Source organism: Paenisporosarcina sp. HGH0030, assembly GCF_000411295.1.
Lineage (GTDB): Bacteria > Bacillota > Bacilli > Bacillales_A > Planococcaceae > Paenisporosarcina.
The window spans coordinates 468,618-523,848 of record NZ_KE150422.1; the positions used below are offsets into that span (position 1 = coordinate 468,618).

The window sequence follows — 55,231 nt, forward strand, 5'->3', positions numbered from 1 at the left end:
ACACCGAAGTGTGTTCCGCTTTATTGTTGACGTTTTGCTGTTCAGTTTTCAAGGTTCATTTGTTCGCCGTTGTTGTAATGGCGACTTTAATATCTTATCAAATCCAGTTTGCTATGTCAACAAAAAGTTTTGATATTCTTTTTTACTTTGTCGCTTTCAAATCAGCAACTTTATAAATATATCAGTCTCACTTATATAAGTCAACACTATTTTATAGATTTGTTATGGGTTTATATTATCAGAATATTAGGATCTTTTCAACCACCAATTTATTACAATCGTATAAAGTAAAACGTTGCTTCTCTACCAATAAAAAAGAAGGACAATACTAATGAAAGTATTGTCCTTCCTATATTGATTAGTGCCCTTCTACAAACACAAAGTATAGAATAAAAATAACGAACATGCCGTACATGATAGGATGAACCTTTTTAATATTCCCGCTCAAGATCATTGTAATCGGATAAAATACAAATCCCATAGCGATTCCTGTAGCGATGCTATACGTAAGGGGCATCGTAATAATAGTTAAAAATGCCGGTACCGCAATTTCAAATCGATTCCATTCAATTTTATTCAAAGATGAAACCATCAGGACACCGACAATGATTAAGGCTGGTGCTGTTACTGCAGAAGTCATTACGGATAATACTGGTGAGAAGAATAATGCCAATAAGAATAAGACACCCGTAACAATTGCTGCAAATCCCGTTCTTGCACCTGCGGCAACTCCTGCACTTGATTCAATATAAGAAGTCGTCGTTGAAGTACCGAAAATCGCTCCCGTTACAGTTGCAAGTGAATCTGCTAGCAATGCTTTACCCGCACGCGGAAGTTTATTGTCTTTCATTAAGCCGGCTTGGTTGGCAACGGCAACAAGAGTACCTGCAGTATCAAAGAAATCTACGAATAAGAATGTCAGTACTACAATTAAGAATTGGATGGTCATTAATGATCCTGGATCATTCAGTAAAGGTTCGAACGCCACCCCGAAAGTTGGAGCCACACTTGGAACTTTACTTACTATAGAAGAAGGAACATCTACTAAATTGAAAATCATCCCCGCTACTGCCGTTAATAGCATCCCGTAAAAGATACCACCTTTAACGCCTCTTACCATAAAGATAACAGTTAACACTAATCCAAAGATGGCTAGCAACGTATTTCCTGCAGATAAATCTCCTAATCCAACTAGTGTAGCTTCGTTATTGACGATTATCCCTGCGTTTCGTAAGCCGATAAAGGTGATGAACAAACCGATACCTGCTCCAACAGCATATTTTAATTCAGCAGGAATGGCATTGATGATGGTTTCACGAATTCCCGATAATGAAAGTACAATAAAAATTAGTCCCGAAAATAGAACACCTGTTAAAGCTGTTTGCCAAGGAATTCCGTAAGTTAGAACAACTGTATAAGCAAAGAATGCATTTAATCCCATTCCCGGGGCAAGGGCTATGGGATACTTGGCTATCAATCCCATAAAGAGAGAACCGACGGCTGCCGCTAAAGCAGTTGCTACAAATACTGCACCTGGATTCATGCGCATTGCGTCAGGTAAATCAGGCACCGAATTTAGTGACAAAGTTAATGGATTGACGATCAAAATGTAGGCCATCGATAAGAACGTAGTTAGTCCACCAATAATCTCGCGACGATAATTCGTTCCGAGTTCTTCAAATTGAAAATACTTTTTCATGTTTTTTCCTCCGTGTTGTCGTGTACACATTTGTTTCCTCTATAATAATTAAGTTTCAGCGTCAGATCTTAACTCAACTCTCAGTCTATAAAACAGATACCCAGTTTAATAGAGATGTTAACCACCGAATTGAATTCGACTTGCGCTAAATGCTTTCTATTATAAAAAACAAAAAGGCATGCAACAAAAAGTCGCATGCCTCCGATTTCTTCCATTAACGATGTTAATAAGAAGTAAGAAAGACGGAACGGTCCGCCTTTCTAAATCGTAGTCGAGTCATTTACGGTAACTCGGTAGAAACTTTCGGGCCATATTCCCGACTTTATACGACGACAGTATTTAATTACAATAGTACTATAACATCTATTTGTAGAGGTTTCAATCATTTTTCCGAACAATAATTAAAAAAATGTCTCCATAGTTCGGAAATAAACATTCATTTCCAACTGAACTCTTTATTCCCACTCAATTGTTGCTGGTGGCTTGCTCGTGATGTGGTATTTTGCCTTCGATTTTTTGATTCATTGAAAATCATCCAGTAACTCAACAATTTTAACCATAAAAAAACTCCCTTCTATTTGCAAAATATCGCAAATAAAAGAGAGTATTTGTTAATAGTCAATTGTTGCTGGTGGTATAAGTCACTTTCAATAAAACATCTATAAACACTGATATATCAAGGTTTGAGACGTTTCAAAAAAGTTCTTTACAACCTACTATTCCCACTCAATTGTTGCAGGTGGCTTGCTCGTGATGTCATACAGTACACGGTTGATGTTTGGCACTTCATTGACGATGCGGACACTGATTTTCTCCAATACATCCCAAGGCACACGAGCCCAGTCAGATGTCATCCCATCGATTGAAGTTACTGCACGAATGCCGATAGCATAATCGTAAGTACGTGCATCACCCATTACACCGACACTTCGAATGTCAGGTAACACCGTGAAGTACTGCCAGATATCTCGTTCAAGACCAGCTTTAGCTACTTCTTCACGTAAAATCGCATCAGATTCACGAACGATTTCAAGTTTTTCTTCTGTAATTGCTCCTAAAACGCGAATTCCAAGACCTGGACCTGGGAATGGTTGACGCCATACAATTTCATCTGGCATTCCAAGCTCTGTTCCAAGTGCACGAACTTCATCTTTAAATAGCGTGTTTAATGGTTCAATTAATTTGAACTGCATATCTTCAGGAAGCCCGCCAACATTGTGGTGAGACTTGATAGTCTGTGCAGTAGCTGTGCCACTCTCGATAATATCCGTATAAAGCGTACCTTGAGCTAGGAAGTCCATCCCTTCAAGTTTTGCTGCTTCATCGTCGAATACATATATGAATTCATTGCCGATAATTTTACGTTTTGTTTCAGGATCTGAAACGCCAGCCAGTTTGTTCATGAACCGCTCACGTGCATCAATTTTAATGACATTCATATGGAAGCCATCAGCGAAAGTCTTCATTACACTCTCAGCTTCGCCTTTACGAAGTAAACCATGGTCGACAAACATACACGTTAATTGATCGCCGATTGCTTTGTGAATCAATACTGCAACAACAGAGGAATCCACTCCGCCGCTTAATGCACACAATACTTTTTTATCGCCGACTTCTTGACGGATTTTTTCAATTTCAAGCTCAATGAAGCTTTCCATTGACCAATCACCTTTAGCTTTACAAACACCAAATACGAATTGACGAATCAATTCAATACCGTAAACCGAGTGACGTACTTCAGGGTGGAATTGAACCGCATATAACCCGCGTGATTCATCAGCGATAGCTGCTACCGCACATGATGGGCTTGTAGCAATTACTTCAAAACCTTCTGGGGCAACCGTCACGTGGTCTCCGTGACTCATCCAAACAATTTGTTCCTTCGGTAAGTCATGGAATAATGTACTTTCTTTAACAACTGAAATTTCAGCTTTACCGTATTCGCGATGAGAAGCTTTTTCAACTTTCCCACCAAAATGTTGAGACATTAATTGCATACCATAGCAAATTCCTAAAATCGGAATGTTTAAATCGAAAATTGCTTGGTCAATATGGAAAGCATTTGCATCATAAACCGAATTTGGACCACCTGAGAAAATGATACCTGTAGCATTCATAGATTTAATATCTTCAGCGGTTACTGTATGCGGATGTAATTCACTGTAAACACCGAACTCACGGATACGGCGAGTGATTAACTGATTGTATTGACTACCAAAGTCAAGTACGACGATTTTTTCTTGTTCTTTCAACATAGGAGTTGCTGACAATATGGCCACCTCTTCACTTTGATTTTCGGACTCCCTTTAATATAGAAAAAACGCGTATGAAAGAAAACCTTTCTACGCGCTCTTTTGCTCTACACAAGAAAAGCTGAAACGTCACTGAAGTCTGGGACCTACCCTGAAAGAAATGAAACGGAAAAACCGTTCCAGTTGAATATCTCAAGGTTAGGTGCAGACTGACGCTTGCTACTAGACATTTAAGTCTCTTCTCGTTAAAAAGGCGAATGCAAATAAATGTCCATAAATAGACATGGGTGCATTCGCCTTCATAGTCAAGTCATTTCCGGCGACTTGGTAGAAACATCCGAACCTTATTATCGGACATATATGAGGGCAAACCGGTCTGTATAATTTTTCTCAATTCTACAGGTTGTCCGCCTTAAAATCAACCACTGGTGCGATTGATTAAATTTTCCCAACTTTCTCTCAGTTGAAGCCATTCGTGAGACTCGATATTTTTCCCATAAAAGCCTTTTTCATAAGCTGTCGTCAATACTTTCATATCTTTTGAGCCGAAGAATGAATCCACATATTGCGCATAAGTTTGCAATGTTTGCCCTTCATTCCGTTGAATCCCATACAACTCAAGCTGTTTTAACAAACTATGGTAGCTATGCTCAAATGACTGCCAGTTATCTTTACGTAAACGGTAATAAGGAACCAAGATTTTCGGCATCCATTTTTTTCGAATCCGGAACAACATATATGAGAGTAAAAGTGCGATGATGCTCCAGAAAATGATTTGTCCTTTATTGTCCGACATCCAGTCAGTAAAGTTCTGAATCATATCCGTGAATCGTTCTGAAAATGGTTTAGTTTCTCCTTTGCCTGTCGTTTCAGGTTTTTCCGGTTGCGCTGGGACAACTGGTTTTTCAGGCGTATCAGTCGAGTTTAACTCCAAATCGAAATCAATATTTCCAGTTCCACTAAAACCAATGGTCGGTTCGAATGGCATCCAGCCGATTCCTGGCAAATAAGCTTCGACCCAAGAATGGGCGTTATTATTTGTAACTTGGTACATTCTTTCCCCATCTTCAGTCCGAAGCTCTTGCCCTTCAGCGAATCCTTTAACCCACCGTGCTGGGATATCTAAAGAACGGAGCATAATAATCATGGATGTAGAGAAATTATCACAATACCCACGTTTTGTTTCAAATAGAAATTGATCTACATAGTCCTCATCTTTTTTTGGAACGGAAACATTATGTTGATCGTAAACAAAGGCGTTTTGTGGAAAATAGCGTTCAATTGCCCGAGCTTTATCATATAGATTGGTTTCATCTTTAGTAATAGTTCGAGCCAATTCCCGAACGCGTTCAGGTAATTCTTCAGGCAACTGTAAATAACGTGAAAAGTCTTGAGATAGTATAGACAAACCTTCGTGAGTCGTTGCACGTAATGCCTTTAAACTGTAAGTTGGTTCACTGAAAGCTATACTATAAGCCTTTAATTGGGCTTCTTCGTTCTCCCGATAAGTCTCGATTTTTTGTGTATTGTTTGATATTGAGAATGTTGTACCTTCAGGTGCGTCCACTGTCACGGAACCATACGGATACATTAAGAATGGATATTCCAAGCTGAAATTATACTTGGCAACATCTTTATCCTCTTCAAGACCTGTTGGAATTCCTGTATCCAGCGTATCGCCTACTGTATAATTACGAATTTCATTGGAAGAAACGGATTGTTCCCATCCTTTTGATGTGTAAGTATCCTTCGTTTCAATCTTCCAATATTGCGGTGTTTGCACAATCGCTTCAAACACAACAGTATTATCTGACCTGAAAGCACCGCCTAAATTGGAGTCATCTTCACCATAGCCAATTTTCCCGATGCCAACTGCTCCTCCGGGTCCTGTACCTGCTCCTTCAGCAAACGATTGAATAAACGGGACAGGATCTTCCCATATCGGTCCGGCTTTAGGAAGTAAATAGCCGATTGAACCACTGAATGCAACTAGCATTACAAGAGGAATAACAAGAAAAACATATTTCTCCCTGGTCATGGTTACTTGATTTTGTTCCATTATTTTCGCTACTTTTAATAGCCCCGATAATAATAACCCCAGAATCATGATACGAAGAATCGCCCCATCACCTTTATACGCACTGAATGTATCCAGTGCCGCAATAAAAACAACAGTCATGAAGAAGAATAAGAAAATGTTAAAACGGATACTGATCCAGTGATGTATTAAATATGCTGTCATCCATATTAATGAGAAAAACAGCACTGTACGGAAAGAATCAGTCACTAGTGACCAGTCACGACTGAAAAGTGCACCTACATTTATCATTAATTCCCCAAACAAAAATGAAACTGCTTCGCTTGTGAAAAATACTTCGTCCGTATAAACAAATACAATGACCCAGGCAATATAAACCAGTTTTCCAGGAACCGTAAGCCACCATGGAGCCGATAAGAAACTGAATACAAAGCACAAGACGATGAAAGCTAGGAATATAGATAAATAGTTGGTTTCGGTTAACTCTAATACTGGTAATAACCATTCACGGAATAGAAAGAACACCAGTAAATAAAATAAGGCTTGTAGCCATTTATTTTGAAGTCCAATTTTCATTTGCGACCTACCTCCGTAAAGGCATTTGCGAAATGATCTTGAGAAAGCACGTGCGTGATCATTCCTCTCGAACGAGCAAGTTGATGCAATGTCATTGCTTGTTTCGATAACTTTTCGCCTTTTTTCACAACAACAAATACAGTACATTGACGTAAGTTTTTGGCAGCTCGTGGAATTGATTCAATTAATGCTGTGGTTAATTCACCAGTAATTAGCAAAATGGATGTTGCGCTCGACATGGCTGGATCTTTCAGCAATAATTTTTCGATTGGCTGCGTCAAATCAGCTTCAACTTTAGCTAAATGAAACATCGTTCGTTGCAGCTGTTCCTCACTTTGAACAGCAGGGAAATAAAAGCGAGAGGCACCTAATGACAAGAATGCCGCACTTGCTTGGTTTCGAACAACTGCTTGTAACACTGATGCTGTCAATTCAATTTGTTCTTCAAAATTTTCCGACGGTTTTCGGTCAACCATAATGAACAAATCCTGTGACTGTCGATCTTCAAATTCTTTCGTACGTAAGGTTTGAGTGCGGGCAAATGATTTCCAATGAATCCAAGAAACCCGGTCACCCGGTTGGTAGTCCCGAACCCCTGTTGCCATCGTAGTATCCTTAACAATTGTAAATGGTGAGGCGGCGGCGCCTTGATCGTATCGAGTTTCAATCGGCATATAAATCATTTCCGCTATGTTTGGGTAAACGATGACGGTCTGTTTTAATGGAAGTACATGTGTTTTTTTCACCCAGCCAAAAAAATCACTTACGGAAATTTCAATACCATCCAAAGAATGTTCGCCACGTGGCATCTGATCGATTTCATAGGTCCACTCGATGTTTCGTTGAAACCCTACCATTTTCACAGTTTTCAATTGTTTATTTGCATGTCTGATAAGGGATGCACTTTGAGTGACTTCCTTTACGACAAGATAAAGCATTGGAAAACGTGACGGTCTTTTTAATTTCACCGTCACAATCAATTTCCCACCTTTGCGGATTTGAGCAGTTTGAATATAGCGCTCAATTTCTATTTTCGAAATGGGACTGAAGAAGAATGCAATGGAATATAAGGCAAACGGAACTATTGAGTAAAAAATGAACCAACTGACGAAACCACCCTGGAACATGGCAAATGCAAACGAAAAAATGACTAGAAAGAGGACAAAAAGGAGTCGTCCTCCAATTGCCCATGTCAAGTTAGCTTTCTTCATTGTTTAACTAACCTTTTAATTGGAACATTCGTTTTGGCTAAGATGCGTTCCACAATTTCCTCTGGTGTTATGCCATCATAGCGGGCTTCTGAACGTAAAATCATACGGTGGCTGAAAACAAATGGTGCTAAATATTGAATATCGTCAGGTGTTACAAAGTCTCTTCCCTTCAACATCGCAAACGCCTGCGATGCCTTCATCAATGCCAGTGACCCACGAGGACTGACACCTAAGTAAATATATGAATCTTTTCTTGTACGGTTTGCTAAATCGACGATGTAGTTTTTGATTGTATCGTCGACCACAATGTCTTTTACTTCTTTTTGCATAAGAATCAGATCCTCCAAAGAAATGACAGAATTCAAGTTTTCTATTGGAACTGACTTCTCTGCACGCTTCAATACTTCAATTTCTTGTGTGTGTGACGGGTATCCCATGCGAAGTTTTAAAAGGAATCGGTCCAATTGCGCTTCTGGAAGTGGATATGTCCCCTCGTATTCTATCGGGTTTTGAGTGGCCATTACGAAAAACGGTTTAGGAATCGTCATGGTTTCACCATCGATTGTCACGGTTGCTTCTTCCATACCTTCCAAAAGTGCTGACTGAGTTTTAGGGGAAGTCCGATTGATCTCATCCGCCAATACGATATTTCCCATTATCGGACCTGGTCTGAATTGGAATTCCATTTCTTTAGGATTGTAAATCGATACACCAATTACATCCGATGGCAATAAATCCGGCGTGAATTGAATTCGTTTGAATTGAGCACCAACAGATTTCGCTAAAGCACGTACCATCATGGTCTTTCCAACGCCAGGCACATCTTCAAGCAATACATGGCCTTGCGCAATTAACGCAACTACACTTAACTCGGCAACTTCACGTTTCCCAATCATTACACGTTCAATATTATCTACAATTGCATGTATTTTCTCTTGGTTTCTCATCTCATTACTCCCCCAATTGTCCTACTTAAATTATTATATTTTTTAGAAAATTAACATATTATAACGTAAGTTTAACTAAAATTACCCTTTTTTACAACTTATTATTATATAAGAAAAGCACACACGGATGATTTCCATGTGTGCTTTGGCTTATTTCCAAAAGTCGTCAAAGACGGTTATTGGTAAATGTCTTTTGTGTTGAGAGCGTAAATAATAATTTTCCAATTTTTCTCGTGGTTCAGAAAGAATTTCTCGGCCTTCTAAATAATCATCAATTTGATCATAAGTTATACCAAGTGCAATCTCATCCGGTAATGCCGGTCGATCTTCCTCCAAATCAGCAGTTGGAATCTTCGTATACAAATGTTCAGGACTGCCCAAAGCTTTTAACATTTGCTTGCCTTGACGTTTATTTAATCTGAATAACGGGACTAAATCTGCGCCACCATCCCCAAATTTTGTATAAAATCCTGTGATGGCTTCAGCACCATGATCCGTTCCGAGAACGACCGCACTGTGCATCGCTGCTATTGAATATTGAACTTTCATTCTCTCACGTGCTTTTTCATTGCCTTTGGCAAAATCGGAAAGAGTGATTCCAGATGCATCAAGTGTACGTTTGCTGGCATCGACCGCTTCCTTAATATTTACCGTATAAATTTTTGATGGTTGAATGAAATCCAGTGCATCTTGACAATCGTCTTCATCAAACTGTACGCCATATGGCAGCCGTACTGCAATGAATGAGTAGGCTTCAGTTCCCGCTTCTTCATTTAATTCATTCACGGCCATTTGTGCCAGTTTACCTGTAAGTGTAGAATCCTGTCCGCCTGAAATCCCAAGCACCATTCCTTTAAGGAATGGATGCTTTGTTAAATAGCTTTTCATAAAATCAATCGACGTCCGAATTTCTTCCTGGGGCTCAATCGATGGTTTAACTTTCAATTCTTCTATAATTGTCTGCTGTAAGTTTGTCATGATAGCGCCTCCTCAAGCATAATGCATTCGGTCGACCATTTCTTGAACTTCCTGGATATTCCGCATCTTGTTATCCCAACATTTTTGACTTAAATCCACTGGATATTCTTCTGGATTTAATGAACGTTTATACTCATCCCAAAGCAGTTCCAAGTTCGTCGATGCATAATCACGCATTTCAAACAAAGTTGGATTTGAATAGATGATTTGTCCATTTTCAATAACTTTTGTATGAAGATCTTTAGCTTCAAAGTTAGTCACGAATTTAGACACAAATGTATGAACTGGGTGAAACATTTTCAAGCGCTTTTCATGGGTTGGATCTTCATCAAACATTGTGATGTAATCGCCTTCTGCTTTTCCATTTTCACGATCAATAATCCGATACAATTTTTTCCGACCAGGTGTCGTGACCTTTTCAGTTGTAGAAGAAATTTTAATTGTATCTTCCATCACACCTTTATCACTCTCGATTGATACAATTTTGTATACTGCTCCAAGGGCTGGTTGGTCATAAGCTGTAATTAATTTTGTACCAATTCCCCACATATCCACTTTTGCGCCCTGTGCTTTTAAGTTTAAGATTGTATATTCGTCTAAATCGTTTGATACAACAATTTTCGCTTCTGTAAATCCGGCTTCGTCGAGCATTTTGCGCGCCTCTTTAGAAAGGAAAGCAATGTCACCGCTATCCAGACGAATGCCAATGAAATTGATTTTATCCCCAAGCTCTTTCGCCACTTGAATAGCCGTTGGTACACCAATTTTCAATGTATTGTATGTATCTACGAGGAACACACAATCATTATGGCGTTTTGCATAAGCATGAAAAGCCTCATATTCGCTTTTGTATGCTTGTACTAGAGAATGTGCATGGGTTCCTGCAACTGGAATGCCGAACTTTTTACCAGCCCGCACATTACTCGTCGCTTCTAGTCCACCGATGACGGCAGCACGTGCGCCCCAAATTGCCGCATCCATTTCCTGTGCCCGACGTGTACCAAATTCCATCACGGTATCAGTTTTTACAATTTGTTTAATTCGACTGGCTTTCGTCGCAATCAGCGTTTGGTAATTGACGATGTTCAGGAGTGCAGTTTCAATCAATTGCGCTTCCACGAGTGGAGCCTCTATACGAATGATTGGCTCATTGGCAAAAACAAGTTCACCTTCCACCATGGAATAAACGTTACCTGTAAAACGGACCTCGCGTAAATAACTGATAAAATCTTCCTTGTACCCCAGCTCATCCTGCAAATACGCTAAATCACTATCGGAGAAATGAAACTCCCGGAGAAAATCCAGTACTCGCTCTAGTCCCGCAAAAATGGCATAACCATTGCCAAATGGAAGCTTGCGGAAAAACAACTCAAAAACCGCTTTTCTGTTATGTATTCCGTCAGCCCAGTAGGCCTCCGCCATATTGATTTGATATAAGTCTGTATGTAATGCAAGTCCATCATCAGCATATCTTGAAGTCATCATTAAACCTTCTTCCACGATCATAATAGTCCTTAGTATACACCATTTACCCGAAATCTTATCTTCTCTAACAAAAACGCAAACCAATTGTGAAATTGGTTTGCGTTGATAAATTATGTACCCATTTTTCTACGTGTATTGCTCACTTTTTTGGTTTGTTGACTTTGCATTTTTTTCGCTGATTGCGTTGAATTTCCTTTGGCATTGTTTTCATTCGATTGGTTTTTCTTCGCTTCCAACTGCTTTTGCATCGCTTCTTTTAGACTCATTTTTTTCTTCGGTGCTTCTTGCGGGTTGTTTTCGTTGTTTTCTGTCATGTAATTTCCTCCTTCGGAGAGATATAATTGGTCTTTGCTTCTCTTCATTATACTCGAAATACGGCCAATACTGGAAATTTTCTATCGTCATTTTCATTATTTCCATCATATTAAGACAATGAACCCTCACTTATTCTTTTTGATGCCTGGTATGCATACAATTTGATACAAGGAGGTTGTTCATTTTGAAAGGTAAAAAATTTGATTGGCTGCCTGTTATCTTGCTTTCTTTAGTTGCTCAATTTTTCATTCTGCAATTTTTACTATTCATAGAAATTAAGCTATTGCACGCCATGTCATACGAATTACTCGTGAAAATCAATTTTTTCGTTATCGCGCTTAGTGGCGGGTTAGTGGCGATGCGCTATTATATTAAATCATCTCCACACATCGGTGGTATTTGTGGAGCTCTCTTCATCATATTAAGTGAATTTTACAGCCGACATTTTTCAATTGATTTAACCGTCATCTTTGTTATGCTTATTGCCTATCTTGCAGGCTACATCGGTTCGATCTTACAAACAAACAATAGCTTGTTCAAACGTACCTGATAACATATTCCTGCATAACAAATATTAAAGCCTATCACAAGTTCAATGAACTCATGAAAGGCTTTTTACATGTCTGCTACTTCCAATATGATTGGGCAATGATCGCTACCAAGTATTTGAGGATGAATATACGAATCTTGGAGTCTGTTTTCAAGTCTATTGGATGCTATGAAGTAATCAATGCGCCATCCAATATTACGTTCTCTCACTTTACTCATGTATGACCACCACGTATAGGCCCCTTCTGTATCAGGATAAAAGTAGCGGAATGTATCGGTGAACCCTTCTTGAAGCAGTGCGGTCATCTTGCCACGTTCTTCCACTGTAAAGCCAGAATTCCCTCTATTTGTTTTGGGATTTTTGAGATCAATATCTTCGTGTGCCACATTTAAATCCCCACACATAATCACGGGTTTGATTTGGTCGAGTTGCTGTAAGTAGGTACGCATTTCATCTTCCCACTCCAAGCGATAGGGAAGTCTTGTTAAATCCCGCTTGGCATTCGGCGTATAGACGTTCACTAAATAAAACTGTTCATATTCCAAGGTGAGAATTCTCCCCTCCGCTTCTTCACTCAGGTCCCCTACTCCGTATCTGACGGATAGCGGCTTTTTCTTAGTAAATACGGCGGTACCAGAGTAGCCTTTTTTCACTGCATAATTCCAGTATTGTTCGTATCCTTCTAGATGCAATTCTATTTGACCAGCCTGCAACTTTGTCTCCTGCAGACAAAATATATCAGCATTTACTTGTTGAAAATACTCGAGAAATCCTTTTTTCACACAAGCTCGAATGCCATTTACGTTCCACGAAACTATTTTCATCCTTTATTACTCCTTTTTGATGGCACTAAATCTATGAATAACTATATCAAACACTTTAGCTATCACCAAAAAGACAGACTTATAAAGAAAAAACCTTCCGAAAACCACAATAAAAAGGTGATGCGGAAATGTTATCGAACTCCTGCATCACCTTTCTATGGTTACTTATTATTTCTATAGTAAATCGGGTTACGTTATTACTCCTTGCTTTCATCCATCAATTTTTTCCATTCCCCATATAATTCCGGATCCATTTCCTTCAACTGATACAGGAACGTGTCCAGCAGCTTTAATTTTTTGAGGGCACGAAAGAAACGAATTGGCCACTCTTGTTGTATTTTCAATGAATTCACATGGTCTACCACTTTGATTTCTCCAACATCGGTTACGAATAAATGGCCTATACTGGCATCGATTCTGGTAAAACCGATCCTTTTCATTTCCTTGAATATATAAACCAGTTGTTTGGCGATTGGTTCCGAGATGCTGAGGTGCGAATTCAGATAATCCTCCAAAGGTTGACCCTTGATGTATTCCATAACAATATAATTCGAGCCGACTTCGAAAACCTTGGGAACAATTGAGGAGACCTTCCCTGCATACAGTGTTTTGCTCTCTCTCAGACAGTGTCGTTTTTTTGCATATATCTTTAAGCATCGGTCATCAGAAAGTTTGAAAACAGCTCCCTGCATTCCTTTACCGATCAATTCGTAATTGGTCGGGTTTTTAATTTTCAAGCCTTTATTTGTTTTTTTTATAGTGATTTTGTGAAAGTCGTCCACATTTTCATTCCTTTTTTCTAAATTATTGTGCGATAGATTCTTACGTCACGGCAATTGTCTTTTGGCTGGAGCTTAGAAGGACCGAACCATTGACCTCAATGACGTTTCCGTTCTTCCTCATTTTTAGTCTTTCAATAATACTTTAATGTCCTTTTCCTCTTAATAAAACACTTCCTTTGGATTACCAGTTCGTAATAAATCACGGCATGTTTCCTCAAAAATTTTATCAATGCATATACTACTGAAGATGCTTTTTTGTCTAAACCTCCCGGCTCACCTTCACTTCAATTGAACAAACAGAATAAGATAATAGTGTCATAAATGGAAGACGGTATTTATACGACTGTTATTTGCTTAAATGTGCCACGGGCAACCGTTGGGTTATTCCTGCTCAAGAAATTCCAATGTGTAAAAGGAGGAATATTTATAGATGCATTACCATTTAATCCAAAAGAGAAACTAAAGTTGCCATATTTAGATGGCTCGGAGTCGAAAATAATAAGCCGACCAAAAGCACTTGATTTTGCAAGAAATATGTTAGAATACGAGGTTATTTCGTTTGATGTATTTGACACTTTGTTATTAAGACCGTTTGCCCAACCTCATCATCTTTTCATGATATTAGGGGAAAAACATAGCTGTGTGAATTTTATGGCTATACGAAGGGAAGCGGAAAAGGAAGCGCGTAATCAAGCAAAAGGAAAAAAAGGAATTAGCGAAGTAACAATATATGATATTTACGAACAAGTTGAGTTAAGAACAGGAATTGATAAACAATATGGCGTGCAGTTAGAGTTACAAACAGAATTAGAGTTTTGTTTTGCTAATCCCTATATGAAAGATGTTTTTGAAATACTTAAGTCCCAAAATAAAAAAATAATTGCTATTTCCGATATGTATTTAACAAAGTCAATGATTGAACAATTGTTGGAGAACTCAGGTTTTAGTGGTTTTTTTGACGTTTTTGTTTCCTGTGAGAACCATTGCAGTAAACGCGATAAACAATTATTCAATATAGCTTTAACAAAATTAGGCAAGGATTTGAGTATGGTACACGTCGGGGCGAATTATGAATCAGATATAAAAAGCGCTCAAGAAATAGGCATAGAGGCAAGATATTACAATAACGTTCATGAGACTGGAAATCAATACCGCCCAGACGATATGTCCGAACTAATTGCTTCCACATACAGTGGAATTGTTAATACTCATTTGCATAATGGTATTAAGCAATATACTCCTCATTATGAATATGGTTTCATTTATGGTGGTTTGTATATATTGGGCTACTGCAAATGGATTTATGATTATGCAAAACAAAATAATATAGATAAAATATTGTTTCTTTCAAGAGACGGAGACATTTATAGGAAAGTATTTAATTTTCTTTTCACTGATATGGATACTGAATATGTTTACTGGTCTCGAATTGCTAATGCGAAATATACAATAGAAAAAAACCGATATGATTTCTTGAAACGAATGGTTCAACACAAAGCAAAAAGTGCATTAGGAATTACAATCAAAGGTCTGTTTGAGTCCTTGGAGTTAGAGGAATTATTTAGTTTGTTGACTCAGCATGACCTAAAAGAAGACGATAAGATTCATAAAGGAAATGTAAAATTAATTCAATCGTTTTTAGTGAAAAATTGGGCAACTGTTGTGAAAAAACTAACTGAAGATCATGCAATTGTAAAAGAGTATTTTATGAATATAATTCAAGGAAGTAAAAAAGTTGCGGTAGTTGATGTTGGCTGGGTTGGATCTGGGGGGGCAGGGATTAAATATTTGATTGAACAAAAATGGAAGTTAAATTGTGAAGTTCACAGTTTAGTAGCCGCTTGTAGACACTCGAACCACACAGGTAATCTAAGCCAGATCATGAAGAAAGAAATAGGAGTTTACATTTTTTCTAGAATGCTTAACAGAAATTTATACGATACACACACAAGTACTAAACATAATAATGTATTTTTCGAGTTATTTACGCAGGCTTGCTATCCTTCATTCTCCGGCTTTAAGAGAACTGAAGACGGATATAAATTACTATTTGATGTCCCAGAAGTTGAAAACTATAAGATTATTGAACAAATTCATCAAGGTATTTATGATTTTGTAAAGTTATATAAGAAGACGTTTTCGAATTATGAGTATCTCTTTAACATATCTGGGTACGATGCGTATTTACCATTCAGAATGATCATAAGAGACCTTCGATTTATAAGGGAAAATTTTGGTGACTTGAGTTTTTCCAGAGGAGTAATTGCGGATACTGAAAATCAATCTTTCGAAACATTAAATGACATAATGGATCAGGCTAATCTATAAGTCTACTAATTAAGCAGAAATATGTTTTTTACAATTTAGATTCGGAGTGAACATCATGATTTTGTACCATGTAGTTACAATTCATCAATTGTTACACTGCATCATATATAAAGAACTTTTTCATAAAGAACAGGTTTGTTACATTCTATTATCAGATTCAATTAAAGAAAAATTCCCACAGTTTAAGGAAATGGAAGGTCTCTTTTTTGATAAAATCTTTTTTTTAAATACCCACGAATTAGATACCGAAAAAAATAATTATGTAATTGAAAAATATCTTGTGGAAAATAAGATTAATCCCCACGAATTTACTGAAATAATTGTAGAGAGCCCGGATAGTATTTTTGGAATTTATTTGATTGAAAAAGAAATTAATTTCACTTCCTTGGAAGATGGCAGCGGATACGATAGAAAGAATCAGATAATCACTAAGAAAATAGGAAACTTCAACAAAAGAATCATAGAATTCGATGAACCTAACCTAGAACATTTTGATTTGATTGAAAGTATGGGTAGAATGGGTCGTAGTTTTCTTGATAAAGTTCTTGTATTTTTTGGTATCAATCAAAAGATTCAAATTAATAAAGATTCAACAATCTTATTAACAGAACTTCTCTCTAATTTTATAACTTACGAAGAACAAAAAAAAATATATCAACTAATGGTTGATTACTTCGTACCGGAACCGGAAACCAGGTTAGTGATATACCCCCATCCTGATGATCTTATGTTCTATAATGGGATATTTCAGCAGGCAACTGTAATAAAAAAGGAGTTTCCATCTGAGTTAATTCCTTTTATTTTTAATGAAAAACCGAAAACAGTAATGACTATAACTCCCCCTCGCATAAATAACATAATGGGTCATTTCGAAAATTGTATAAATTTTTCCATTGATTTTGAAAGGTATTTTAATATTACACATCGTTATTATTGTGTTGTGAAGTTAATCAATGAGTTAGCGGCAGATTATGAAATTTATGAAATGAATACAGATAAACTGCTTCTGGAAAATTTATTGAATTGTTCTGGAAATCAATTGTGCAGCAGTGTTATTAGTGTTAATAATTCGAGTCAAATTCCTCATAAAAGTATTGTTATAATTGATGATTTTAACCATAATACTTTTCAGGAATCTAGAGAAATAAGTAATTTTATTAAATCAATTGATCACGAGTCTATTATCATCTTCATTAATTCCAATAAGGAGTATCTGTTCTATGATTTTCCTGACAAAGAAGTATTTGAGAGTATAGTGCCAGTTGAAATTAATCACAACAGTACAATTAATGAAATTGAACAATACTCAGAAATATTTTTTGTTTATTCAAAAAGGAAGGATACAAGGACTATGATTAATCAACAGGAATTTGAAAAATCGCTGAGAAATTCAAACGAATTAATTAAAGTAAAAGCTTTATCAGAAGATCAGTTAAGAATAAAGATATTAGAAGGGATATTAGAAGCAACAGAAAAGAGATTGGAGCACTATATTAAACTGGAATCAGAACTGAGAGAAAAGTTGAATACTCGATCCAAATAAAATATTCCATTCATTCTTCCACATCTAAAATCCCCCTATTACCCTTGGTTAATTTTCTAAATTACTTTTTTGATCCAATTCTGAATTGCAAATTCAAGAAATAAAAAAGAATACATCCATAAACTGAACAGTTTTATGAAAGGTCCTGCTACCTAGACAGCTAATAAGTGACCTCGGAATTGTACCTGGGTCACTTTATTAGGGGGTACATCGTATTTTATGCAAATACCAATTGTACCCAGTAGAATAATAATAATAAAGTGACAATCGTTGTTGGTGGCACAACCATCAAAGATAAACTTAAATAGTCCTTCCATGTTACATTTAACTTATTTGCTCTGAGAATATTCATCCATATAAGAGAGGCAAGTGTTCCTATAGGTAATAACAATGATCCCATATCACTTCCAATAATGTTTGCGAGATAAATAGTCTTAAGAGTAATGGGTTCAAGTCCCATTTCAGTTAGTGTTATGGTACCAATCATTAATGCTGGATGATTATTAAAAACGTTAGAAAGAATAGAAACTAATCCTCCCATAATAAAGCTCGCTTGAAATAGTCCTTGGTTTACAATTGGTTCGCAAATTTGAACGAGCAACTCAGTTAAACCTATATTGTGCAAACCATAAATAATTACATACATAGAAAAAGCGAAGATGAGAATATGCCAGGGGGTTTTTTTCAAGATATCAATAGGATTTGTTCGTAAGTGATACCATCTCCAAATCAGCAATACAAGCGAGCCGAGTACTGCAACTAGTTCAATCGGAACAGAAACATAAGATGCTACAAATAACAGACAACGTATGACAAAAACAAAAAGTAATATTTTCAGCATAAATTTAGTACGTTGTCGCTTTGTTTCTACATTAACACCTGTTTTTAATGGATGAAATTGTTTAGTAAAAAAACTTTCCTCTATTTCATTTGCAGAGTGAGGTAATTTTTTTGGCAATTTATTTCTAACAACCAAATACATCAAACATGACATAAACAATAATCCCAACGTCGCAGGGACAAACATCATGGCTGTGTGCATATAAAGGCTCATATGAACGATCTTTAAGGCGATCAAGTTCACAATATTACTTACACCAATGGGAGCACTGGATGCAGTTGCAATGAGAGCTCCACTTAATAGATATGGTATTTGTTGATGAGGTTTAAGCCTAAGATTTTTTAGCAGGAGAATTAAAATAGGGGTTGTTATTAAGATGCTTCCATCATTATTAAATAAGAGGGTCATTAAAAAGCATAACAATTGAATATTCCAATATAAACGAGGACCTGATCCTTTTGATAAACTGACAAGTCTTGCAGCTGACCAGTGGAAAAAACCGAAACTTTCCAATATGACTGCCATGACAATCGTTGCCATTATGGTAATTGAGGCTCCACCGATTTTACTAATAATATCCAAGATATCTTCACGTGATACGATGCCGAGTAGTAATATAATTGCGGCCCCAACCGATGCAGGCCATGCTTCATTCATTCCATTAGGTCTCCAGAATATTACTAACATGGTCGTTAGAAACACAAAAACCGTCATTACAATTTCCAAACTCATACATTAACATTAACCTTTCTTCAAAAGTATTTTACTTGAATGTCCGTTTACTTATATATATTCAATCCTATTAAGAAGGAACAGGATATTAGGGCATTATATTTCATGATTTAACTAAGAAATTAGAAAAAGACCTTCTGTAAGTTTTTGAACATACGGAAGGTCTTTTGTAATTCACAAATTATTTTATTTCTATCACAAGTCTAACCGATTTTCTTTTTACTCTTCTTCTTCATAATCTTTGAACGCAGCGGACACACGATCAAATTCTTCATCACTTTCAATCAGGGACAATTGCTCATCATCTTCCACTCTTAAAAAGAAAACATCGATATCCCCTTCAGAATCTTCATCGATTTCATCGGCAAAAGCAACTGCAGCATATTCCACATCATCTAAAGTTAAAGTTCCTAATACTTCAATTTCTTGCTCCTGATCGTTTTCATCCATTAAGGTAAAAATATCTCCAACTTCAATTTTTTCCATTGTTCATTCTCCTCCTAATTAAGTTCAATATTTTCTCATTCTAATTGTATACCCATTTTCGCCAAAAAAACACACGAAACCCTTGATAGGATTTCGTGTTTTCTGGCTAACTCTGTAAACTTGTATTGCTTACAGTTGATGCCATTTTCTTATAGATAATCGTGCCTGCGATTAGAATCAGCAAAATTACCTGACCAGTCAACGTTTCAACTGATGGATAGAAGCCGATGAAATTTATAACTGGTAAATTAGAAATAATATGTGTCGGTAAGACGTTCGTCAATTGCAACGTGTGTAAACTTGCACCGATAATTTTAAAGGCCAATAGGTAAATGAATACAGTAGCTACACCAAAGAACAAATGCAGAGGAATCTTTTTGCTGGCTCTCGCAAAAAAGAATGCCGTCGCAACTAAAATCAAAATCGCAAGGACAATCCCCAATATGAAATCAAACGTCGACATTTTCGGGGAAATTCCCATATAAAACACAACAGTTTCAGCACCTTCTCTGAATACCGTCAGGAAACTTAAAAATGTCATCGACCATACACTTTGCATCGACAATGCGTGTGTCATTTGTTTTGAAATGTAACGGTTCCATGATGTGACGGTAGATTTGCTATGCAGCCAAATGCCAACTCCCAGCATCATAACTGCAGCCGCTATCCCGACATATCCTTCCATTACTTCACGGCTTGTTCCAATTGTTCCTGACTGAAACAACGTGGACATCAATATAGCTGCGATAACACTCACACTGATTCCAGTGCCCGCTCCAACATAAATATAACGCTGCATATCTTGTTGACCTGCTTTTTTCAAGAAAGCTATGAGTGCCGAAATAATCAATAATGCTTCCAATCCTTCACGAAGTAAAATTAGGGCTGAGTCCCAAAAACTATACGTCGTGTCTTGTTGAATGAAATCTATTTGCTGCTTAAAGGAATCTAATTTACCCGTAATTGCAGATGCTTCCACATCGTCACGCAATAAATCACTCACAAGAAGAGGTATACCAGATTCAATTTCACTATACAAGCTGGCATTTTTCGTACGGATTTCTCCTTCAACACCTGGCCAAATTGTGATGAATTTTTTCAACGATTCGGCTGCCTGATTATAGTTTCCTTCTTCAATAGATGCTTTACTTTCATCCAACAAACCTGTCAGCGTCGCCAGTGAATAGTTTCCCGAGACTTCCGCATTCTTCACTTTTCCTGCAACAAAGTCCTGAATCGTTTGATTCAACGATTCAACTTGTTCCTTTAACTTAGTGACATCGAGCTCGTCACCAGCTAAAGAAATTCGCATGAATGACATTTGTGTTTCAATTTGTCCGTATGCTGCGATATTCTGTTCGCGAACAACCCGCTCGTTTTTCGTCCATTTTTTCAGGAAGATGGAATAAGCCTCTTGGATTTCATCTTTATCGCTAGAATCGATTGCTGTTTTCAAATCGTTAAGAGAAGGCTCTACTGCCTTCAGAAAGGCCTCACGATTGGCTTTTTCATCTACTGGATTTTCAGATTTCTCATAAGCTGTCAGGGCTTTTGATAAATCCGTCAATGCGGACAATCGTTTCTCGCTGGTTGTTGCACTCGAAGCTTTTTCTAGCGCTTCATTTACATCCGCGGATTCTTCCCCTTCAGTAATGTTCAGTTGCTTCCAATCCGTTTGAAAAGTCTCAATCGCTTCAGTAGCTTTTGCGTCATCGTCATTTTTTGTGCTCATAATGGCATCAGTAATAGCGATATATAAATGGCCAAAAGACTGTGCAGCAGAGACGTTGTTTTGAGAAGGAACAACGAGCAACATAGTTACTAGACTAAGTATCTTAAAGAATGTTAAAAAGTTGCTCACCGATATAGCTCCCTTTTTGTATACCTGGGAAGCAAGCAAAGACACCGCTACCTCGATGGGTAATATATTCGTTTAGCATATCATCACGTCCCAATGCGCTTTGAATGTTAATAAACTGTTTAGGATTTTTTTGGAATGAAATGAATAACAAGCCCGCGTCATACGCTCCTGTTTCATCAATCAAGCCACTTGAGTAGGAGAAACCTCTTCTCATAATTCGATCCTTCACTTTACGAGCAAGCGCCATATGTGAATTAGCCGGAATGTGAGGATTTCCTTTTTCATCTTTTGCATTTAAATCCACTTCATCAAATTCCTTCTTGCTCCCGAGTGGTGCACCACTATCGCGATGTCTGCCAAAAGTTGCCTCTTGTCCTTGAAGAGAAGTTCGATCCCATGTCTCTAAATGCATTTGGATTTTCCGCACGACTAAATAGGTTCCATTTGTCATCCAGCTTTTCGATTCATTCGGCTGAACCCAAACGACTTCCTTCATGTCAGAAGCACTTTTCGGGCTTGGGTTAACCGTGCCGTCTTTAAATGCAAATAAATTTCGAGGCGTTTCTTTTTTGTTTTTTCGCTTAGGCGTTGAAGTGAATCCAGTTTGCGTCCATTGCAACGAGACTTTTCCTGACGCTGCACGCACTAAATTACGAACTGCATGGAAAGCCACTTGTGGGTCATCGGCACAAGCCTGAATACATATGTCTCCACCTGCGTATTTTTCATCGATTTGATCTTTAGGGAAATGTGGCAATTCTTTCAGTTCAGCCGGACGTTTCAAACCTAGACCTAGCTTCTGGTTATTGAATAATGATGGCCCTACTCCGAACGTTAATGTCAAATTAGAAGCATCCAATCCTTTTGACTCTCCGGTATCTTTAGGTGGCGTAAATCCACCTTTAGAAAGCTCCTCGAGCTGCTCCCCGTTCATTAAACGTACTGCTAATGGAGTCCACATCTTAAACAATTCCTGCAATTCGCTTTGTGATTGAACAAGCACATTCAACGAAGCAAAGTAAACGTGGGATGGTGCATCTGTCGTAATACCCGACTGATGCTTCCCGTAAAATAAAATCTTATTTGTCGCGGTCGAGTCGTCTTCAAATATTTCAAAGCCGAGTGCTTTCGCCACGTTCCCCATTCCAGAAGCAAAGACAGCCGCTCCAGCTGCACTTGCCCCTGCAATTTTCAACATATCACGTCTTGAAATTTTCTTCTCCAACCACTTTTCATCGTTTGAGGTCATTTTACTCACTCCATTATTATGCCCATTTGACTAAGCGGTTCGCCTAGTTGGTTCACAGCGTCTGATAACAATTTTGTATCCTCTGAAGTCAACTCTTCATATGAAACAAACCCATTGTCGCCTGTTTCGTAATTTGCCAATAGTTCATTTACTGCATCAAATTTTGCTTGCAGGTTCGTCGCTAATTTTTCATCTTTTGCTTCGATTTTTGACTCTAGGATGTGGAAAATTTCTTCCGCACCTTCAATGTTTGCTTTGAAATCATATAAATCGGTGTGAGAGAAAATTTCTTCTTCCCCTGTAATTTTAGAAGTCGATACTTCATTTAAAAGATCCACTGCCCCGGTCATCATCAAGTCTGGTGTTACTTCTACTGTCTCAACACGTGCACGCAATTCTTTTGCGTCAGCTAATAATTGATCAGCTGTTTCTGCGTAACCTTCTGTTGTGTTTTCTACCCAAAGGCCGTATTCGATTTTATGGTAACCAGTCCAATCTTCTTTGCCTTTACCTTCTTCTTCAAGGTCTGCCAGGCGAGCATCGATACGAGGATCTAAATCTCCGAAACTTTCAGCAATTGGTTCCGAGCGCTCAAAGTACATACGGGCAAGCGGGTAAAGTGCTTTTGCTTCTTCAATGTCTCCTGCTTTTACTGCCTCAACAAATTTTTCTGTCTCTATGACAAATTGATCCATTTGCTCAATCGCAAATTCTTTATATGTATCAACTTCGTTTTGTAAGTCTACAGTTTCTGAAGCAGTTTCTGAAGCCGCTTCAGGCTTCGTAGCTTCTTCTTTTTCTGCGCAGCCAACTAAAGAAGTGCTAAGTAGCACGAATGATAAAAACGTCGCAATTTTTTTCATGATAATCCTTCTTTCTTTTTGTTTATCTACTTTAACAATGATAATCATTATCAATGAGAAGTCAAGGGAAGTTTATGGGATATCTTGAAGGAAACGTTGCATAATACATATTTGATATATAAAACACGAAAATCCCTGAGGATCTTCGTGTTCTCTGCAATCTTGGGCGTACTATACCCCTTCTTATTTCGTTACAGTTATTGGACCATTATCTGTTCTCAACTTAATCAAAGATTTCCCATTGCCGTACGTCACATAGCTGTCTTTATCACCAAAGATGTTCACTATTCCATTATCCGTTTTAGCGTCAATCCTTGTATTTTTCGGTTCAGATTCAGTTTTAACCTCAATGCTACCGTTGTCTGTTTCTAAATCAATCGGCCATTCTATCTTATTTGTAATCAAGGAGATTTTCCCGTTATCCGTAGAGCCATTAATTTCCCCTTGGACATGGTCCAAAATAATTTTGCCATTATCGCTTTCAACCTTAACTGTTTTGGCTTCAACTTCCTTAACTTGTATCTGGCCATTGTCTGTCTCAAGCAATACCTTCTCGACCTGTAAATTTTCTACCATGATACGTCCATTATCACTCTTTACTTGGAGGTCTTTATATTGTTTTTCCGGCACATTGACAGTGAGTTTCAAGTCACCTGTATGAAAATTGAACAAAGATAAAAATCGACGTTTCTGTTTTAGTTGAACGGTAAGTGTATCCCCTTTTACATCTACATTAAAAATGTATTTCTTCTTTTTATTAGCACCTGTATATTCAACAGTGGCTTCTGAGATTTTGGTCGGTACAATAATCACTTCCGCATTGTTTGTTGTAACTTCAATGTTTGTAAATGATGAATCTTCTTGAACTGTCTTATTGTCGCTCCCGGCAATCACTTTCATTGTATTGAACATGAACGTCATGCCACCTGCAATCACAATCAATAGAATTAATGAAATGACGAGTTTATTTTTGAAAATCATCGTGTGTCTGCTCCCTTTTCTTTATCTTGCATTAAACGTAATCTGTATGAATTCATTGCGCATTCTCCGAGTTGATCGAGCAGATTGTAATTTGCAAATGCACCAACAACCGCTCCTATACCAGGCAGCATTTGAAACATTTTCACTAAATCGATGTAGTCACGGTATTCCTGTTGAAATTCTCGCCAATCCATGTCTGCGACTAAAGATTTCTGTTCCTCCCAGTTTTCAATAATACTCAATGTTTTTTTTCGCTTTTCTTCGCTTGAAAAGGCCAACAGAAAAATATGCAGGATAAAGAGACGTTCCTCTGGTTTAGTTGTATCAAATCCATACACAGATGCAGCTTCAAACAAAAACTTCATTTTAATGGATAACAGCAGTGGAAAGTCGGCAATTCCCAGAAGTATTCCCCCAGCACCTGTTCCCGCTCCTTCAATCGTCGCCGTTTTTCTAAACGTGGAAAGCTTTTGCTTAAATAGTTCGTCTCGCTCATAAAGACTTAATTCCGTTGATAACTGTTTTTTCGTCGTAATGTTCGATCCTGCGAGCGTTGCTTTCACCATGTTTTTTATGCTTTCAGTCATCACTTTATGAAATTTTTCTGGAAGAAGGCCATTGATTCTCATCTGTGCATTCTTGGATATTCGGCTTATGAGACCGGATTGTCTTGTCATTTTCCGCTTCCAAATTATCAGTTCTTGTTCAACCTTTATCGTATAATCCACCAATTGTTCACCCCTTCTCTACTCACAAGCATTTATATCATTCCATTAAGTTTAGCCTTTTCATCAAGTATTCAAAATGAACCTAGGGAGTGTTTACTTCTACGTCTTGAGGCTTAGTAGCGGCTGAAAAACATCAAATAACAGTTTTAGAACCCCCCTCCCCTTCAATGAATAAATACACCCCAAAAACACATACTATATGTATGTCAAAAAAATAGGAGATTTAAAATGATATATAAATATTTTAAGGATTCTTCGGGCGAATATTTAGGAATTAGAGAAGAATACACATACTACGTGTTCATTCCTGTTAATAAAAATAATGAAGAAATAATTACTTTATTTGAGAATGCGAAATATAAAATTAACGATCATTATCAAAAAAATAAAGAAGAAATCCATCAAATGAAAATGTATTTAGATGAAGATCCAAGCATAGTAGACAGAATTAATGCGATTAAAAATTATCAAAGTATCTTTTCCATCAGTCACGAAAAATTCCTTTCTTCATACCCTGGTTAATCAATGAAAGCAGCTTGATATTTTTCCGGTGTATGATGAATATCCGAATATGAGAAATAAACAACAACGTTATATCATAGTTCAAGAACAGCTGAAATTGCATTTTCAGCTACTGTTTTCTGTAAGTTGTGTTGATTCTATGATTATTGAAAGGATATAAAACACTTATGCAGCCGATGCTCGTTCTAGAAGCAGGTTATAAGGATCCAGTCGTTGTAGAGAAGCAGTACGGTCCAGTCGTGCCGGTCTTGCCGTATGATTCCGAGGAGCAAGTCATTGCCGAAGCGAATGACAGCATCTATGTCCAAACGTCATCCGTCTGGGGCGAACATGAGCATGCGATTCGGTTGCCCGGCTTCGATATCCGCCGGCGTGAAACAGTCAGGTATATGCCGGGAGTTCGGTTCTGGCTCCTTCAAGGCTTATGTAGAAGAACACGTACTGACTGTTCCTAAATCAGGTGAGCTTCCTGATATTCCTGAATAAAAAACACAAAAAAATGGCCTTGGATTGTCCAAGAGCCATTTTTTCAATTTGATTTAATTTATTAAGACATCATTCTATTTTATAAAGTCGAAACCGAGCAGAACAAAAAAGACGATTGATATTCAGGTGGATTTTTCCTCGAATCCACTAAATAAACGTTTTCGGTTATTACCATTCCTACACTCTATATTTAATAGCTAGTCCTTTTAAGAAATTACGGGCGTATTTATCCCCGCACTCTTTATAATTTTTGTGTCCTTCTTTTCTCAATAAAGCGCCTAACTCGCCTTTTGTTACAGTGACGCCTGCGCTTTCTAATATGTCGAGCATATCCTCACTTGTTAATTCAAGTGCGATTTTCAACTTCTTCAGAAGAAGGTTATTCACTCTTTCATTGGTTATTGCAGGTCTTTCAGGTTGCCCCGGTTTCGGCTCTTGTTTTCCTCTTTTAAACGTAACAAATCCATTTAAAAATGACTCCATCATCACATTATCACATTTAATATTTTCTTCATTCTCGTCATCATCATAATCAATTTCATCATAATAATCGTCTTTAGATTTTGTGAGAATCAGCAACACTTCTTCTTTTGTAAATTCCATGCCACCCAGTTTAAATATCTCAACCATATCTTTATTTTTTATGTCCAGAGCATATCTTAGTCTGATTAAAATATCATTATTATCCATCAATAAACCTCCTGTCACATTGCCTGTTTATACGGCTACACGCATTCTATTTCACCCTTATGATAGCACAAAAAATTAACTTTAATTCAAATGTTCCTTTGCTTCACCCTCTCATATAGATCAACACGGAAGAAAAGGCCATCCACTAGTTCAGTAAACTGGTGAAAAGCCTTTTATAATCTTTACTACATTCATACATCGAATCTAGACTTAATAATAAATTTCAAAATGGTTAAAAACAGAGAAGTTTAGCTTAGCCCTTCAAATAGCAACACTCTTGCAGGTGAAGCGTCTGTACCCATTAATTTTAATGGTGCTGCCACCATAAAATATTGTCCTTGCTCAATTTCCTTTAAGCGAAGTCCTTCTATTATAATGATGTTATTTGCAAATAACGTTTTATGCGTTGGATGCCCTTCTTGGCTTCTTTCGATTCCAAGTGCATCAATTCCAATCCCTCGAATACCTACCTCAGAAAGATATTCTGCACCATCTTGTGCGAGGAAAATAAAATCAAAATTAAATGTTTCCTCAAATGAATTTTTCGTTTTTAATAAAACAAAATCGCCCTTTTGAATGTCAAACCCTTCTAAGTCCGCTTTTGAAACTCCATTTTCCACTTCAGTTAAATCGAATACTTTACACTGTCCTACAAGATTGTCTAATGGAATCGTTTCAAACGTATCACCATCAGTGACCATGTGTAGTGGGGCATCGATATGTGTTCCTGTATGTACGTCGAAATCAAGCCGTGTTTCAGTCACATATCCATTTGTTATTGTATTTAATTTTGGTTGTTTTTCCGGTTTGTTCTTGTACACGGTCATTCCTTCATAAATTGCACCTGTTACATCATGCATTTTCATATATAATCAACCTTTCCACTATCCAATATATTTTCTAGTTATAAAGCTATCCTCGCATGTCATTTGTGAAATTGTCTAGTGAAACTGCTTTGTTCTCTATAAACATGGCTTTACTATAGGATCTATTAAATGATGTTGTTATTCGTAACTGAACTGGGAAGACCACGCAGTGAGGACGATGTTAATTCGAAGGTTTCTTTGTTCACTCAATTTCGCTTATGTATCTTAATTCCTCCCTTTATGAGCAAACTAAAGTATACTTTTATACACTATTTGTTTTTAATGTGCGTACTTACATAATTCGGATGAAGTTAGTATACTGAGAACTGATTATCAGTAATGGTTTAAACAAAATACTGATTGTAAAAGTTGGAGGTAATTGAATATGAGGAACGATAATCTCGAAGAAGGATTTGACCTGAAAGATCGTTTACTTGATTTCCAAGAAGAATGGTTTATGCAAGACATGACCTTTGTTTTATTTGGAGCAACAGGAGACTTAGCACAACGAAAATTATTTCCTGCTTTATATAATTTACACCTTGATGGTAAATTACCCGATACCATTTCTATAGTTGCTTTAGGCAGAAACTATTTTTCAAACGAAGAGTTTCAGTCCAAAGTGGAAAAAGCGCTTCAAGCTTATTCTAGAAGAGCTACACAACCATCTGGTTTGCAAGATTTTTTAACCAAATTTCGGTACTGTTCATTTGATGCGACAGACAAAGATTCCTATCAACATTTGAACGAGCTCATTGAAAACAGAGAAAATGAGTTAGGTATTCCACAAAACCGACTATTCTATTTGTCTGTTGCCCCAAGTCTGGTTGATGTTATTACGTCAACTCTTAATTCAAGTGGAATATGCCAAAACAATGGATGGAAGCGTCTCATAGTGGAAAAACCATTTGGAAGTGATTTAGAGACGGCAAGACAATTAAATAAAAACTTGAGCAAGACTTTCAGCGAAGATGAAATCTACAGAATTGATCACTATCTAGGAAAACCAATGGTCCAAAATCTTGAAACCTTAGTTTTGGCCAATCCAGCACTGAAATCATTACTAGATCGTAAACAAATTTCGAATGTCCAAATTACAGCAAGTGAAACTGTTGGGGTTGAAACTCGGGCTGATTATTACGATCGAGCAGGAGCCATTCGTGATATGGTTCAGAACCATCTTCTTCAGTTAGTTATGATGACAGCCATTCACCTTCCAGAGAAAATAACGGCAGAAGAAATTCGAGTGAAAAAGATGGAAATTATTGAATCTCTTCGACCAATCCTGAAAGAACATGCATACCAGGATGTTGTCCGCGGTCAGTACGAATTTGGAGAGATTCAAGGTACTCCAGTTTATGGCTATAAAGAAGAGCCTGGTGTTGATGGTTCCTCAAAAAATGATACTTATTTCGCGGCTCGCTTATATATTGATAATCCATCTTGGAGTGGAATACCTTTTTATATACGCACTGGGAAAAGAATGAATGAGAAGTCTACACGGATTGTCATTGAGTTTAAGAACAAGATGAAAGATTCAGATTTGCTACAAGGAATCACTCCGAATTTATTAATCCTCGAGATTAGTCCAAACGAAAGTATTTCTTTACGGGTGAACATGAAAGATCCTTCTAGTAATCGTTTTGAACCTGCATGGATTAACTTCTCGACCAATTCGGAAAGTCAGCCGGAAGCATATGAACTTCTTCTATTTGATGCAATGCTCGGTAATGCAACCTTCTTCTCCCATTGGAAAGAAGTCGAATTATCATGGAAGTGGATCCAACCGTTATTGGAAGCATTTCAGGAGGATCTGTTGCCTTTATATTCTTATCCTGCAGGCTCAACAGGTCCAGATGAGGCAAACCAACTATTGCTATCCGATGAAATTAAGTGGTGGTAGAAAAAAGTAAAAATCAAAAGGAGTGACGAAATATGACAGTTTCATTTGATTTCACCAATGTTTTATCGTTCATGAAAAACAGTGAACTTGAAAATCTAAGTGAATTTGTAAAACAATCGCATAATCAAATTCACCAACAAACAGGACCAGGTTCTGACTACTTAGGGTGGGTTAACTGGCCACTTACCTACGATAAAGAGGAATTTGCCCGAGTGAAGCATGCTGCTAAACGAATTCAACAACAGTCAGACGCGCTGATAGTTATTGGTATTGGTGGCTCTTATCTAGGGTCTAAGGCAGCCATAGAGGCTTTAGCACATACGTTTCATAATCAAGTCAAAGAGAATACACAAATATATTTTGCTGGACATAATATTAGCTCGACCTACATCGAACATTTACTACAAGTGTTAGAGGGAAAAGACATTTCTATTAATATTATTTCCAAATCAGGGACAACTACAGAGCCTGCTTTAGCCTTCCGTATTTTCCGCACATTTATGGAGAAGAAGTATGGGAAAGAAGAGGCAAAGAATCGAATTTATGTGACTACCGATCAGAGCAAGGGTGCTCTTCGGAAGCTTGCGGTCGAAGAAGGTTACGAAACATTTGTTATTCCGGACAACATAGGGGGACGTTACTCAGTTCTGACGCCTGTTGGTTTACTGCCAATCGCAGTAGCTGGTCTTAATATTGACCAAGTGATGGATGGAGCAAAAGCTGCATACCACAAATATAATGATCCCGTTCTTGCTACAAATGAGAGTTACCAATATGCCGCAGTAAGAAATATTTTCTATAATAAAGGAAAATCAATAGAATTGTTTGTAAGCTATGAGCCTCGTCTGCACTTTGTAGCGGAATGGTGGAAACAGCTTTTCGGAGAAAGTGAAGGGAAAGATGAAAAAGGTCTCTTCCCAGCTTCAGTTAACTTCTCAACGGATTTACATTCGATGGGCCAGTATGTTCAAGAAGGGCGTCGTCTTTTCATAGAAACAGTTCTACAGGTAAAAAACTCTTCAATCGAACGTATCATTCAAGAGGACGTCGACAATATGGACGGTCTGAATTTCTTAACTGGAAAAACAATGGATGAAGTGAACAAAAAGGCAGCACTCGGAACTACCCTCGCTCACATCGATGGAGGTGTTCCAAATTTGTTAATAGAGCTAGACGAACTCAATGAATTCACCTTTGGGGAAATGGTCTATTTCTTCGAAAAAGCTTGTGCAATAAGTGGAACTTTACTCGGTGTAAATCCATTTGACCAGCCAGGAGTTGAAGCTTACAAAAATAATATGTTTGCGTTACTTGGCAAAGATGGTTTTGAAAAAGAAAAAGAAGAACTAGAGAACCGCCTATCCATATTAGGTTAAAAGGAATGAGGTAAGGATATGATGAAACAACAAATCGGTGTTATTGGTTTAGGCGTGATGGGATTGAATCTTGCGCTCAATATGGAAAGTAAAGGCTTTTCGGTATCTGTCTATGATTACTGGACAGATAGAACAGAAGAATTATCCAACAAAGAAGCGAAAGATAAAAATATTCACGGTACTTACAGCATAGAAGATTTCGTCGCTTCTTTAGAAGCACCACGCAAAATATTATTGATGGTTAAAGCTGGAGATACAACGGATACGGTCATTGAGTCTCTTATCCCTCACCTTCAACAAGGCGATATTATTATGGACGGCGGAAATTCATTCTTTGAAGATACGAATAGACGTACAGCTAACTTAAAAGAAGTAGGTCTACATTTCATTGGTGCAGGAGTTTCGGGTGGAGAAGAAGGAGCTCGTAACGGCCCTTCTATTATGCCAGGCGGATCGAAAGAAGCTTATGAACAGGTTGAACCAATTCTTAATGCCATTTCTGCTAAAGTAGATGGTACTCCTTGCAGTACCTACATGGGACCTGATGGGGCAGGACATTATGTGAAGATGGTTCATAACGGAATTGAGTATGGAGATATGCAACTGATCTCTGAAGCTTATTTCATCATGAAACATGCTCTTGGTCTTTCAACTCAGGAATTGCATGAAATATTTGCCGAGTGGAACAAAGGCGAGCTTGATAGCTATCTTATCGAAATCACTGCGGACATTTTCACTAAGATCGATGAAGAAAGCGGAAATCCACTCGTTGATCAGATTTTAGATGTTGCCGGCCAAAAAGGGACAGGAAAATGGACAAGTCAAAATGCTCTGGATTTGGGTGTTTCTCTCCCAATCGTTACAGAGTCCGTATTTGCACGATTTATTTCTTCTGTTAAGGAAGAGCGCGTTGCAGCAAGCAAAATTCTTAAAGGCCCTGAGTCGAAAAAATATGCAGGGGATTCAAAAGAATTGATTGAAGCGATTCGTAAAGCTTTGTATATGAGCAAAATTTGTTCATATGCACAAGGATTTGCCCAAATGCGTGCAGCATCCGAGGAGTATGGTTGGAATATTCCTTATGGGGATGTAGCTATGATTTTCCGCGGAGGTTGTATCATTCGTGCACAGTTCTTACAAAAGATTAAAGAAGCTTTTGACAAGAACAGCGACTTGCCTAACCTATTAGTTGATCCGTACTTCCAAGAAATCGTAGGAGAATATCAGAGTTCCCTTCGCGAAGTATTAGGCTTAGCAATTCAACAAGGAATTCCAACGCCTGCTTTCTCAAGTGCATTAGCTTACTATGATAGCTATCGTACTGAGACATTGCCAGCCAATCTTATCCAAGCACAGCGCGATTACTTTGGTGCACATACCTACCAACGTACAGACAAAGATGGCGTATTCCATACTGAATGGTCAGCTAAATAACGATAAACAAAAAGCATCTGTTGCCGAAACAACGAATCGTTTCGGCAGCTGATGCTTTTTCATGTCGATTGTACGTTTTATGCGAAAACAAAAAAATGCCCGTAAAGACATTCTGAGTTTTAAAATATTTTATTAGAATGTCAATTCAACTGAAATCAGCTCTTTACCACTACTTTCGTAGATTTCTCCATTCCCCAAAACAACTTCGAATGGTGAATCTTTTTCATTAACTTCTTTTAAATGAATGACTACATCCCAAACGACTATATCCCAATATCCTGAGCTTGCAACAGGGAGGGCAATTTGATCACCATTCTTAAATTTAAGAATCACCTTCACCTTTTTCTCCCCCCTCCCGTTTTACTATTATTCTACGTAAGGAAATCGATTTTATTTAGGTAAACAAAAAAAACGCCCAGGTGGACGTCCTCTAAGTCGTGTAATTTCAACACTTTTTCCATTTTTTATGGTTTAACATGATAGAACATCATTAAAGATATTTCACCTCTGAAAAGTTTTTAATAAGTAGGGATTCATCTATATGATTCCCTGTTCTCTTATCAACAACTTTTCTCCAAATTTCATTTTCCCGAAAATTATTGCCGCTAATTTTTAAAAATCTATGGTTTCTCTCCTGAATATGATAAGAAAATCTCCATTCTTTATTAGTAGAAATTGTCCCTTTTAAATGATTACTTGTTACCCAAATTCTAATTTGGAAAGATTGATTAGTTGGATTTCTAAATCTTAAATCTATGTAATTGTAAAACACACTTGCACCACTTCCAAAAGGAAGAACTCTTCCCTCGTCAGGAAAGGGGTCAAAGCTATGATGGTGTCGTTCTATTACTTCTAATGGGGTATGAAGAACCATCCAATAAAGAAGATTTGCTAATTGACAAATTCCACCTCCGACACCTGTTTTAACTTCACCCATTGAAAGTTGCATCCCCTCAATATATCCTTTTCTCTTAGTTGTTTTTCCGACTAATTCCCAAAAAGAAAAAACTTCTCCAGGATTTATTATGATGCCGTCGATTTTACTAGCTGCCAGTTTTAGATTAGTGATTTTATTTTCTTGGAGCTGTGGATCACTATTACCTAATTTTCTTCTTAAGAGTGATTGGTGTTTCTTACAAGTAAATGGATAAGTATCCTTTCCATAATTTTTAGCAAATCTCCTTTTATCCTTTATATTTCGAATATAACGGAAAAGTCGCTTTTGGCTAATTCTGAGACGATAAAATATTGGATGTATTTCCGATATTCTCATGTTCCCACCTCTGGTCCTTAAAGATGAATTTTTTAATATTCTATTCTCTGTTATTCAACGAAAGCACCAGTTAGTTAAAGAAATCATTCCTTATTAACAAACCTATAGACTTCTTCAGCTGAACTACTGGTTAGTGTGTAAATAGTGGTCGTGTCTTTTCTATTCATAATCGTTCCTTCTTCTTCTGTTATCCAAAGTGAGTAATACTCTTCATCAAGACTAAAGCTATACACCGGATTTGCCATATTAGCAATACCAGGTACCTTTTTTGAATCGTTTACTGCTCTTTCAAAAATCCCTATTTCTTCTGCACCTTTTAGTTCTAAATGTCTCTTCTTAATGTCAGAGTTTGCACCAGAATTACTTTCAGCCCCTACACCACTTATATCATTCTTTGATTCTTGAGAACCACCGAATAATGCAAAACCAATTATGGCAAATAATATAAGTATTTTTTTCATAATTCTCCCCCCTTAACTCTTTAATCTAACCCTCACCGTTAGTTCAATAAGAAAAAGCTGCTCATTCATTATTATGAGTGCCTACTTGTTTCGGGTTGGTTCTCGCTCCCTACAAAAAAGAATCCGGAACAGGTAGCGAGGGATGCCTGTTCCGGAACATGGTTAAAAATTATTGCCAGCTGACCGTGCCGATGCGGTCAATCTTGAATTGCATAGAACCCGTCGGTTGGATATAGAAATACATCAAGTTTTCACCGTTTACAAGTGGGCCTTTATAGCCTGGGGCAAGTTGGGCAGTGAATTTAACCAGGAATTCCACTTGGTTGTCGCTGCGGTTTACTTCAGTCATTTTTTGGAATTCGACTTTTTTGATGCCTTTTCTGAATTCTTCCACATTGAATGTGGAAGAGGCCAGGAATTGTTCTTTTACTACTTTGGCATCAACCAGCAGATAATTGAAGAAGATGAAAGCAGGATTCACATTGCCAGGAATGTCGAGATCACAGTATGGCGCTTTGCTTACTCTCCACCCCGCCTTATCTTCGAACTGGTATTCGACGATGTACATAAGCACATCACCTGATTCGCCAAATGGCACAGTTACGCGATAGAACTTCGTGTCTTTCACGGTTTTTATGAATTCGACTTTTGATTTTGCCCATTGAGCCGTCGAACCTCCGTCCGCTTCCAATTGCGCGAGTTTGCCTTTGTATTCGATGATTCCACGCTCTTTGAAGAATTGCTCTGCAAGGGCAGGCGTCATGGATTGTTTCAAGTAAGCTATCAGTTCATATTTCGTGTCTATGTCGCTGGATAGGTAACGGTAAGTTTTGCCGTCGTGGCTGAATGTTTTGTATTCGCCTTCACGGTAAGCGCCGCCCTTTTGAATATAACTTTCCGCTTTACCATATTTCGTTGCCAGGTCCAAAGCTAGTGCATCGTTCATGACATTGTTGATATCAAGCTTAGGTTCCTTGCTAATCCGCCATCCGATTTTTTTGGTGTATTTATACTCCACGATATAGCTTTGCGTGGTCTTTGAATCCCCAACAGGAACCGTCAAACGAAATACTTTTGACTTGCTTTCGGATTTGATTAGTTGAGCTGTGGCTTTTGTCCAGTTCAGCAAAGAACCACCATCAGCCTCGACTTGCGCAAGTTTTCCATTGAATGAAATAATCCCTTGGTTTTTGATGAATTGTTCTGCTGCAGCTGGTTCAAGTGATTTCCCAAGCAGGGCGAGCAGCTCTTTTTTCGTATCAATTGAAGAGGACAGATAACGGTACGTCTTTCCATTTTGCTTGAATGTTTTGTACTCGCCGTTTTTATAATCCCCACCACGCTGTACATAAGCCGAAGTTTTGCTCCATTCCACTGCAAGACTTACCGCTTGGTTTGTTGTGAAATCAATCTTCTTATTGTGAACTGGCTGGATGATTTTTGAGTATTCAGTGGCTGATGCAACATTATTTTGAAACAATGGGACGATGGTCAATGCAGCTGTTAATCCGAGGCATAACAATGTTTTTCCTTTTTTCATCTTTAATTTTACCCCCATTTTTTGTTTTTATTTCCAACATTTCCTTAGACGAATAATGTTGGCATACAGTTTCACTAATTAAAAAATAATTTTTATATTTCCGTTTTTTCTATTTCACTTCAAACGTTCTAGCTCTGGAAATAATGGCTGAGACAGGAACAGATCTCGACGGTACCGAAAGCTTTTTATGGAAAAAGGCCGTGTCACAAAGCGACGCAACAAAAATTATCTTTTTGCACGTTACGAAAGACATGAAAAAAGAGGTCACCATTAAGTTAAAAAACTTATGGAAGACCTCTAAATTTTTTTAAAAAAAGAACGTACTTTCGGTAACATATTACTGTTGATGACAGTATACTGTTATTAACAGTAATATTCGCTGGGAAAAATTTCACATTTATTTTAGGAGGTTATAATTTCATGAAACATACAGGGAGACATACAGGTGCATTTCTTTTGCTGTTTTTAACAGAGGGTGATAGCTATGGCGGGAGACTTCTGCAGAAATGTGAAGAAGAGCTTCCCCTCAATCCAATAGATAGTGCCATCTTATATCGCACATTAAAAACATTAGAGAAAGAAGGTGCTGTTGAGTCTTATTTGGACACATCTAATCAAGATAAGCCGATGAAAATGTACAAAATTACTACAGTTGGAAAAAGAAAATTAGAAGATTTTCAAATAGATATCGAAGAAAAAATTAAGAATTTATCATTTTTCTTAAATAAATACAAAAAATGGAGGGAGTCTAATCATGATTAATGGTGCTATCCTTTACGGTATAGCTATTATTCTTATCAGTATTTCTTTTATAAAAGATCGAAATAAAACAAAAGATGCTCTATTAAAGTCATGGAAAAGCTTTCGTAATATTATACCTGACATGTTATCAATTATGCTTTTTGTTGGCCTATCACTATCTATTTTAACTCCATCCTTAATTTCTTCAATCATTGGAGAAAAATCTGGATTGATAGGTATTATTTATTCGACATTACTCGGATCTATTGCACTAGTTCCTAGCTTTGTTGTATTTCCTCTTGGACATACGTTAGTCCAAAATGGTGCAGGACTCCCTCAAGTAGCTGTATTAATGTCTACATTAATGTCCGTAGGAATCACAACTTTACCTATGGAGCAAAAGATATTCGGACGTAGCTTTGCCTATTCTCGCAACGCATCTGCATTGTTAATGTCTCTAATATTTTCATATATTATTTGGCTGGTGATGGTATGAATATATTAAAAAGATATCGTTTCTTTTTGATTTTATTATTTGGGCTAATTATCCTTACTTTTATAAACCAATCCGTGGGATGGAATGCATTTCAATTAACAGGAAAAAGCATTTTAGATATGCTGATTCTACTCCCTCCTGTCTTAATATTCGTAGGCTTGCTTGACAAATGGGTGGAGAAAGAAACACTAATTAGATATATGGGAGAAAAATCCGGCATCTATGGCATTTTGTTCTCCCTATTATTAGGAGTAATTGCAGCTGGTCCCCTCTACGTAGCTTTTCCAATTGCGGCACTTTTATTAAAAAAAGGGGCAGGCATACGGTACATTGTATTTTTTTTAGGAGTTTGGACAACCGCAAAATTACCAGTTATTATATATGAATTTGCTTCATTTGGAGTTAAATTTACACTCATTCACATATGTTTTGGTTTATTATTTTTCTATTTAATGGGTATTATTTTCGAGAAATTTTATGACCATCGACAATTGTTAAAGTATGATATAACTAAAGAAGTTTAGATTTAGATCAATAAGTCTTTAATCCCTCAATTCCAGATTCTTTTGCTACACACAGGAGGCCCTTTAGTTCAATAAGTTCAACAAAAAATACGTTAATCCTTCTTTCTATAACCTTAACACCTAAACAAAAAACGCCAAAAACCCTTATATATCAAGGGTTTTTGGCATTATAGGAATGGTGGGTTATTTGCGTTAAAACGGTACATGCGGAGCATACCTGTAAATACTGAAAGCTAATGTCTTTTCTCAGACGTTAGCTTTTTTCTTTTTTCTTATTCAACTAAAGCATCCGTTAGTTGAACAAGACTTATTGAAGTGTTGACATATACAGAAGAATCAGGAGGAGACATCGTAATGAAAGTCATAAAGACAATTGTGTAATGTGCAACGATTCGGAAGAAGGCGTTTGGTGTAAGAGTTGTGCTGAACAAGAATCGGATTATTGACATAAAATGCGAATAAGAAAGGGGGGGTTGAATTTGTTGAAATTCTTAGTTGTTTCGTTATTGATTGTTTCTTATATAGATACAATTCGGATTGCCAAACCTTCAAAAAACCAAGTTAAAGGGGTTCATCACGATGCTCTTTGGGCATCTATTCACACAATGGCGTATGGTTTGGCGGTAGCATTTATTTTATTTGACTTATAACAGTATTTAATTAGTTCGCAGTTCAACCATACTCCGCTTCTTCAACTAACCTTCCCCGTTAGTTCAATAAGAAAAATGCTTTACTTCTTCTTGAAGTAAAGCATCCGTTACATCCGTTAGTAAAAATACCTATAAGTGGTCAGTCTAAAATCTATTGTACACTTTAGTTCAAATTGAATAATTCCGAAATAATTTCAGCACTTCCTGGAGAAAACATAAATAATGAGAATGAAATAAATAATAGTCCTACAAATACCAAGCTAAATTTTTTATTCCCAAGTAGCCCCTTAACTACTAAAAATAATCCTACAAATAATATTAAGAAATACCAAAAGCCCATAATCTCCCCCCTCGTTTAACTTAATAAAATGACGTTACCGTTCACTATAAAGTTCATTCTTGCTTATTGAAGTAAACTGCCCCGTTAGTTGAATAAGTTCAACAAAAAAGCGTTAATCCTTCTTGGATCAACGCATCTCGTTAGTTGAATAAATTTGTTTTCTAATCTTATTATCCTAGTGTGTCTATGTCACTTTTGTATTCTAAAATATCCCCAGGCTGACAGTCCAAAGCCTTACAAATAGCTTCTAAAGTTGATAATCGAATTGCTTTTGCCTTTCCATTTTTCAATATAGAAAGGTTAGCCATTGTGATTCCAACCCTCTCCGAAAGTTCTGTTACGCTCATTTTTCTTTTAGCCAACATCACATCAATATTGATTATAATCGCCATTTTACTCACCTCAGACCGTTAAATCATTTTCTGATTTTATATTTATGGCATTTATTAATATCTTTTGAAGAACAGCAGCAAAGACTGCAATCACAATTGAAGCAAAAATAATGACCATTCCGATTACTACGAGTCCAGGGGCATCGTCTGCATCTGCTACAAGAAATATGGCTGGCAATACTGCCACATATAAGATACTGATTGTCATTGCACAGTATTTTATATTCTTTAAAGCCTTTACAGATAATTCAGAGAAAGCTTCGTTCTTGTCAATAAAACTTAAAAGTCTTAAAGCCTGATACAGAGCGAAGAAAAACGGAATCGCCGTTGCATACATACAGATTAAAACAGGATATTGCAAATAAGCCAGCCCATTTTCGAATTCTGTGTAAAGGTCAGCGAACTCAGGCAACACAAATATACATAAAGCAAGAATCGGAATTCCCATAAGAAAAATAACTACCTTTAAAAAGAGTGTTTCTCGTTTCATATAAAGCACCTCTCCTATTTATCTTCAATTTGATTTTAACAGGATATTTATCGTTTCACAATAAATTATTATCCTTTCCAATTCTATTCTTGCTGTTATATAAATATTCCTTTAATTTTAGACAATGAAAAAGCATTCCCCTTTGAATGACATCAGTATTCGAGCTAAAGAAATAAAAAAGAGGCTTCACATAAACTTGAACAATTTATGTGAAGCCTCTAATCATATATACTATGTTAGCAAAATTACATTACAATATCCGCTGCTCTTCTACCTAACTTAAGATGTCTAGTGGTGAATTGTTGAAACTGATCCTTTGTAGTCAATACTGTAAGAATAGAACTTAAGAACAGAGCAATATAGTTTACATATTTATCTATATTTAAGCCTAATATAAAAGTTACGCTTGTAGCTGTAATAACCATTATTAACTTATGCCATAAAGCTTTCATCACTCAATATAAACATCTCGATTTAATTACTTAAGTATAAATTCACCTTGAGGTATTAGATTCCTTTTAATAATGAGCTTAAAAAATACACCTCAACTAGTGTTAACGATGTTGCGCATAATGTTCCAACTGTAAACAAACAATCTCTTACATGCTAAAGAATTTTTTTATAACAGAAATAAATAAAATTAAAAAGTATTACTTATATTCGTTATTTTCTAAAATAATCACTTGATCCTTATTGTTTTGGGCTATTTGTTTTGTATTTTCTACCAACCGAAAAATATTATCACAACATTGTTTTGCACCAATAACTAATAATGGCACACCAATAAAATCAATTTTTAATCCTCTAGAAAAAAAACCCCCAATCGACATCGCTAATGGTACAGTTGGTGATGTATTGGAGAAGATTATTTGTTCATGAAATTGATGTTTACTTTGAATCAATAAAATTAAATTTTTCATTGCTGGAACAACAAGTTTAGAAGATTTCCGACCTATTGTATACACTGGGTCTCCATTTTCATCTATTCCATGGAAAATGATGTTTCCAAAATCCTTTTTAGTTAACTTATTGAAATAGTTTACATTTAATATTTCTTCTTTTGTCAGTTCTCGTTCTGATTGGATAATTTTTTTTAAATGATATGCAGCTGCCAGAGCTGTAGTATGAGTTCCACCATAGTCATTATATATATAAATCACAATATCATCCTTTGAATTGTTTTCTTAGATTATTATGGGCATTAAATCTAAATCTAAACTCAATTCTTTTGATTAACAATTAATAAATTCACATAAAAAGCAACGCTAGCTTATGCTGCGTTTAATATTCTGAGAGCGAAATAAAAGGAACGTCCGGGTGGAAGTTCCTTTTAATTTCTACACATAACTAAGGATAGAAAAAAAGAGGCTTCTCAAAAGTTCAGTGAACTCATGAAAAGCCTCTCAAAATCAACTACAAATTAAAATCACGGCACCATTCCGGCACCAAAAACTTTCAAGTCTTAATAGCATTGATATATCAACATTTTTGAGACTATTTTACATCATGCCGCCCATTCCGCCCATGTCAGGCATACCGCCACCTGCATTTTTGTCTGGGATTTCCGCTACTACTGCTTCAGTAGTTAGGAACATGGCTGCTACAGATGCTGCGTTTTGAAGTGCAGAACGAGTAACTTTGGTTGGATCAACGATACCCGCTTCCATCATGTTCACCCATTCGCCGTTTGCTGCGTTGAAACCAATACCGATTTCTTCACGTTTCAAACGATCCACAATGATTGAACCTTCAAGACCTGCGTTGTTTGCGATTTGACGAACTGGCTCTTCAAGAGCACGAAGAACAATTTTCACACCAGTTGCAACGTCACCTGTTGCATCTGAAGTTACTTCCACAACTTTGTTGTAGACGTTAACTAGTGCAGTACCACCACCAGAAACGATACCTTCTTCAACAGCCGCACGTGTAGAGTTCAGTGCATCTTCAATGCGAAGTTTACGCTCTTTTAGTTCTGTTTCAGTTGCTGCACCGACTTTAATCACGGCAACACCACCTGAAAGTTTTGCTAAACGTTCTTGTAATTTTTCTTTATCGAATTCAGAAGTAGTATCTTCTAATTGTGAACGGATTTGGCTTACGCGACCCGAAATTTTTTCTGGTTGGCCAGCACCTTCAACGATTGTTGTGTTTTCTTTCGTTACCACAACTTTCGCTGCGCGACCTAATTGAGTGATGTTAGCAGACTTCAAGTCTAAACCAAGTTCCTCAGTGATTACTTCGCCACCTGTAAGAACCGCGATGTCTTCCAACATAGCTTTACGACGGTCGCCGAATCCAGGTGCTTTTACAGCAACTGCATTGAATGTGCCACGTAATTTGTTCACTACTAATGTAGCTAAAGCTTCGCCTTCAACGTCTTCAGCAATCAAGATCAATGGTTTACCTTGTTGAACCACTTGTTCTAATACTGGAAGAATCTCTTGAATGCTTGTAATTTTTTTGTCAGTGATCAAGATATATGGATTTTCTAAAATAGCTTCCATTTTCTCTGAATCCGTAACCATGTATGGAGATGCGTAACCGCGATCAAACTGCATACCTTCCACTACATCAAGCTCTGTTGTGAATCCTTTAGATTCTTCAATTGTGATAACGCCATCGTTTCCAACGCGTTCCATTGCTTCCGCAATCAATTGACCAACTTCTTCGTCAGCAGCAGAAATAGATGCTACTTGAGCAATCGATTCTTTGCCTTCGATTTCTTTAGAGATTTCTTTTAACTCAGTAACTGCAGCAGCAACCGCTTTTTCGATACCTTTACGGATACCGACTGGGTTAGCGCCAGCTGTTACGTTTTTCAAGCCTTCGCGAATCATCGCTTGTGCAAGAACTGTTGCCGTAGTTGTACCGTCACCCGCGATTTCATTTGTTTTAGAAGCTACCTCAGCTACAAGCTTAGCGCCCATGTTTTCAAATGGATCTTCAAGTTCGATCTCTTTTGCAATCGTTACACCATCGTTAGTAATAAGTGGTGAACCGAATTTTTTCTCAAGAACGACGTTACGTCCTTTTGGTCCAAGCGTTACTTTTACAGCATCCGCCAATTTATCTACACCACGAAGCATCAAACTGCGTGCGTCTTCACTGAATTTAATTTCTTTTGCCATTTTGTAAACCCTCCTAAAATATGTTTAAGTATTAGCCTACAATTGCTAAAATATCATTTTCACGTAAAATCAAGAATTCATTACCTTCAAATTTCACTTCAGTACCTGCGTATTTAGAGAAGATGATTTTGTCGCCTTCTTTTACATCCAACTCAACACGTGTGCCGTTATCCAGTACACGACCAGTTCCTACAGCAACTACTTTGCCTTCCTGCGGCTTCTCTTTAGCAGAGTCTGGAAGTACGATACCGAATGCAGTTTTTTCCTCAGCTTCGATTAATTCGATTACAATACGATCGCCTAATGGTTTTAACAAGTGAAACAACCTCCTTGAATGGTAGTAATTATTTTATTAGCACTCTCTCTTCTTGAGTGCTAACACAATTCCTATCATAATGAATCACTCACATTTTTGCAAGTGGGAACATACAGATTTTTTGTATTCTTTGCGAGGACTCACGAAAAACAATACAATAGGAAGAGAACTTCTTTTGATGAAAGGAAACTATCTGTGAAAAATAACAAAACAGCGTTTTATCTCATATTGACTTACATCGTAATGCAACTGTCTGGCGCCTTATTTGCTCCCCTCATTTTCAGCTATTTGAAAGGTCAGGAAGGCATGGAAATCGAGCAAGCCAAGTTATTAGCAAGTGGCTGGTGGGTGTTCCTGAGCATGGCAGTGGCCACACTTATTGTTTTACTAATCATCCGTAAAGATGGTGCTTTTTTAAATCACTTAAAGGGTAAAAAGAGTTCTGTCCCCGCTTCGATTCTTTGGGGAATTGCCGGTTTCTTTATGGTTCTCTTCGGACAAGCCATTGCATCGCTTATTGAACAATCCTTTGGCATCGAGCAGGGATCCGAAAATACCGCTTCACTAATACAAATTGCCGAAGCAGTGCCAATGGCGATTTTTGCGATTGCCTTGTTTGCCCCTATTCTTGAAGAACTGATTTTCAGACGGGTCATTTTCGGTAACCTTGTCCAAAAAACAAATTTCTTCATTGCAGGTGCAGTGAGTGCCATCGTATTTGCGATTATCCATTTTGATTTCACACACCTTTTACTCTATGCCGTGTCAGGATTTATATTCGCATTTTTATACTATAAAACTAGACGAATTTTGACTTCGATCATCTCCCATATGCTGTTGAATGGGTTTGTTGTATTGATTCAATTAAATATGGAGAACATTGAACGCTATCAAAAGTATTTAGAATCACTATCCAATTCACAATAATAAAAGCACTAAAAGCAAAAAGCCTTCCACCATTATAGAGGTGGAAGGCTTTCATTTTGGCGTTTCGCTTCTTCGATTTTTTGAAGAGCTTCTGCCTTTATATATTTGCGATAGCCTATTTTGGCTATGACAATGCTGAATTCAAACAGCAAGATGAGCGGAAGTGTAACCAAAACGTGCGACATAATATCTGGTGGCGTTAAAATATCCGCAACCACCACAAGCACAAGGTAAATATACTTGCGATACTTGGTCAGCATCATCGGTGTCAAAATCCCTAATCGGGTCAGGAACAGCAAGATAACCGGCATTTGGAAAACAAAACCGAATGGAATGGTCAATTGAAACAGGAATTCGAAGTATTCATTGATCCCGATTGTCTGCACAATGTTCAGATCAGCTGATAAGTCAGCCATGAAATGGATGACAAATGGGAATACGACATAGTAGGAAAATGAAACCCCTGCTATAAATAACAAAAAGATAAACGGAATGTAGCTAAGAGTTGCCGTTCGCTCTTTTTGATAGAGTCCTGGAGAAATGAATGCCCAAATTTGATATAAAATGAGTGGGGATGTCATGACTATTGCCAAAACCATCATTACGGAAATTAATATTTTAAATGGATCCGTAATTTTAAATGCATTCAATGTTATGTTGCGTGCTTCTTCACTTACCTGCAAAAATTCTATCAGTGGGCCAGCCAGAAAATAGCTGATGATCACTGCTATAACAAAGAAAACGACGATTATCATCAGTCGTTTTCTTAATTCAATAATATGCTCAACTGTAGTCATGTCTCTTTCTTCCATCAGAAAAACACCCTAACGTACTTACTTATCTTCTTCTATCTTTTTCTTCTTTTTATGATCGTCATCTTCGTCGTCATCGACTAGACCTCTTGTTGCATTTTTGAATTCGCGAAGCGAACTGCCGAATGCTCGTCCCAGTTCAGGAAGCTTTTTCGGACCAAATACAAGTAAAGCCACTACCACAATCAATAAAATACTCAATGGACCTGTAGGCATGATAGGCACCTCCTCGTGTCTATATTTATTTTAACGCATTTTTGCTTAGTTTGCTAATTGCTTCTATGAATTATGTGTGAACGTTTCTTCATCCTGTTTAATGAAGTAAATCAGTGTTTGCAGCTCTACGGACAAATCAATTGTATGAACACGTATCGTATCAGGGACAGTCAGACGAATCGGTGTGAAGTTCAAAATCCCTTTTACGGATGTTTTCGTTAATCGGTCCGTTACTTCCTGCGCTGCTCGTGAAGGTACGGTTAAAATCACGAGTTCGATTCCGTATTCCTGTATTTTTTCTTCTAGCTTGCTAGGCTCGAAGATCGGGATGTCACTAAGCATCATCCCATCTTCCGTTGCACTTGTATCAAATGCCAATACGATTCGGGTGTTATGATTTTTATGGAAGTTGTATTTCAGAAATGCCGTCCCTAAACTACCTACACCTATTAATGCGACATTCGTTTCTTCATCCTGATCGAGTGTTTGACGGAAAAATGCCAACAGATGTGGCACATCATAGCCGTAGCCTTTTTTGCCTAACGCACCAAAATGTGAAAAGTCCCGGCGAATAGTTGCTGAATCTATTTTCATCGCTTCACTCAGTTCCTGTGAAGATACCCTTTTCTTCCCTGCGTTCGAGAAGTTTTGGATGAATCGGTAATAGAGAGGTAATCTTTTAGTTGTAGCTTGTGGAATTTTAAGCGGTTCTTGTTTCATGCCGTTCCTCCTGCATTCAAGCGAAATCGCTTTCATCTTACATGAGTAGATGAGAGAAGTAAAGTTCAGTCGTTGCATGAGTTCCTTGCATCCATTAAACTAAGTGAGAACTGAGGTGGAATTCATGATTGTCTTACAAGTGAATCAATTATATAAATCGTTTGTCGTCGATGAAATATTAAGCGGTGTCAAACTTGAAATCAACCATCGTGACCGTGTGGCTTTAGTCGGACGAAACGGTGCCGGAAAGTCGACACTCCTGAAAATTATTGCAGGTGAAATGTCGTATGACTCTGGAGAAATCATCATTCCTAAAGGCACAAAAGTCGGTTATATGGAACAGCATGCAGGCATTGACTCCGACTTATCTATTTGGGACGAAATGATGACCATTTTTGAGCATCACCGGGCTGCTGAAAGAGAATTGCGTTCCCTGGAACAGCAAATGGCGAATCCCGAAGTATATGAAAACGCTGAGTCTTATGCGCGTATCATGTCTGACTATGACAATAAACAAGTGGCATTCAAAGACTCCGGTGGCTATCAGTATGAAGCGGATACCCGCTCCGTCCTCCACGGAATGCAATTCTTCCCTGAAGAATACACAAAACCAATTCAATCGCTATCGGGTGGTCAAAAAACTCGACTGGCATTGGCTAAATTATTATTAACGAAGCCAGATTTATTGATTCTTGATGAGCCGACGAATCATCTGGACATCGATACGCTCAGCTGGCTGGAGCGTTATCTTCAAGGATATCCTGGTGCGATACTTATCGTTTCGCATGACCGTTACTTCCTTGATCAAGTCGTGAACTTTGTATATGAAGTTTCTCGTCACAAAGTGAAACGTTTTGTAGGTAATTATAGTGCTTACTTGGATGAAAAGGCCAAGACGTACGAACGTGATATGAAAACATTTGATAAGCAACAAGAGGAAAAAGCTAAACTTGAAGATTTTGTTCAACGTAACCTTGCACGGGCTTCCACGACTAAGATGGCACAGTCGCGTCGCAAAGTATTGGAGAAAACGGATTGGATGGATTCGCCGGACGGGGATGAAAAATCTGCGAATTTCGGATTTTATATTGACCGTCAAAGTGGCAATGACGTCTTGAAAGTGCAGGATGTAACAGTCGGTTATTCTGGGAAACCTGTCTCTCAGGACGTCAATCTCCGTGTATTCCGTGAAGACCGCATCGCCCTGGTCGGACCGAACGGTGTCGGGAAATCCACTTTACTGAAAACGGTGGTTAAGGATATCCCACCGATAGTTGGATCCATACATTACGGGACCAATGTTCAATTCGGTTACTATGACCAGGAACAGGCAAAATTGACGGGAACTCGCTCCGTACTGAGAGAATTGTGGGACGAATGGCCATTAATGAATGAGAAAGATGTCCGGAATGTGTTAGGACGATTCCTGTTCAGTGGTGATGATGTGACTAAATCGATTTCTTCATTATCAGGCGGTGAAAAAGCGCGTGTTGCTTTGGCGAAACTGATGATGTTGAAAGCCAACACCTTGATTCTCGATGAGCCAACTAACCATTTGGATCTTGATAGCAAAGAAGTACTGGAGAATGCCTTAATCGACTATCCCGGTACGATCCTATTCGTATCACATGACCGCTACTTTATTAACCGGATTGCCACGAAAGTGATTGAGTTATCAAGTGATGGTGCCTTTGAATATTTAGGTGATTACGATTACTATGTCGAAAAGAAAAAAGAGTTAGAAGAAATTCGAGCTGAGCAAGCAGGTCCTAAAGCAATAGAAGCTGCAACGGCGAAGCAATCCACTTCTACCATCGATAAAGAGGCAAAGAAACGGGAACGACAAATCACAAGACGCTTGGAAGACCTTGAAACTCAATTACAAACAATTGAGGAACAAATTAATGCTGTGGAAGAAAAATTATGTGACCCAGCCATTTTCCAAGATCATACGCAATTAATGACCCTTCAAACAGAGCTAGATGCTTATAAAGAAGAACAAGAAACATTCATGACAGAATGGGTTGAATTAGAAGAAGAGTTAGAATCATATTAACTGTTACCGCATGTCAAAACATGCGGTATTTTCTTACTATTAAAGACCCATATATATGGGTCAAGTACAAATTTCGACATTTTTCTTTCCACAAATTTATTCACATGCAAAAGGTTGATATATCAATCTATCAACAGACTTATGCACACTATCCACAGGGGAAAAAGTTTTTATACACATACTTCAATGTAAATCGTACCACTATATATTGAATTCCAGTCACTTATACACAAGTTGTCCACAAAATGTGCATAAGTACAGATGTTCTCTATTGACATCACAATTCATTTTTGCTAAAAAAGAATCGATTCTCTTTTATTAGAGAATCGATTCTTCTTAATTCCAGTCGAATAATGTCATACCTGGTCTGCCGTTCATTGCCAGTGTACTTGTAATCCCTTTTTCGAACATAACGGAGCCAGCAGCAGCAATCATTGCCGCATTATCGGTACATAAAAACAAAGGTGGAACTGTAAACGGAATTCCTTCTTTTGCAAAAGTGTCTTCCAGCGATTTTCGCAATCCTTTGTTCGCAGAAACTCCACCAGCTGCAATTACTTGCTTAACGTTAAATTGCTTGGCTGCACGCATTGTCTTCGCTGTGAGCACTTCAACCACACTGTTTTGGAAACCTGCAGCAACCGCTTGTGGTTTAATCTCTTCCCCACGCTGTTCAGCATTGTGCATATAATTGATGACCGATGACTTCAAGCCGCTGAAGCTGAAATCATACGATCCTTCTTCCAACCAAATACGTGGAAATGCGATAGCTTCTTCGCTTTCATGCGCTAACCTGTCAATATGCGGACCACCTGGATAAGGAAGCTTCAACACTCTGGCTACTTTGTCATACGCTTCCCCTGCCGCGTCATCACGCGTTTCTCCAATCAGCTCAAACGAACCATGTTCTTTCATTAATACTATTTCCGTATGCCCGCCTGATACGACCAGGGCCAATAAAGGAAATTGCATAGGCTCCACTAACTGATTGGCATAAATATGCCCTGCTATATGATGAACCCCAACTAGAGGCAATTGATTTGCGAATGCGAATGCTTTTGCGGCATTAATACCGATTAGCAATGCACCGACAAGTCCTGGTCCTTCGGTAACAGCTACAGCATCCAAATCACTTGGCTGCATGTTCGCTTGCTTCAACGCTTCTTCAATTACGATTGTCACTTGCTCTACATGATGTCGAGAAGCGATTTCTGGGACTACTCCCCCGAAGCGTTTATGGCTTTCGATTTGAGATGAAACGACGTTGGATACGATTTCTCTTCCATTACGCACAATTGATGCAGCCGTCTCATCACAGCTTGTTTCAATACCTAATATAATTTGATCTTTCGTCATTTGAATTCCACCCACATCACCAGTGCATCCTCATGGTTATCTGAATAATAACCTTTTCGGATTCCACCATTTTGAAAATCTAATTTACGGTACAGATTTTGAGCGATCGTATTACTAACACGTACTTCCAACGTCATCAGCACTACACCATGCTCTTTTGCCACTCGAATCGCTTCACGCATAAGTCCTTCCCCGATTCCTTGGCCTTTCACATGCTCGGTCACTGCGACGTTTGTGATATGGCTTTCGTCCATTACGAGCCACATCCCACAGAAACCTACAATTTGTTGATCTTCATCTTCAGCGATTAAATAATACGCATGCAAGTTTGTTGTCATCTCCTGAACGAACGCATCGCGTGTCCAGGGTTGACTGAAGGCTTCATGTTCAATTCTCAAGACCCCGTCAATATCGTCAAAGGTCATTTTTCTATAGCTGACTGATTCACTCATTCGTTTGACCAGCCTTTTGCTGTTCAGCACGCCAGTTTGTTTCAGCTTCTGTAATCCGCTTATAATCCGGTACGAAATGATGCGTTTCTTCTATTGAAGTCAATGGTTTCATCATTGCTTGCTCAATTACCACAGAACCTTTTGGCAAGTCCTGATGAAATGGTGCACGAATAGCACGTTCACCTAAAACTTGTTGAATGGCTTCCCAGTGAATCGCTACATCTTTCCCTACAAACAATATATCTTCTTCTGTCGTCGCCAACTCTTCCAACACTGCTTCCAACGCATAATGACCATCTGGCAGAATAGATTCCAACTCATTCGTATAAATGGCTGAAAACACATTTTGTCTTCTGGCATCCATAATTGGACAAATGATCCCATTGAAAAGTGAACCGTTGCCAGCAAGCGTTTGAAGACTTGAAACCCCAACAACCGGAATTTTCAACGTCCAAGCCAATGTTTTTGCTATTGTGACCCCGATGCGAACTCCTGTGTAGGATCCTGGGCCTTCTGCTACGGCAATAGCATCCAGTTCATTCGGTTTAATATCCGCTTGTCTTAATGCTTCTTCTACAGCAGGCATAGCCCCTACAGAATGCGTTACTTTTATCGAGCTTGTCCATTCAACCAATAACTGATTGTCTTTGACTACCGCTATCGTCAATGGCACATTCGATGTATCAATCCCTAACCATATCATGCAAATAACTCCTTACATAATTGCTCATAGCGTTCACCTATAGGCGTAATTTCAAAACGTCGAGCAAATTCATCTTCGTAGAAAACTTCGATTTGCAAACGCTCTTTCGGCAAATCATATTCAATCAACTTTGCCCACTCAATCACCGTTACGGCATCTCCGTAAAACAGTTCATCCCAACCTAAGTCTTCTTCACTATCAGCTAGACGATAAACATCCAAATGATTGAAAGGCAAGCGGCCTTCATATTGCTTTAATATCGTAAAGGTTGGGCTGTTCACATTACGCTCTACGCCTAATCCTTTTGCGAAGCTCTTTGTAAAAGTCGTCTTGCCTGCGCCAAGATCGCCTTCTAGTGTAATCACATCTTGTGCTTGAACAAGAGACCCTAATCGTTGGCCAAATTGTTCCGTTTCTTCAAGGGATGTGACTCGTTTTATATAAGTCATATATTTAATACCTCACTGATGTTTTCTCTAGTGTACCGAATCCTCCGCAATACTTCACTTTATTTGAACAAGAGCAGCGTAAAGCGATGGGCTTTTTAATTATACAAAAAAATCCACAGAGAAAGTTTCCTTTCTTTGCGGATTGTTAATTTAATATAAATGGCGGTCCCGACGGGAATCGAACCCGCGATCTCCTGCGTGACAGGCAGGCATGTTAACCGCTACACCACGGGACCACACAATATTTAACGACAAGATTTATTATACCAATGTATGAAAATATTACAATAGTTTTTCGAAAAAACTTTTAAAGTTTTTTTTCGTGCTTACTTATACGTGAGTTCGAAAGAATGAAAACGCAACAAAGAGCATGAAATCAGTAACAATTAGGAACAGGAGTACCAATTATATTCCAATTTTGTTATTCTATTGATAAGAGGAGAGGATATGAGTGAAGAAGATTTATATTTTACTATTTTCGTTTGTTCTGATATTAACAGGAAATGTTGGACAAGCGAATGCTGAAGGGTTTACGGATGTGAAACCTGGTGCTTCATATAATGAGATTATGTACTTGTATGAAAAAGGCATTATTAATGGCTATTCCGAAGGGCTTTTTGGACCCGAGAAAACAGTTAATAGGGGCATGGCTGCGGTAATGATTGCGAGAGCGTTGGGTTTGGATACAAAGCCAAGAAATACAAGATTCCCTGATGTGAGTATTAAAGATGACTTCTCAGGTGCAGTCGAGTCTGCCGCTGAGGAAGGGATTATCCAGGGTAGCAATGGAAAATTCAATCCATATGCAACTGTTGATCGTGGCCAAATGGCATTAATGATCGCTAGGGCTTTTAAATTAAAAGACGAAGAGGTCATTTCTTTCTCAGATATATCTATCAATACTAAATCTTACTCTGCTATCCGCAAGTTGTTAGCTGTAGGTGTAACTCAAGGCTATAAAGATGGCGAATTCAAACCATCTAGAGTATTAACCAGGAGTGAATTTTCTTCCTTGTTGGCACGTGCAATGAATAAGGACTTTAAATTGCCTGTTAAAGCTTGTGGTTATGAGCCAAATAGCAAAAAGCAGGATAGACAGACAGTTAACTGTCTATTGACGCGAGCAGCGCTCAATGCAGGTATTCCACCGGAAATTGTAAAGTCAGTTGCTACAAAAGAAAGTGGACAGTGGAAACAATTTAATTCGGATGGTACCCCCGTCATTACACCTGATGGTGGGATTGGATTGATGCAGATTACAACTACCGCTGGATACAATGTAGACCTATTAAAATCTGATCTTGCGTATAACATTTATGCTGGAGTAGATATGTTGAACACGAACTTCAAAAATAAAAATCTGCCATCAATCGGTGAAATGAATCGAGACGAATTGCAAAGCTGGTACTTTGCAGTAATGGCGTACAATGGGATTAAACCTAAAAACAGCCCACTCTACCAAGATAGCGGTCTAACAAACACTACAGCTTATCAAGAAGGTGTTTACAGTTTATTGTATTCAGCCTATGAATTATCGAATGTTAATCTTGTTCCCAAGGGCATGAGAACGTCTGATTTCCAATACGATAAAAACTCAACAGCGAATATCGACTTCAAAAAAATGCATTATGAAGTCGCTACAGCTGACAGAACTTTATCGAAAGAAATGTTCGAAGCTGGAAACGATACTGTGCGATATGAAGGCCGACTACGCCCATCTCCTGGAACTTCATCTAAAGAAATAGCGAAAATCACGTCTAAAGACCAAATCACCATACTTGGTGGTCTTGTTTATGACGAAAAAACGTATTCTACCAATACTTTTGCATGGTATCCCGTCAAAGTGGAGCAAAATGGCAAGACTTACTATGGCTACATTGCTTCAAAATACATTAAATAATTATTTGCCTTGCAGATGATCAATCTGCAAGGCTTTTTTGTAATATACATTTTCCTCTCCTGAGAGAAAAAAGACGTCATCGTGAACGAAATGATAGATTGGCAATCTCATAAGAAGAGTTATGTTGGTCTTTGAAACAAGTTTTTATTCTTGAAAGTTGCTTTCCTATATTTATCGCTCACACTGGACATTTATCGCTCAAACCCGTCTCACTCACTCGCAAGTTTACTTGTTGAAACCATCGATGCCTTTTAATCTACTTGCTTTAAAGAATCCCTCTCCAACAGAAAGAGCCATGTATCGCTAGTGGAATGGCTCCCATTTAGTGGCTTATCAAATTGTCGTATCTCATAAGGCAAGTTAAGTTGGCGCATGAAACAAGATTTTGTTCTGGAAAGTTGCTTTCCTATATTTATCGCTCATATGAACCACTTTATCGCACAAAGCCGTCTCACTCGCAAGTTTACTTACTGAACCCATCGACGTCTTTTTATCTACTTGCTCTAAAGAATCCCTCTCCAACAGAAAAGATCCATGCAACGTCAGTGGAATGGCTCCCCTTTAGGGGTTAGGGTCATGGCTGGCCATAAAACTCTTAATGTTCTTGTTTTCGCTGCGCTCCTGTTCAAACATTATAAAAGATCACAAAAAAACCGATACCTTGGAAGGTACCGGTTTCTTATTTTGCCTAGCGACGTCCTACTCTCACAGGGGGAACCCCCCAACTACCATCGGCGCTAAAGAGCTTAACTTCCGTGTTCGGTATGGGAACGGGTGTGACCTCTTTGCCATTATCACTAGACTTTTTTTTGAGTGTTTGTTCACTCAAAACTGGATAAACGGGTCATTGAAAACCATTCAAATTCATTTTGGTTAAGTCCTCGATCGATTAGTATTCGTCAGCTGCACACGTCACCGCGCTTCCACCTCGAACCTATCTACCTCATCGTCTTTGAGGGATCTTACTTACTTGCGTAATGGGAAATCTCATCTTGAGGGGGGCTTCATGCTTAGATGCTTTCAGCACTTATCCCGGCCACACATAGCTACCCAGCGATGCTCTTGGCAGAACAACTGGTACACCAGCGGTGTGTCCATCCCGGTCCTCTCGTACTAAGGACAGCTCCTCTCAAATTTCCTACGCCCACGACGGATAGGGACCGAACTGTCTCACGACGTTCTGAACCCAGCTCGCGTACCGCTTTAATGGGCGAACAGCCCAACCCTTGGGACCGACTACAGCCCCAGGATGCGATGAGCCGACATCGAGGTGCCAAACCTCCCCGTCGATGTGGACTCTTGGGGGAGATAAGCCTGTTATCCCCGGGGTAGCTTTTATCCGTTGAGCGATGGCCCTTCCATGCGGAACCACCGGATCACTAAGCCCGTCTTTCGACCCTGCTCGACTTGTAGGTCTCGCAGTCAAGCTCCCTTCTGCCTTTACACTCTACGAATGATTTCCAACCATTCTGAGGGAACCTTTGGGCGCCTCCGTTACACTTTAGGAGGCGACCGCCCCAGTCAAACTGCCCGCCTGACACTGTCTCCTGCCCCGCTAAGGGGCAAGGGTTAGAAGTTCAATACAACCAGGGTAGTATCCCACCGACGCCTCCTCCGAAGCTGGCGCTCCGGAATCTCAGGCTCCTACCTATCCTGTACAAGTTGTACCAAAATTCAATATCAGGCTACAGTAAAGCTCCACGGGGTCTTTCCGTCCTGTCGCGGGTAACCTGCATCTTCACAGGTACTATAATTTCACCGAGTCTCTCGTTGAGACAGTGCCCAGATCGTTACGCCTTTCGTGCGGGTCGGAACTTACCCGACAAGGAATTTCGCTACCTTAGGACCGTTATAGTTACGGCCGCCGTTTACTGGGGCTTCAATTCGCACCTTCGCTTGCGCTAAGCACTCCTCTTAACCTTCCAGCACCGGGCAGGCGTCAGCCCCTATACGTCACCTTACGGTTTTGCAGAGACCTGTGTTTTTGCTAAACAGTCGCCTGGGCCTATTCACTGCGGCTCTCTCGGGCTTTAACACCCTAATAGAGCACCCCTTCTCCCGAAGTTACGGGGTCATTTTGCCGAGTTCCTTAACGAGAGTTCTCTCGCTCACCTTAGGATTCTCTCCTCGACTACCTGTGTCGGTTTGCGGTACGGGCACCTTCCACCTCGTTAGAGGCTTTTCTTGGCAGTGTGAAATCAGGAACTCAGACCTAATGGTCCTTGTCATCACAGCTCAACGTTATAGGAACGGGATTTGCCTCATTCCACGCCTTACTGCTTGAACGTACATAACCAACAGTACGCTTACCCTATCCTTCTGCGTCCCCCCATTACTCAAACGGTGGAGTGGTGGTACAGGAATATCAACCTGTTGTCCATCGCCTACGCCTATCGGCCTCGGCTTAGGTCCCGACTAACCCTGAGCGGACGAGCCTTCCTCAGGAAACCTTAGTCATTCGGTGGACGGGATTCTCACCCGTCTTTCGCTACTCATACCGGCATTCTCACTTCTAAGCGCTCCACCAGTCCTTCCGGTCTAGCTTCAACGCCCTTAGAACGCTCTCCTACCACGGATTCCATACGGAATCCATCCACAGCTTCGGTGAATTGTTTAGCCCCGATACATTTTCGGCGCAGCGTCACTCGACCAGTGAGCTATTACGCACTCTTTAAATGATGGCTGCTTCTAAGCCAACATCCTGGTTGTCTAAGCAACGCCACATCCTTTTCCACTTAACAAT

General features: G+C 38.4%; 51 protein-coding genes, 1 tRNA gene, 2 rRNA genes, 1 pseudogene and 2 riboswitches. Of the genes and pseudogenes, 16 read left to right on the plus strand and 39 right to left on the minus strand.

Features of this window, described 5'->3' with window-relative positions; genetic code table 11:
• Positions 1-358: 358 nt before the first annotated feature.
• The 8 genes from HMPREF1210_RS14410 to HMPREF1210_RS14445 form a co-directional block, all read right to left on the minus strand.
• Positions 359-1,699, minus strand: a complete 1,341-nt coding sequence (locus HMPREF1210_RS14410; RefSeq protein ID WP_016429435.1) for an NCS2 family permease — start codon at positions 1,697-1,699, stop codon at positions 359-361.
• A gap of 248 nt (positions 1,700-1,947) precedes the next feature.
• A riboswitch (purine riboswitch) is annotated at positions 1,948-2,049 on the minus strand.
• 366 nt (positions 2,050-2,415) lie between these two features.
• On the minus strand, positions 2,416-3,954 hold the full coding sequence (guaA, locus tag HMPREF1210_RS14415) for a glutamine-hydrolyzing GMP synthase (protein WP_036660253.1): 1,539 nt from the start codon (positions 3,952-3,954) through the stop codon (positions 2,416-2,418).
• Positions 3,955-4,233: 279 nt separating this feature from the next.
• Positions 4,234-4,335: riboswitch (purine riboswitch) on the minus strand.
• Positions 4,336-4,369: 34 nt separating this feature from the next.
• A complete protein-coding gene (locus tag HMPREF1210_RS14420) occupies positions 4,370-6,565 on the minus strand; it encodes a transglutaminase family protein (RefSeq protein WP_016429437.1) in 2,196 nt (731 codons plus the stop codon).
• The gene (locus tag HMPREF1210_RS14425; protein WP_016429438.1) at positions 6,562-7,776 is read right to left on the minus strand and encodes a DUF58 domain-containing protein; all 1,215 of its coding nucleotides are present in this window, start codon (positions 7,774-7,776) and stop codon (positions 6,562-6,564) included. The genes HMPREF1210_RS14420 and HMPREF1210_RS14425 overlap by 4 nt, the downstream gene beginning before the upstream one ends.
• Positions 7,773-8,723: a MoxR family ATPase gene (locus HMPREF1210_RS14430; protein ID WP_016429439.1), complete on the minus strand. Its 951-nt coding sequence runs from the start codon at positions 8,721-8,723 to the stop codon at positions 7,773-7,775. Before HMPREF1210_RS14430 ends, HMPREF1210_RS14425 begins: the two co-directional genes overlap by 4 nt.
• Before the next feature lie 150 nt (positions 8,724-8,873).
• On the minus strand, positions 8,874-9,701 hold the full coding sequence (nadE, locus tag HMPREF1210_RS14435; RefSeq protein ID WP_016429440.1) for an ammonia-dependent NAD(+) synthetase: 828 nt from the start codon (positions 9,699-9,701) through the stop codon (positions 8,874-8,876).
• A gap of 12 nt (positions 9,702-9,713) precedes the next feature.
• The gene (locus HMPREF1210_RS14440; protein ID WP_036660257.1) at positions 9,714-11,183 is read right to left on the minus strand and encodes a nicotinate phosphoribosyltransferase; all 1,470 of its coding nucleotides are present in this window, start codon (positions 11,181-11,183) and stop codon (positions 9,714-9,716) included.
• 113 nt (positions 11,184-11,296) lie between these two features.
• Entirely contained in the window at positions 11,297-11,500 is a 204-nt protein-coding gene (locus HMPREF1210_RS14445) for a hypothetical protein (RefSeq protein WP_016429442.1), read from the minus strand.
• Positions 11,501-11,685: 185 nt separating this feature from the next.
• Between HMPREF1210_RS14445 and HMPREF1210_RS14450 the strand changes: the two genes are divergently transcribed.
• Positions 11,686-12,051: a hypothetical protein gene (locus HMPREF1210_RS14450; RefSeq protein WP_016429443.1), complete on the plus strand. Its 366-nt coding sequence runs from the start codon at positions 11,686-11,688 to the stop codon at positions 12,049-12,051.
• 65 nt (positions 12,052-12,116) lie between these two features.
• Here the strand turns inward: HMPREF1210_RS14450 and HMPREF1210_RS14455 are convergent, their stop codons facing one another.
• Both HMPREF1210_RS14455 and HMPREF1210_RS14460 read right to left on the minus strand, forming a co-directional pair.
• Positions 12,117-12,875, minus strand: coding sequence for an exodeoxyribonuclease III (locus HMPREF1210_RS14455; protein ID WP_016429444.1), 759 nt, complete (start codon positions 12,873-12,875; stop codon positions 12,117-12,119).
• Between the two features lie 197 nt (positions 12,876-13,072).
• The gene (locus tag HMPREF1210_RS14460; protein ID WP_016429445.1) at positions 13,073-13,657 is read right to left on the minus strand and encodes an AarF/UbiB family protein; all 585 of its coding nucleotides are present in this window, start codon (positions 13,655-13,657) and stop codon (positions 13,073-13,075) included.
• A gap of 321 nt (positions 13,658-13,978) precedes the next feature.
• On the opposite strand from HMPREF1210_RS14460, the gene HMPREF1210_RS14465 reads away from it, so the two are divergent.
• Both HMPREF1210_RS14465 and HMPREF1210_RS14470 read left to right on the plus strand, forming a co-directional pair.
• Positions 13,979-15,985 (plus strand): HAD-IA family hydrolase, encoded by a 2,007-nt coding sequence (locus HMPREF1210_RS14465; protein ID WP_016429446.1) that lies wholly within the window; start codon positions 13,979-13,981, stop codon positions 15,983-15,985.
• A 55-nt stretch (positions 15,986-16,040) separates the two neighbouring features.
• Positions 16,041-17,528: a hypothetical protein gene (locus HMPREF1210_RS14470; protein ID WP_016429447.1), complete on the plus strand. Its 1,488-nt coding sequence runs from the start codon at positions 16,041-16,043 to the stop codon at positions 17,526-17,528.
• 217 nt (positions 17,529-17,745) lie between these two features.
• Here HMPREF1210_RS14470 and HMPREF1210_RS14475 read toward each other — a convergent pair whose 3' ends face one another.
• From HMPREF1210_RS14475 to HMPREF1210_RS14505, 7 genes are all read right to left on the minus strand, one after another.
• On the minus strand, positions 17,746-19,101 hold the full coding sequence (locus HMPREF1210_RS14475) for an arsenic transporter (RefSeq protein ID WP_036660158.1): 1,356 nt from the start codon (positions 19,099-19,101) through the stop codon (positions 17,746-17,748).
• 219 nt (positions 19,102-19,320) lie between these two features.
• On the minus strand, positions 19,321-19,587 hold the full coding sequence (locus HMPREF1210_RS14480; RefSeq protein WP_016429449.1) for a DUF1292 domain-containing protein: 267 nt from the start codon (positions 19,585-19,587) through the stop codon (positions 19,321-19,323).
• A 106-nt stretch (positions 19,588-19,693) separates the two neighbouring features.
• Entirely contained in the window at positions 19,694-21,448 is a 1,755-nt protein-coding gene (locus tag HMPREF1210_RS14485; protein ID WP_016429450.1) for an FTR1 family protein, read from the minus strand.
• The gene (gene efeB, locus HMPREF1210_RS14490; protein ID WP_016429451.1) at positions 21,423-22,697 is read right to left on the minus strand and encodes an iron uptake transporter deferrochelatase/peroxidase subunit; all 1,275 of its coding nucleotides are present in this window, start codon (positions 22,695-22,697) and stop codon (positions 21,423-21,425) included. Before efeB ends, HMPREF1210_RS14485 begins: the two co-directional genes overlap by 26 nt.
• A 5-nt stretch (positions 22,698-22,702) precedes the next feature.
• Positions 22,703-23,560, minus strand: a complete 858-nt coding sequence (gene efeO / locus HMPREF1210_RS14495; RefSeq protein ID WP_016429452.1) for an iron uptake system protein EfeO — start codon at positions 23,558-23,560, stop codon at positions 22,703-22,705.
• A 183-nt stretch (positions 23,561-23,743) separates the two neighbouring features.
• Positions 23,744-24,541: a DUF4097 family beta strand repeat-containing protein gene (locus tag HMPREF1210_RS14500; RefSeq protein WP_016429453.1), complete on the minus strand. Its 798-nt coding sequence runs from the start codon at positions 24,539-24,541 to the stop codon at positions 23,744-23,746.
• Positions 24,538-25,272: an EcsC family protein gene (locus HMPREF1210_RS14505; RefSeq protein ID WP_016429454.1), complete on the minus strand. Its 735-nt coding sequence runs from the start codon at positions 25,270-25,272 to the stop codon at positions 24,538-24,540. The genes HMPREF1210_RS14500 and HMPREF1210_RS14505 overlap by 4 nt, the downstream gene beginning before the upstream one ends.
• Positions 25,273-25,497: 225 nt before the next feature.
• On the opposite strand from HMPREF1210_RS14505, the gene HMPREF1210_RS14510 reads away from it, so the two are divergent.
• The 3 genes and pseudogenes from HMPREF1210_RS14510 (at position 25,498) to HMPREF1210_RS18460 (ending at position 26,277) form a co-directional block, all read left to right on the plus strand.
• Complete coding sequence (locus HMPREF1210_RS14510) at positions 25,498-25,791, plus strand: hypothetical protein (RefSeq protein WP_016429455.1); 294 nt, start codon at positions 25,498-25,500, stop codon at positions 25,789-25,791.
• 176 nt (positions 25,792-25,967) lie between these two features.
• A pseudogene (locus HMPREF1210_RS18685) lies at positions 25,968-26,066 on the plus strand (hypothetical protein); the annotation flags it as partial.
• Position 26,067: 1 nt separating this feature from the next.
• Positions 26,068-26,277 (plus strand): hypothetical protein, encoded by a 210-nt coding sequence (locus tag HMPREF1210_RS18460; RefSeq protein ID WP_231391160.1) that lies wholly within the window; start codon positions 26,068-26,070, stop codon positions 26,275-26,277.
• A 177-nt stretch (positions 26,278-26,454) separates the two neighbouring features.
• Here HMPREF1210_RS18460 and HMPREF1210_RS14520 read toward each other — a convergent pair whose 3' ends face one another.
• Together HMPREF1210_RS14520 and HMPREF1210_RS14525 are read right to left on the minus strand one after the other, a co-directional pair.
• Positions 26,455-26,967, minus strand: coding sequence for a DUF1456 family protein (locus tag HMPREF1210_RS14520; RefSeq protein ID WP_016429457.1), 513 nt, complete (start codon positions 26,965-26,967; stop codon positions 26,455-26,457).
• A gap of 248 nt (positions 26,968-27,215) precedes the next feature.
• The gene (locus HMPREF1210_RS14525; RefSeq protein WP_016429458.1) at positions 27,216-27,833 is read right to left on the minus strand and encodes a cyclase family protein; all 618 of its coding nucleotides are present in this window, start codon (positions 27,831-27,833) and stop codon (positions 27,216-27,218) included.
• Between the two features lie 457 nt (positions 27,834-28,290).
• Here HMPREF1210_RS14525 and zwf point away from each other — a divergent pair, with 457 nt between their 5' ends.
• From zwf to gndA, 3 genes are read left to right on the plus strand one after another with little or no spacing between them, the layout of a single operon-like run.
• On the plus strand, positions 28,291-29,736 hold the full coding sequence (gene zwf, locus HMPREF1210_RS14530; RefSeq protein WP_036660259.1) for a glucose-6-phosphate dehydrogenase: 1,446 nt from the start codon (positions 28,291-28,293) through the stop codon (positions 29,734-29,736).
• Positions 29,737-29,768: 32 nt separating this feature from the next.
• Positions 29,769-31,112, plus strand: a complete 1,344-nt coding sequence (locus HMPREF1210_RS14535) for a glucose-6-phosphate isomerase (protein WP_016429460.1) — start codon at positions 29,769-29,771, stop codon at positions 31,110-31,112.
• Positions 31,113-31,130: 18 nt separating this feature from the next.
• Positions 31,131-32,546 (plus strand): NADP-dependent phosphogluconate dehydrogenase, encoded by a 1,416-nt coding sequence (gene gndA / locus HMPREF1210_RS14540; protein ID WP_016429461.1) that lies wholly within the window; start codon positions 31,131-31,133, stop codon positions 32,544-32,546.
• Positions 32,547-32,678: 132 nt separating this feature from the next.
• On the opposite strand, the gene HMPREF1210_RS14545 is transcribed toward gndA, so the two are convergent.
• The 4 genes from HMPREF1210_RS14545 to HMPREF1210_RS17410 all read right to left on the minus strand — a co-directional run bounded on the left by HMPREF1210_RS14545 (position 32,679) and on the right by HMPREF1210_RS17410 (position 35,820).
• Positions 32,679-32,885 (minus strand): hypothetical protein, encoded by a 207-nt coding sequence (locus HMPREF1210_RS14545; RefSeq protein WP_016429462.1) that lies wholly within the window; start codon positions 32,883-32,885, stop codon positions 32,679-32,681.
• 151 nt (positions 32,886-33,036) lie between these two features.
• Positions 33,037-33,819 (minus strand): VanW family protein, encoded by a 783-nt coding sequence (locus HMPREF1210_RS14550; RefSeq protein WP_016429463.1) that lies wholly within the window; start codon positions 33,817-33,819, stop codon positions 33,037-33,039.
• Positions 33,820-33,902: 83 nt separating this feature from the next.
• Positions 33,903-34,280, minus strand: a complete 378-nt coding sequence (locus HMPREF1210_RS14555) for a hypothetical protein (RefSeq protein ID WP_016429464.1) — start codon at positions 34,278-34,280, stop codon at positions 33,903-33,905.
• 169 nt (positions 34,281-34,449) lie between these two features.
• Positions 34,450-35,820 (minus strand): DL-endopeptidase inhibitor IseA family protein, encoded by a 1,371-nt coding sequence (locus HMPREF1210_RS17410; RefSeq protein WP_016429465.1) that lies wholly within the window; start codon positions 35,818-35,820, stop codon positions 34,450-34,452.
• Positions 35,821-36,240: 420 nt separating this feature from the next.
• On the opposite strand from HMPREF1210_RS17410, the gene HMPREF1210_RS14565 reads away from it, so the two are divergent.
• The 4 genes from HMPREF1210_RS14565 (at position 36,241) to HMPREF1210_RS18130 (ending at position 38,231) form a co-directional block, all read left to right on the plus strand.
• Positions 36,241-36,582, plus strand: coding sequence for a PadR family transcriptional regulator (locus HMPREF1210_RS14565; RefSeq protein ID WP_016429466.1), 342 nt, complete (start codon positions 36,241-36,243; stop codon positions 36,580-36,582).
• Complete coding sequence (locus HMPREF1210_RS14570; RefSeq protein ID WP_016429467.1) at positions 36,575-37,057, plus strand: hypothetical protein; 483 nt, start codon at positions 36,575-36,577, stop codon at positions 37,055-37,057. The genes HMPREF1210_RS14565 and HMPREF1210_RS14570 overlap by 8 nt, the downstream gene beginning before the upstream one ends.
• The gene (locus tag HMPREF1210_RS14575; RefSeq protein WP_016429468.1) at positions 37,054-37,581 is read left to right on the plus strand and encodes a permease; all 528 of its coding nucleotides are present in this window, start codon (positions 37,054-37,056) and stop codon (positions 37,579-37,581) included. The genes HMPREF1210_RS14570 and HMPREF1210_RS14575 overlap by 4 nt, the downstream gene beginning before the upstream one ends.
• A 479-nt stretch (positions 37,582-38,060) precedes the next feature.
• Positions 38,061-38,231, plus strand: coding sequence for a hypothetical protein (locus HMPREF1210_RS18130; RefSeq protein ID WP_016429469.1), 171 nt, complete (start codon positions 38,061-38,063; stop codon positions 38,229-38,231).
• A gap of 163 nt (positions 38,232-38,394) precedes the next feature.
• Here HMPREF1210_RS18130 and HMPREF1210_RS18265 read toward each other — a convergent pair whose 3' ends face one another.
• The 6 genes from HMPREF1210_RS18265 to groES all read right to left on the minus strand — a co-directional run bounded on the left by HMPREF1210_RS18265 (position 38,395) and on the right by groES (position 42,897).
• Complete coding sequence (locus HMPREF1210_RS18265) at positions 38,395-38,571, minus strand: hypothetical protein (RefSeq protein ID WP_016429470.1); 177 nt, start codon at positions 38,569-38,571, stop codon at positions 38,395-38,397.
• 170 nt (positions 38,572-38,741) lie between these two features.
• The gene (locus HMPREF1210_RS14580; protein ID WP_016429471.1) at positions 38,742-38,963 is read right to left on the minus strand and encodes a helix-turn-helix transcriptional regulator; all 222 of its coding nucleotides are present in this window, start codon (positions 38,961-38,963) and stop codon (positions 38,742-38,744) included.
• A gap of 10 nt (positions 38,964-38,973) precedes the next feature.
• Positions 38,974-39,453 carry a DUF2975 domain-containing protein gene (locus tag HMPREF1210_RS14585; protein ID WP_016429472.1) on the minus strand — a complete coding sequence of 160 codons (480 nt, stop codon included), beginning with the start codon at positions 39,451-39,453 and terminating at the stop codon, positions 38,974-38,976.
• A gap of 650 nt (positions 39,454-40,103) precedes the next feature.
• Positions 40,104-40,613, minus strand: a complete 510-nt coding sequence (locus HMPREF1210_RS14590; RefSeq protein ID WP_016429473.1) for a DUF3189 family protein — start codon at positions 40,611-40,613, stop codon at positions 40,104-40,106.
• 339 nt (positions 40,614-40,952) lie between these two features.
• Entirely contained in the window at positions 40,953-42,581 is a 1,629-nt protein-coding gene (groL, locus tag HMPREF1210_RS14595; protein ID WP_016429474.1) for a chaperonin GroEL, read from the minus strand.
• A gap of 31 nt (positions 42,582-42,612) precedes the next feature.
• Entirely contained in the window at positions 42,613-42,897 is a 285-nt protein-coding gene (groES, locus tag HMPREF1210_RS14600) for a co-chaperone GroES (RefSeq protein ID WP_016429475.1), read from the minus strand.
• 195 nt (positions 42,898-43,092) lie between these two features.
• Between groES and HMPREF1210_RS14605 the strand changes: the two genes are divergently transcribed.
• Positions 43,093-43,824 (plus strand): CPBP family intramembrane glutamic endopeptidase, encoded by a 732-nt coding sequence (locus HMPREF1210_RS14605; RefSeq protein ID WP_016429476.1) that lies wholly within the window; start codon positions 43,093-43,095, stop codon positions 43,822-43,824.
• A 32-nt stretch (positions 43,825-43,856) separates the two neighbouring features.
• On the opposite strand, the gene tatC is transcribed toward HMPREF1210_RS14605, so the two are convergent.
• The 3 genes from tatC to HMPREF1210_RS14620 all read right to left on the minus strand — a co-directional run bounded on the left by tatC (position 43,857) and on the right by HMPREF1210_RS14620 (position 45,572).
• Positions 43,857-44,636 carry a twin-arginine translocase subunit TatC gene (tatC, locus tag HMPREF1210_RS14610; RefSeq protein ID WP_036660160.1) on the minus strand — a complete coding sequence of 260 codons (780 nt, stop codon included), beginning with the start codon at positions 44,634-44,636 and terminating at the stop codon, positions 43,857-43,859.
• Between the two features lie 21 nt (positions 44,637-44,657).
• On the minus strand, positions 44,658-44,852 hold the full coding sequence (gene tatA, locus HMPREF1210_RS14615; protein WP_016429478.1) for a twin-arginine translocase TatA/TatE family subunit: 195 nt from the start codon (positions 44,850-44,852) through the stop codon (positions 44,658-44,660).
• Positions 44,853-44,915: 63 nt separating this feature from the next.
• On the minus strand, positions 44,916-45,572 hold the full coding sequence (locus HMPREF1210_RS14620) for a redox-sensing transcriptional repressor Rex (protein WP_016429479.1): 657 nt from the start codon (positions 45,570-45,572) through the stop codon (positions 44,916-44,918).
• Between the two features lie 124 nt (positions 45,573-45,696).
• On the opposite strand from HMPREF1210_RS14620, the gene HMPREF1210_RS14625 reads away from it, so the two are divergent.
• Positions 45,697-47,628, plus strand: a complete 1,932-nt coding sequence (locus HMPREF1210_RS14625; RefSeq protein ID WP_016429480.1) for an ABC-F family ATP-binding cassette domain-containing protein — start codon at positions 45,697-45,699, stop codon at positions 47,626-47,628.
• Positions 47,629-47,964: 336 nt separating this feature from the next.
• Here HMPREF1210_RS14625 and tsaD read toward each other — a convergent pair whose 3' ends face one another.
• From tsaD to HMPREF1210_RS14650, 5 genes are all read right to left on the minus strand, one after another.
• Positions 47,965-48,984, minus strand: coding sequence for a tRNA (adenosine(37)-N6)-threonylcarbamoyltransferase complex transferase subunit TsaD (gene tsaD / locus HMPREF1210_RS14630; RefSeq protein WP_016429481.1), 1,020 nt, complete (start codon positions 48,982-48,984; stop codon positions 47,965-47,967).
• A complete protein-coding gene (gene rimI, locus HMPREF1210_RS14635; protein ID WP_016429482.1) occupies positions 48,981-49,436 on the minus strand; it encodes a ribosomal protein S18-alanine N-acetyltransferase in 456 nt (151 codons plus the stop codon). Before rimI ends, tsaD begins: the two co-directional genes overlap by 4 nt.
• Entirely contained in the window at positions 49,429-50,139 is a 711-nt protein-coding gene (gene tsaB, locus HMPREF1210_RS14640) for a tRNA (adenosine(37)-N6)-threonylcarbamoyltransferase complex dimerization subunit type 1 TsaB (protein WP_016429483.1), read from the minus strand. Before tsaB ends, rimI begins: the two co-directional genes overlap by 8 nt.
• Entirely contained in the window at positions 50,136-50,588 is a 453-nt protein-coding gene (gene tsaE, locus HMPREF1210_RS14645; RefSeq protein ID WP_016429484.1) for a tRNA (adenosine(37)-N6)-threonylcarbamoyltransferase complex ATPase subunit type 1 TsaE, read from the minus strand. The genes tsaB and tsaE overlap by 4 nt, the downstream gene beginning before the upstream one ends.
• 160 nt (positions 50,589-50,748) lie before the next feature.
• Positions 50,749-50,824, minus strand: a tRNA-Asp gene (locus HMPREF1210_RS14650).
• A 215-nt stretch (positions 50,825-51,039) separates the two neighbouring features.
• Between HMPREF1210_RS14650 and HMPREF1210_RS17415 the strand changes: the two genes are divergently transcribed.
• On the plus strand, positions 51,040-52,488 hold the full coding sequence (locus HMPREF1210_RS17415; protein WP_016429485.1) for an S-layer homology domain-containing protein: 1,449 nt from the start codon (positions 51,040-51,042) through the stop codon (positions 52,486-52,488).
• 686 nt (positions 52,489-53,174) lie between these two features.
• Here HMPREF1210_RS17415 and rrf read toward each other — a convergent pair.
• Both rrf and HMPREF1210_RS14670 read right to left on the minus strand, forming a co-directional pair.
• Positions 53,175-53,290: ribosomal RNA gene (gene rrf / locus HMPREF1210_RS14665) — 5S ribosomal RNA — on the minus strand.
• A 67-nt stretch (positions 53,291-53,357) separates the two neighbouring features.
• A 23S ribosomal RNA gene (locus tag HMPREF1210_RS14670) occupies positions 53,358-55,231 on the minus strand; the annotation flags it as partial.

Excerpts from the sequence above, each read along its gene's own strand:
- HMPREF1210_RS14565 (WP_016429466.1), top strand. The coding sequence starts at position 36,241 with ATGAAACATACAGGGAGACATACAGGTGCATTTCTTTTGCTGTTTTTA.
- guaA (WP_036660253.1), bottom strand. The coding sequence starts at position 3,954 with ATGTTGAAAGAACAAGAAAAAATCGTCGTACTTGACTTTGGTAGTCAA.
- tsaB (WP_016429483.1), bottom strand. The coding sequence starts at position 50,139 with ATGATATGGTTAGGGATTGATACATCGAATGTGCCATTGACGATAGCG.
- tsaE (WP_016429484.1), bottom strand. The coding sequence starts at position 50,588 with ATGACTTATATAAAACGAGTCACATCCCTTGAAGAAACGGAACAATTT.
- HMPREF1210_RS14410 (WP_016429435.1), bottom strand. The coding sequence starts at position 1,699 with ATGAAAAAGTATTTTCAATTTGAAGAACTCGGAACGAATTATCGTCGC.
- efeB (WP_016429451.1), bottom strand. The coding sequence starts at position 22,697 with ATGACCTCAAACGATGAAAAGTGGTTGGAGAAGAAAATTTCAAGACGT.
- HMPREF1210_RS14550 (WP_016429463.1), bottom strand. The coding sequence starts at position 33,819 with ATGAGAATATCGGAAATACATCCAATATTTTATCGTCTCAGAATTAGC.
- rimI (WP_016429482.1), bottom strand. The coding sequence starts at position 49,436 with ATGAGTGAATCAGTCAGCTATAGAAAAATGACCTTTGACGATATTGAC.
- HMPREF1210_RS14520 (WP_016429457.1), bottom strand. The coding sequence starts at position 26,967 with ATGGATAATAATGATATTTTAATCAGACTAAGATATGCTCTGGACATA.
- HMPREF1210_RS14430 (WP_016429439.1), bottom strand. The coding sequence starts at position 8,723 with ATGAGAAACCAAGAGAAAATACATGCAATTGTAGATAATATTGAACGT.
- tsaD (WP_016429481.1), bottom strand. The coding sequence starts at position 48,984 with ATGACGAAAGATCAAATTATATTAGGTATTGAAACAAGCTGTGATGAG.
- HMPREF1210_RS14525 (WP_016429458.1), bottom strand. The coding sequence starts at position 27,833 with ATGAAAATGCATGATGTAACAGGTGCAATTTATGAAGGAATGACCGTG.
- HMPREF1210_RS14420 (WP_016429437.1), bottom strand. The coding sequence starts at position 6,565 with ATGAAAATTGGACTTCAAAATAAATGGCTACAAGCCTTATTTTATTTA.
- tatC (WP_036660160.1), bottom strand. The coding sequence starts at position 44,636 with ATGGAAGAAAGAGACATGACTACAGTTGAGCATATTATTGAATTAAGA.
- efeO (WP_016429452.1), bottom strand. The coding sequence starts at position 23,560 with ATGAAAAAAATTGCGACGTTTTTATCATTCGTGCTACTTAGCACTTCT.
- HMPREF1210_RS14575 (WP_016429468.1), top strand. The coding sequence starts at position 37,054 with ATGAATATATTAAAAAGATATCGTTTCTTTTTGATTTTATTATTTGGG.
- HMPREF1210_RS14585 (WP_016429472.1), bottom strand. The coding sequence starts at position 39,453 with ATGAAACGAGAAACACTCTTTTTAAAGGTAGTTATTTTTCTTATGGGA.
- HMPREF1210_RS14510 (WP_016429455.1), top strand. The coding sequence starts at position 25,498 with ATGATATATAAATATTTTAAGGATTCTTCGGGCGAATATTTAGGAATT.
- HMPREF1210_RS14475 (WP_036660158.1), bottom strand. The coding sequence starts at position 19,101 with ATGAGTTTGGAAATTGTAATGACGGTTTTTGTGTTTCTAACGACCATG.
- HMPREF1210_RS17410 (WP_016429465.1), bottom strand. The coding sequence starts at position 35,820 with ATGAAAAAAGGAAAAACATTGTTATGCCTCGGATTAACAGCTGCATTG.
- HMPREF1210_RS14470 (WP_016429447.1), top strand. The coding sequence starts at position 16,041 with ATGATTTTGTACCATGTAGTTACAATTCATCAATTGTTACACTGCATC.
- HMPREF1210_RS14440 (WP_036660257.1), bottom strand. The coding sequence starts at position 11,183 with ATGACTTCAAGATATGCTGATGATGGACTTGCATTACATACAGACTTA.
- nadE (WP_016429440.1), bottom strand. The coding sequence starts at position 9,701 with ATGACAAACTTACAGCAGACAATTATAGAAGAATTGAAAGTTAAACCA.
- groL (WP_016429474.1), bottom strand. The coding sequence starts at position 42,581 with ATGGCAAAAGAAATTAAATTCAGTGAAGACGCACGCAGTTTGATGCTT.
- HMPREF1210_RS14425 (WP_016429438.1), bottom strand. The coding sequence starts at position 7,776 with ATGAAGAAAGCTAACTTGACATGGGCAATTGGAGGACGACTCCTTTTT.
- HMPREF1210_RS14620 (WP_016429479.1), bottom strand. The coding sequence starts at position 45,572 with ATGAAACAAGAACCGCTTAAAATTCCACAAGCTACAACTAAAAGATTA.
- tatA (WP_016429478.1), bottom strand. The coding sequence starts at position 44,852 with ATGCCTACAGGTCCATTGAGTATTTTATTGATTGTGGTAGTGGCTTTA.
- HMPREF1210_RS14445 (WP_016429442.1), bottom strand. The coding sequence starts at position 11,500 with ATGACAGAAAACAACGAAAACAACCCGCAAGAAGCACCGAAGAAAAAA.
- HMPREF1210_RS14580 (WP_016429471.1), bottom strand. The coding sequence starts at position 38,963 with ATGGCGATTATAATCAATATTGATGTGATGTTGGCTAAAAGAAAAATG.
- HMPREF1210_RS14500 (WP_016429453.1), bottom strand. The coding sequence starts at position 24,541 with ATGATTTTCAAAAATAAACTCGTCATTTCATTAATTCTATTGATTGTG.
- HMPREF1210_RS14535 (WP_016429460.1), top strand. The coding sequence starts at position 29,769 with ATGACAGTTTCATTTGATTTCACCAATGTTTTATCGTTCATGAAAAAC.
- HMPREF1210_RS14480 (WP_016429449.1), bottom strand. The coding sequence starts at position 19,587 with ATGGAAAAAATTGAAGTTGGAGATATTTTTACCTTAATGGATGAAAAC.
- zwf (WP_036660259.1), top strand. The coding sequence starts at position 28,291 with ATGCAAGACATGACCTTTGTTTTATTTGGAGCAACAGGAGACTTAGCA.
- HMPREF1210_RS14465 (WP_016429446.1), top strand. The coding sequence starts at position 13,979 with ATGGAAGACGGTATTTATACGACTGTTATTTGCTTAAATGTGCCACGG.
- HMPREF1210_RS14455 (WP_016429444.1), bottom strand. The coding sequence starts at position 12,875 with ATGAAAATAGTTTCGTGGAACGTAAATGGCATTCGAGCTTGTGTGAAA.
- HMPREF1210_RS18265 (WP_016429470.1), bottom strand. The coding sequence starts at position 38,571 with ATGGGCTTTTGGTATTTCTTAATATTATTTGTAGGATTATTTTTAGTA.
- HMPREF1210_RS14555 (WP_016429464.1), bottom strand. The coding sequence starts at position 34,280 with ATGAAAAAAATACTTATATTATTTGCCATAATTGGTTTTGCATTATTC.
- HMPREF1210_RS14570 (WP_016429467.1), top strand. The coding sequence starts at position 36,575 with ATGATTAATGGTGCTATCCTTTACGGTATAGCTATTATTCTTATCAGT.
- gndA (WP_016429461.1), top strand. The coding sequence starts at position 31,131 with ATGATGAAACAACAAATCGGTGTTATTGGTTTAGGCGTGATGGGATTG.
- HMPREF1210_RS14625 (WP_016429480.1), top strand. The coding sequence starts at position 45,697 with ATGATTGTCTTACAAGTGAATCAATTATATAAATCGTTTGTCGTCGAT.